The following is a 53,686-nucleotide window of genomic DNA, read 5'->3' as shown; positions in this document are numbered from 1 at the left end:
TCTCGTAACTCCTCGTAATCGATCGCGGACAGTCGGACGTGAACCCACCGATAGCGCATATCGGCCGGATTCGGCAACATGAACTTGTCCGGCTCACCTGTCACCAGCGCTTCCCGCTCTTCTTTGGGATAGCCGAATCCCAGCACGGTTTCGTCAGGTGACAGCGAAAGGAACACGATTCGCCCCACGCGGAACTTCACCCGGTCGCGGACCAGTGCCTCATAGGCGCGGGGCAGCTCCGAAGCGATCCTCCTGACGTCATCCCCGGTTACCATTTTTCCACCATTCCCCGCTGTCCGTTCCCCAGTCACCCTTGGCGCCCGTGGTGAAGACGACGTAAAGGTATTCGTCGAGGATCTTCGCCAGGGACACCGGTCTGCCCACAAGGGCGGGGATCCCGTCTCCCGCCTCCGCGATCACCGCGGCGGCCCACTCGCGGCCGAGCCGCAGGTGCCTGCCGAACGCGGCGCCGTCGCGGTCGCCGTGGAGGGCGGCCGCGATCGCGGCGTCCCACGGCATGATCGTGTTGGGCCGCAACGCATACAGGGCCTTGGCCGCGGCGGTCGGGCCGAGAGTGCGCCTCGCCCGTCCTGCTGAGACGACGACTTCCGAGAGGTCCGAGTACGCCTTCGCCGCCGTGTCGATCCCCGCGTCCGTCAGGTGGACGAGGTCGACGGTCGGCAGGGTGGTACCCCAGGTGTCCCACCAGGCCTGGACCCCGGCGTCGAAGGGGGCGGGCTCGCCTTCTCGCGGATACCGGATGCGGCATCCCCACGAGTTCAGCCAGCGAAGAAGAATCGTGCGATGTGCGGCCTGTGACAGGTCGATCGCGGACCGCGTTTCCGTGGTGAGCCGGAACCATGAGGTGTCGGCATTCGCGAAGCCGTTGAACACTTCGGCGGCACGCCGGAGTTCCGAGAGAGGGGGCAGGGGGCCAGACATGGGCGAACCCTATCCGGTGCCACCAAGGGGGTGAATTTCCACGTCCAACTATTGGACTTTGTACATTGAGTCACCTATTTGTATCTGCTGCGCGGTTCATTGGTCCTTTAGGGTTGTGGCCAAGAAGGCCACAAGGATGGCGGTCACGCAGCGCGATCGTGTTACCCCATCCCGGGGAGGAGTAAGGCATGGGCAGACCCGAGCGACCGTTGGACGGCTCCACTGGTCCGATCGCCGCATTCGCTCATGATCTGCGGGTGTTACGTAACCGAGCGGGAAACCCGAGCTACCGGGAACTCGCCAGAACGGCGCTGTTCGCGCCCTCCGTACTGTCCAGCGCCGCCAGCGGCCACCGGCTGCCCACCCTGGCGGTGACAATGGCGTTCGTCTCCGCGTGCGGCGGAGATCGTGCGGCGTGGGAACGACGCTGGAGGAGTGTCGCCGGGCAAACAGGTGGTGGCGTCGAGGTACGCGAGGAGCGTCCGCCCGCGCCCGCGACTGCCGAGATCCCGGCGGATGGCGCACAGGTGCTGGCATCCGGGGTCATCCACCTCGCCCGTCCGGCCCAGCTTCCCATGGGGTCCAGGACTTTCGTCGGCAGGGAAGGGGATTTGGCCGGTGCCGCCGAGATGATCGGGGCGACCGGCCCGGTCAAGGTGCCGCTCCTGGTCAGCGGTCCGATCGGGGTGGGTAAAACGGCTTTCGCCTTGCGGCTGGCCGAAGAGGTGGCCGCGGACTTCCCGGACGGGCAGCTCTACGCCGATCTGAGCAACAGCGGAACCGGTGGCCGGTCGGCGAACGGGATCGTGCGCGGCTTCCTGCGCGCGCTCGGCGTACCGGCGCATCTCGTGCCCGACGACCCGATGCAGCGGATCGGGCTGTACCGGTCCTTGCTGGCGGAACGCAGGTTGTTCGTTCTCCTGGCCGGCGTGAGCGACGAGGGGCAGGTGCGCCCGCTGCTGGGCCAGGCCCCGCACAGCCAGGTCGTGGTGACCAGCCGCGCCCGGCTGCTCGGCTTGGAGGACACGAACCGTGTCGAGCTGGATACGTTCTCGCGTAGGGAATCACTGGCGTTGATCGGCCGGATCGCCGGACCGAGCCGGGTGCGCGCCGAGCAAGACGCCACCGACACGATCGCCGAACTGTGCGGGGATCTTCCGCTGGCGGTCAACATCGTCGGCCGCAAGATCGCCGCGCGTCCCGAGTGGGCGATCGCGTATACGGCGGGGCAGCTCGCCGATCGCGAACGGCTCATGGACAGCCTCAGCGTCGGTGACGTCAACGTCCGGGACCGGTTCAGTTCCGCGTACGAACACCTGTCACCCGCCGGACGCGAGGCCATCCACCACTTCGGGCAGAGCGGGGCGGGCTGGACGACGTCGATCGGCATCGCCGCGGCGATGGGCATCATGATCGAGACCGCCGACGAGCTCCTGGAGTCCGTCGTGGACGCCGGGCTTCTCCAGCGCGCCAACGTCGCCGGCCGGTACGCGGTGTCCCGCTTGGTCAGCGCGTTCGCCGCGGAACGGCAACGGGAACCGGATCCGTTCGCCGCCGCCGTGCCGATGGCGGGCCGCCGGGCGCGGAAGAACGCCTTCGAATCGCTGCGCCACGACGCCGTGCGCACCCTGCCGGGCGGCTCGTCCGAAGGGTGATCGTTCGAGCCGCGCGGTGCTTCCGGGCAGCGGACCGCGCGGCTCGAAAGCACCGCGACAGGGGTGATCATGTTCAGGATCGGGCCCAGCCGGGTAGTCGGTGCGGAAAGCACCCGACCGGAAGGAGCCCGATGGCTGACAAGTTACGACCGCCGCAGCAGCAGGAGCCGCCGGGCGTGACGTCGGAGATGGACCCGCCGCCTCGTGACTCCATGGAGGACTACGAGGGCTGCGACCTGTTGCGCGGCAAGCGCGCGCTCATCACCGGCGGCGACTCCGGGATCGGCAGGGCGGTCGCCATCGCCTTCGCGAAGGAGGGCGCCGACGTCGCGATCGCCTACCTCAACGAGCACGAGGACGCGAAGTACACCGAGGAGCGCGTCCGGGCCGAGGGCCGCGAGTGCCTTCTCCTGCCGGGCGACTTGGCCGAGGCCGCCCAGTGCCGCGAGATCGTCGCTCGGACCGTGGACGAGCTCGGCGGTCTGGACATCCTGGTCAACAACGTCGCCACGCAGTGGCCGGTCGACTCCCCGGAGGAACTCACCGACGAGCAGTGGACGCACACCTTCGACGTGAACATCCACAGCTTCTTCCGGGTGACCGACGCCGCGTTGCCGCATCTGAAGAAAGGCGCGGCGATCATCAACACCGGCTCGGTGAACGGCCTTCGCGGCAACAAGTCGCTCATCGACTACTCCGCGACCAAGGGCGCCGTCCACGCTTGGACCTACGCGATGGCCCAGGCACTGGCGGATCGCGGCGTCCGGATCAACTGCGTCGCGCCGGGGCCGGTCTGGACACCGCTGATCCCCTCGACGTTCCCGCCCGAGAAGGTCGAGAAGTTCGGCCTTCAGGTCCCGTTCGAGCGGGCCGCCCACCCCGACGACCTCGCACCTTCGTACGTCTTCTTGGCGTCCAACCGGCTTTCGTCGTACTACAGCGGCGAGGTCATCGCGGCGCTCGGCGGGGAGACGACACCCGGCTGAGCGCCGCGGTGACAGCGGGTCCCGGCCCGATCCGAGAGATTCGAGGAGGTGCGATGGCGATGACGGAGGCGCGGCGACGGTTGATGTCGCCGTTCGCCTGGGCAAGCCGGGCCGTCCGAGTCCCGGGCGAGGAACGGCGAAGCCTGATCCAGACCACGAAAGCCGCGGCCGCCGCGGTGATCGCGTGGATCGTCGCGACGTCGGTCCTCGACCTGCCACAGCCCTTTCTCGCGCCGTACGCGGCCGTTTTCCTGGTGCAGGCCACGGTTTACCGTTCCCTGCGCGGCTGGGCTCAGCAGGTCGGCGCGGTCAGTGTGGGAGTGCTGCTCGCGGCGGGCGCCGGCCAGTTCATCCCGTCGGTGACGGTGGCGCTCGGCCTGGTCATCTTCACCGGGTTGCTGATCGGCTCGTGGCGTGGTTTCGGCGACTCGGGGGTGTGGGTCGGGATCACCGGCATGCTGCTGATCTCCTACGGCAACGCGACCGAACCCGTCCTGCTCGCCGACAGGCTGCTCGAAACCGCGCTGGGCGCGGCGATCGGGGCGGTGCTGAACGCGGTGATCCTGCCGCCACTGCACGGGGAACGCCTGCGGGAGGCGACGGGACGCCTCGCCTCGGCCATCGCGGATGTCCTCAAGGAGACCGCGGCACTGGTCCGCGGCGGCGAACCGCCCGAGGCGACCGACGTTCTGCACGACCGGATGCGCGATGTCCGCAGCCTGGTCGCGGAGGCGGAGGAAGCGATCGGCTGGACCCAGGAGGGCCGGTACCTGAACCTCCGCAGACGGCGGGAGACCGGGGAAGACGCACTGGCGAATCTCATCTCCCTGTGGCCGCCGCTCGCCCAGTTGATCGACGCGGTGACCGAAGCCTCCCGGAGCGAGCAGCCGTTCCGGCATCCCGGCGAGTACGCGCGCGGAGTGGTCGGCGACCTGCTCGAAGCGCTCGCCGAAGTGGCGCGTTCGGGTGACCCGGACAAGCTCGATCGGTGCCGCACGCTGGTCGAAGAGATCGATCACCTGCTCGTCACCCCCACGGACGAGGTCACGACGTCGATCGGACTCGGGGCGATGGCGCTGCCCGCCCGGCGCCTGGTCCAGCGGCTCGGCGCCGATTAGGCCGGGGCGACGGCGGGTAACCGTACCCATGACCGGAAGCGGAAAGCGGACCGTGGTCACCGGCAACGTCGGGGCGGCCGTCGTACGCGCGTTTACGTCCTCGAACCTGCGAAGGCGCTGACATGAGAGAACGATTCCAAGGCGAGCTGAGCGTCCTCGGCGACCTCCTGTCGAGCATGTGCGGCATGGCGTGTGAGGAACTGCGCCTGGCCAACCGCGTCTTTCTCGACCGGGACGGCGCCGCCGTCATCCTGCTGGCGGGGGTGGAGACGAAGCTGAACGCGGCCCGGACCGAATGCGAGGAGACCGCGCAGAAGCTGCTCGCCCTGCAGGCGCCGGTCGCGGGGGATCTGCGGACCGTGCTCGCGGCGGTGTACTGCGCCGACCGGCTCGAGCGGATGGGCGACCTCGCCCAGCACATCGCCGACCAGGCCGCACGAGAGCCGGAATTCGCCGTGCCCGGGTCCCTCACCGGACGCTTCCGTGAGATGGCCGGGCTGGTTTGCTCGATGGCAGAGGACCTCGCCACGGGAATCGAGGGACCGACGGCCGAGGTGTTCCACTCCTTGGCCAGGACCGATCAACGGGTCGACGCGTTGTACGAGGAGCTGATGACACTCGTCACCGGTCCGGAATGGACGGACGGTGTCGCACCCGCGATCTCGGTGGCGCTGCTGGCGCGGTTCTACGAGCGCTTCGCCGATCAGGTCGTCTCCGTGGCGCGGCGGGTGGATTTCGCGCTCACGGGACAGCTGCCCGAATCCTCGGTGCGGGACAGCTCCGACGGTCCGGTCACGGCTCCCTGAAGTGCTATGAAAGGCCCGTTACTTGCAAAATTTGCAAGTAACGGGCCTTTCATAGCATCCCGGGAGCCGGGAACCGCAGCGATCACGAAGCGGGGTACTGATTCTCCCGCAGCAGGTTCGCCAGATGGACGGCGTTGCGCGCCAGGGTCGAGTTGGTCGATTCGACCGCTTCCGGAGTCTCGTCGAGGTCGTTGTAGTCGCCGCCCTTCATGGCCTCGCCGTTCCAGTAGGTCCCGCCCTGGGCCGGCACCGTGAACCCGGTGTCGTTGAGGGCCTGGAACAGGTCCGCGGTGACCTTGTGGGCGCCGTCTTCGTTGCCTACGACGGCGGTGACCCCGATCTTGGCGAACATCGCGGGCCTGCCCTCGTCGTCCGTCTCGGACAGTTCGGCGTCGAGCCGCTCCAGGACACGCTGGGCCACACTGGACATGTGGCCGACCCAGGTCGGCGTGGAGATCAGCAGGATGTCCGCGGCGTCGATCTTGCGGCGGATCGCGGGCCAGGCGTCGCCGTCGCCCATGTCGGCCTCCACCCCGGGCTTGACGTCGTGGTCGACGACCCGCACCAGTTCGCCGGTGACACCGCGTTCCGCCATCTTGTCCAGCACCTGCCGGGCGATCAGGGCGCTGCTCGAAGCAGCGGGCGACGGTTTGAGCGAGCACACCAGGGCGAGGGCCTTCAACGGCTGGGTCATCGTGTCCTCCTGTTCATGCCGAGCGGCTACCCGGACAGGGATTCGGGGAAACCCGTGTGAATCGGGCGCAGCCGGGTAAGCCTCCGATATGCGTGCTTTGGTGATCGGATGGGCGAGTTTGCGTCACGGCGAGGCGACTCCCGTCGACGTACTCGGAATGCGGCGGGTCGACGCCGCGCTTTCGCTGGCCGAGGTGCCCCACGATCTCGCTTGGGGGCCGTCACACCGGCTGGAGGGGCTGGACTACGAGGAGGTGGACCCGGCGAGGTACAGCCATGTCGTGTTCGTCTCCGGCGCCGTGCGGGGAAGGCAGGTGTGCGAAGTGCACCGGCGGTTCGCGCACTGTCACCGGATCGCCGTCGGCGTTTCGGTGGCCGATCCGGGCGACGACGCGGTCACCGGGTTCGACCAGGTGCTCGCCCGTGACCATCAGGGGATCGCCACCCCCGACCTCTCGATCGACTCCCCGACCGACGAGGTGCTGGTGGCGGGCCTGATCCTCGCGCGGGAGCACACCGCCGTCCGGTCGTTCGTGACGAAGTGGGTCGCCGGGATCGATTGCGGGAGAGTGCCGCTCGAACCGGGTCTGGCGTTTTCGGACTGGGAACGCTGTGCGACGCCGGACCAGTTCGCGTCGATCCTGTCGCATCTGGACGTCGTGGTGACGACCCGGCTCGACGGGCTGGTGCTGGGCCTGAGGGCGGGTGTCCCCGTGCTGGCGGTGGATCCCGTCGCCGGTGGCGGCGCGCTGACGGCGCAGGCCGACGCGCTCGGCTGGCCGGCACTCGTCCCCGCCGAGGAGGCGGGGGAGACGGAGAACCTCGATTCGTGGTGGCGCTGGTGTTCTTCGGTGCAGGGCAGGGCGGTGGCCGCGCTGCGGGCGTTGCCGACCGACAACGTGCTGATGCGGGACATGGTGAAGGCGTTCAAGACCGGTCCGGTCCGGTAACGCGCGGGCTCACACGCGCGTCGGCGCCTCCTGCACTGCCGACGCATAGGCTCGCGCGCACTCCACCGCCACGCGGTCCCAGGAATACCGTGCCTGGACCCGGTCGCGTGCGGCGACGCCGAAGGTCTCCCGCGACGACGCGTCCGAAAGCAGCCGCCGCAGTGCACCGACGAGTTCCTTGGGATTGCCCGGCGACACCAGCGAACCGGTGACGCCGTCGATCACGGTTTCGGTGAGCACGCCGACCGATGCCGCCACCACGCTCACTCCGCACGCCATCGCTTCGAGCGGTACGAGACCGGACGGATCGGAGCGGGGCGCGCAGACCACGATGTCGGCGGAACGCAGGAGAGCGGGCAGATCCGCCCGCGGAACCCAGCCCGCCGTCCGCATCCGGCCCGCCACCCCGGCCCGCTCGGCGGTCCCGCGCAGGCGGCGCGCGTCCTCGGCCGTGAGACTTCCGGCGAGGACGAGTTCCGTCTCCGGCAACGCCGCCAGAGCGGTGATCACGACGTCGGCTCCCGGGATGCCGACGCTCACGATCCGGTGCCGCGCGGTACGGCGTGCGCTTTCGCCCTCCACGGTGAACTTCGCCGGGTCGACGCCACCGGAGACGACCGAGGCCCGCACCCGGGGCATTCCCAGCCGGGTGAGGGAGAGGACTTCGTCGGACGAGGTCGCCACCACCTGGCCCGCCTGTTTGGCGATCATGCGCTCGACCCGGGTCCGGTCCGCATCTCCGGCCCCGAGGGTGTGGAAGGTCTGGACCACCGGGATGCCGAGGTCCTTGGCCGCCAGAAGCGAGGCGAGCCCGGACGACCAGAAGTGCGCGTGCACCACGTCCGGCCGGTCCTTGGTCCAGCGGGAGCGCAGGACGCGGGTGAAATCTCCCAGCGCCGGAAGGAGATCGTCCTCCTGGAGCCGCTTCGGGGGGCCCGCGAGCACCTGGACCACGCGGTATCCGTCCGGGGTCTCGACCGTCGCCGGGGTCCGGCGGCTCTCGCGGCGGGTGTACACGGTGACGTCATGGCCTTCGCGGGTTAGGGCGGCGGACAGTTCGGCGATGTGGACGTGCCGTCGTCCGACCGGGCCGTCGCCGAGGACGGCGAGCGGACTGGCCTGCGCGGAGACCATCGCGATCTTCATCGGCGGGTGTGGCGGGTCACGACGACCATCGGGTATGCCTCCGTTCCCCCTGGCGGCGGATACCCCGTGGTGGCATCGCGAAACACACCCTCCCCGGCGGCGGGCCATTGTGGACGTTTGGCGTCCCGTGATCGGGGTAGCCCGGAGCATGACCGCGATGGTGAACCATGACTAGGAAACGGGTCCGGATCGAATCCGGCGGCCCGATACTGGTGGAGGGCCCGGTCGAGATCGCCACGCCCGACGGCGAGACGGTGACCTCCGACCGGTTCCTCGTCGCGCTGTGCGCCTGCCGTCGCAGCAAGAGCTTTCCCTTCTGCGACACCAGCCACCGCCGCCGCTCACGGCAAGGGGAGCAACGGCCTCAGCAGTGACGTCTCACCGGCCGACCAGGCGCCCATCAGGTGCTCGGTCAGCCGGTTCTCCAGCAGTTCGGTGGCCTGTATGCCCAGCGCGATGTCCGCCGCCAGTTCCGGTTCCCGCGCCAGCAGATCTCCGATGACGTCGTGCCGTAGCACTTGTTCGTGCACCGCGTCGGCTTCGATGTGCTCGGTGTAGAAGTACCGGCATTCCCCGGCCGCACCGAGCCGCCCCAGCGCCTCGTCCATCCGCCGGGCGGAAGGCCCGGTGCTGATCTCGGTACTGGCGAAATGCCCGACGAGCGCCCCGCGCAGGCGCCGGTGCAAGCCGAACAGCGACATCATGTTCACCGTCGCGAGCGTGCAGGCCGGGACGTGGTCGAGGTAGGCGAGGTAGCCGTCGGACAGGTCCGCCGCGGTCAGCAGATCCGCGAAAAGGCGGGAATGCGCCTGTTCGGCCCGCCCGCCACCGAACTCGTCGAACTCCACGGCGACCAGCGCGGCCTTGGCCCGGCCCCGCAGCCGCGGGATCACCCAGGCATGGGGATCGGCCTCTTTGAGGTGGTAGATCGACCGATGCGCGAAGTACTCCTCGACATGCCACCATTCGCCCTTGTCGCGCAGGAAGTGCGAAACACCTTCCCCGTCGACGGGCTCGACCAGCATCTCGTCGAGCAGTCCTTGGACGTCGTCCCCACCGGGTACCGCGGCGCGGATGCCGTCCAGGAACGCGTGCTCCAGACCGGACCGGAAGCCGAGCAGGCGCGGGTCCCATTCCCAGCCGTCGTCGACGCCGTCGAAACCCTGGTAATGGAGCTCGTAGCAGACGTGCAGCGCGAGCTGCAGATCTTCGCCGAAGGGATCGGCTCCGATCACCGCGTCGTGGTCGAAGTCGTCCCGGCGACCGCCTGCCAGGGTGTTCACCACGGCGGCGGAGAGCGGGCCGCGGATCTCGGGCAGCCTCGCGGCCACCTCTCGGTCGATCGTCGTCATGCCCCCGGGTACCCGCTCTACGCGAGCGGAACCGTTTCCCCGGTCAGCATCCGCAACACCGCGACGTCCCCGTCCGCGGCGGCCCGGCGCTGCCGGTCGGCACCGGTGCCCTCACGTTCCAGCCGGTCGAGCAGCGTGCGCACCAGTGTCAGGTCGCCGGTGTCCTCCAGCGCCGGTCCGGCGTGCGCGAGCAACGCGGCGACCCGGTCGCCCGCCGGCACCGGCTTCTCCGTCACCGGGTCGATCGCGGGGCCGGAAAGACCGTGCCGGGCGGCCGACCACACCGCGGCGGCGGCGATCTGCGGATCCAGCGGTACGGCCTCCACCCCGTGGTCGAGATCGGTGAGCGCGGTGCGCACCAGTGCTCGGGTCAGCAAGGCCTGCAGGACGGCTTCGTCCACAGTGGAGGCGGTGTCGGCCGCCCGGATCTCGACCGTCGGCCAGCGCGACGACGGTCTGGCGAGCCAGAAGGTCTGGTTCCCGTCCACCAGGATCCCGCAGTCCACCAGCTTCCCGACCTGTTCCTCGTACGCGGCGGCGTCCGTGAAGTACGGCGCGATCCCCGAGCCGGGAAACCGGCTCTGCTCCACCGTCCGCCAGCTCTCGTACCCGGTGTCACGGCCGCCACTGAACGGTGAATTCGCCGACAGCGCGAGCAATGTGGGCAGCCATTCGGCCACATGGTTCACGACGGCGACCGCGGTCTCCCGGTCGGGCACGCCGACGTGCACGTGGCAGCCGCAGGCCTCGTAGGCCTCGACCACACCGGCGTACAGGGTGTCGATCTTGCCGTATCGGTCGTCGAGGCCGAGGTCCCGTTCGGGCGAGGGGTGCAGCGGAGTGCCGGAAGCGATGACGGCGCAGTCCTCGCCGGCCGCCGCTTCGGCCAGCGTCCGGCGGCCCGCGGTCAGGTGCTCGTACAGCTCGTCGGCGGTGGTGCAGACGCCGGTGACGGCCTCGATCTGCGTCAGCCGGAGTTCCCGGTGTACCGACGCGCCGTCCGGCAGCGGACAGCAGACCCGATGCCGGGCGAGGACCGCCTCGGCGCGCGGGCAGCTCACCCCGGTTCTCGGGTCGACCAGCAGGAACTCCTCCTCGACGCCGATGCCGGTCATCGCCGCCCTCGCTTCTCCGGCAGTGCCCGCACGGCCGGGCCCTGGATCACCGACCCGTCCAGGCCGAACCGTGAACCGTGGCAGGGGCAGTCCCAGGTCCGCTCCGCGTTGTTGAACGCGACCAGGCAGCCGAGGTGGGTGCAGTGGGCGCCGACGGTGTGCAGGTCACCGTCCGGATCGCGGTAGGCGGCGACGAGTTCACCGCCGTCCCTGGTCACCTTGGCCTCGCCGGGTGCGAGTTCGTCGAGGGACGCGGGCTTGCGCAACGCGCCGAGGTGGTCGCCCACCAGGAACTTCGCCACCGTGATGGTGTTCTCCACGGTCGAGATCGCGGAACGGAGGTCGTAGCGGTTCGGGTCGTACAGGTCCGCCGAAGGGTTGTCGCGCCCGGTCAGCAGGTCCGCCAGCAACAGCCCCGCCGCGGTCCCGCCCGTCATGCCCCACTGCCCGAAGCCGGTGGCGACCCAGAGATGGCGGCTCGCCGGGTGATAGCGCCCGACGTACGGCACCGAGTCCACAGTGGACAGGTCATGGGCGGACCACCGGTGGGTGACGCGGTGCACGGCGGCGTGTTCGCTCGCCCAGCCCGCCAGCCGCTCATAGCGGCTCTCGACGTCGACGGAGTCGCCGACACGATAGTGCTCGCCGCCCGCGACCGCGTAGGGGACGCCGTCGTTGAGGTAGCTCCGCACGGAGTGGTGCGTGTCGGCGTCGAGGTACATCCCTTCCGGCGGGTTCCCCTCGACCGGCCCGGCGACCACCAGATCGCGAACCGGGTCGAGCCGGGCGAAGTACAGGCCGCGGTCGAAGACCGGGTAGTGGGTCGCCACCACGACCTCGTCGGCCCGCACGTCGCCGGAACTGGTGCGCACCTTGGTCCCGCCGAGTTCGTCGACCCCTTCCGCGCGGACACCTTCGACGATCGTGCCGCCCGCCCGTTCGATCGCCTCGGCCAGCCCGAGCAGCCAGCGGCGCGGATGGAAATGCGCCTGTGAAGCGAACTTCACCGCGCCGAGCGCCTGGACGTCCAGGTCGACGGAGGTGACGTAGGTCGCGGGAAGGCCCGCTTCGGCGGCCGCTTCCGCCTCTCGCTCAAGGCTTTCCACGGTTTCGGGCTTGGTCGTGTAGACGAAGCTTTCGGCGCGGGTGAAGCCGCAGTCGATGCCGAGTTCGGCTGAGGTGGACTCGATCCAGCCCAAAGCGGATGTCTGCGTGTAGGCGTACATCGCGGCGGCTTCGGCGCCCTTGCTCTTGGCCAGCATGGCGTACTTCAGCCCGTGCTGGGCACTGATCTTCGCCGTGGTGTGCCCGGAAACGCCCGCCGCGACGCGATCCGCCTCCAGGACCAGCACCGAACGGCCCGCCTTCGCCAGGCGATACGCCGTGGTGAGACCGGCGATGCCGGCGCCGAGGACGGCGACATCGACCTCCGAGGGCAGCGGCGTACCGGTCCGATCGGGAGCGGGAGCGGTGTCGAGCCACAGTGAACGCGTTCCGGGCAACTCCGTCATGGTGGCCGGTTTCCCGGCGGGCAACGCGGGCAAACCAGAGCGGTCCGGGTTTTCTGGATCACGCGAACGGGTAGCACTCGCCCATGACCACATCCTCCAGGTCCCCAGAGGAAAAGAACATTTTTGTCCTCGGTCTCGACGACGCCAACGAGGATGTGCTGAGACGGATCCCCGGTGTCGCGCGGTATCGCTTCCATCCCTTGCTGTCGCCCGAAGAACTCCAGCACGGCGAGATCCCGATCGTCGAGTCGATGGACAAGGCCGTGTCGCATTTGGACGCCTTCACTGGGCCGATCGACGCAATAGTCGGCTATGGGGATTTCCCGTCTTCGACGATGGTGGCGATGCTGTGCGAAAAATACGGCCTTCCGGGAGTCTCGCTCGAGGCGGTGCTGAAATGCGAGCACAAGTACTGGAGCAGGCTCGAACAGGCGAAGGTGATCGACGAGGTGCCGTCGTTCGGCATCGTCGATCTCGATCACGAGGACCCCCGGCCGCCCGACGGTGTCGGCTACCCCCTGTGGCTCAAGCCGGTGAAGTCGTTCTCGTCGGAGCTCGCCTTCCGTGTGGCCGACGAGGACGGATTCGACAAGGCCGTCGCCGAGATCCGGGCGAGTGTCGACAGGGTGGGCAGGTCCTTCGACCGCGTTCTCGGCACGATCGAGCTCCCCGTCGAAGTGGCCGGCACCGGGGGAGCGGCGTGCCTCGCGGAGGGAGAGCTCAGCGGGGTGCGGGCCGCGACCGAAGGATATGTCCACAAAGGACATATCACGGTGTACGGCGCCCTCGATTCGGTCGACTACCCCGATTCCACCTGCTTGCTGAGGCATCAGTACCCGTCGCAGTTGCCCGAGGACGCCATCGAGCGGATGAAGGAGATCTCCGTCCGTGTGATGGAGCAGATCGGCTTCGACAACGCCACGTTCGGCATCGAATTCTTCTGCCACCCGGAATCCGGGCAAGTCTGCCTGCTGGAGATCACTCCGCGGCATTCACATTCCCACGCCGAGCTGTTCGAGTACGTCGACGGCGTGGCGAATCACCAGATCATGGTCCAGCTGGGGCTCGGGCAGGAACCCGGCGCGCGGCGGAACCGGGGTGACTACCGGATCGCGGGCAAGTGGTACCACCGTCGTTTCCGTGACGGACTGGTCACCCGCGTGCCCACCCGGGGCGAGATCGCGGACCTGGAGGCGGAGATCCGCGGCGTGCGGATCGAAGTGGTGCCGGAGAAGGGGGTCCGGCTCTCGGAACTGCCCGTGCAGGACAGCCACAGCTACGAACTCGCGCACATCTTCGTCGCGGCGCAGACCCAGCGGGAGATGGAAAGCAAGTACCGCAAGTGCACCGAAGCGCTGCGGTTCGACTTCGAGGAGGGATAGCCCATGCGTACGGTGGCTTCGCTATCGTACGAGCCGAAACTGGCACCGGACGATTTCCCGCGATCAGGTTTAGCGCCGGAGGAGCGGGTAACCGGGGGGCAGCGGCGGGTGAAGCGTGGTTGTGCGACCACCGGCCGCGAGGTGGACCGGCGCGGGCAGCCTCGGCGGAGCAGGGACGCCGGCGCGCCGGTCACCGCAACCAACCGGGTCAGACGACGAACAGGTCCACCACGTCCTCCGGCCTTTTCCGCTCTTCGAACCGCCTCCGTTGCCGGTCCGCGCCGTTTCCGCTTTCGAACAGCCGCGCGCAACCGTCGCGGACGAAGTCCAGGTCGCCGGTCGATTCCAGCGCGGACGCCGCGAAGGCCACGACGTCGTCGACGACCTTCGGTGCCGGGGCGAGGTCCCCCGTGACCGGATGCGGGCACTGACCGGAAAGCCCTTCGCGGGAGGCACGCCAAAGATGCGCGCGCAGCACCTCGTTGGACAGCCGGGAGGCAGGCTCGCCCTCGTCGAGGACGGTGGTGACCAGTCCCCGGATCAGGATGCCGAGCAGGACCGCCTCGTCAGGCGTCGACGCCACGTCGGAGAACCGGAACTCGACCGTCGGTTGCCCCTCGGAAAGCCTTACATCCCAATAAACCATCGCGCGATCGAGGATCGCGCCCGCGCGCAGCCAGGCGTCCACGATGCTCTCGTAGTGGTCGAGTGAGGTGAACTCCGGTGGTGGTCCCGCGGACGGCCATCTGGACCATTGCTGATACCGCCAACTGCTGTAGCCGGTGTCGATGCCGTCCGAGATCGCGGAGTTCGCGGTGAGCGTGAGCAGCGCGGGCAGCCAGGGCCGGATCCGCCTGATCAACCGGACACCCGTTTCCCGGTCCGGGATCGCGATGTGGACGTGGCAGCCGCAGGTCGACGTGGCGCGTGCGGTGGCGCCGAAGTGCCTGGCCATCTGCTCGTAGCGGGGGTGCGGGGTGATCGATGGCAGCTCGGCTTCGGCCATCGGCGGGCTTCCGCAGGCGAGGAGGCGAGAGCCCCGCTGAGCCGCCGCCTCGGCGAGCTCGGTGCGGAGGGCTTTCAGCTGGTGTAACCCCTCGTCGCGCGTCCGGCAGATACCGGTCGCGGATTCGACCTGGGAGAGAGTGAGTTCGTGCTGCAGTTCTCCTTGGCCTTCTTCCGCGGAGTCGACGACGACGTTGCCGCTGAGGGAGAGATGTCCTTCGCGGTCTACGACGAAGAACTCTTCTTCGATACCGAAAGTGAGTTCGTCACCGGTCACGAACGCGGGATAGCCACCGGCGGTCCCCGGTAAACCTGTTTTCCCGATACCGGTTCCGGGTATTCACCGGGTATGGACCCCGTCTCGGCGGAACCGCCGTACTTGCTGGCCGCGCAGGCCTCTTCCGTTGTGCGCCATCTGTATCGCCGGGTGCAGGACGACGAACTCGACTCCGCGGCCGATCTCAACCGGACACTCGGCGCGCTGCGCCGGCTGTCCGACGACCTCGCCCACATCCTGCCCGGACTCCAGGAGCAGCTCGAAGAAAGGCTCTTGGACGGCGGCCTCCCGAGCACCGGGCCGTCGGCCGAGGCCTGGGACACCGTGGCGGAGGTCGGCCTGGCACTCGCTCGCGCCCGGGCCGCCGGATTGCTGATGGCACAAGAACTCCGGGCGTCGCAACGGTTACTCGGCGGCTTGGCCGCACCGCTGGACGGTTCCGCCTGACGCGCTAAGAGCGCACCACCGCCACCGGGCAGTGGGCGTGGTGGAGCGCGTCATCGCTGACCGAGCCCAGCAACAGGCGCCGAAGGCTCCCGTGGTCGCTCCGGCCGAGGACCAGCAACGCCGCCTCGCTGGACTGCACGGTCAGTGCCTGCGCCGTCGGCCCGACGCCGTGCACGATCTCCACCGGCACCTCCGGATAGCGCTCCCGCCAAGGCTTGAGCTGCTGCTCGACGAGCTGGTCCGCGATCTCCTGGGGGATCGGCTGGACCGGATCCATCACCGGACCGCCGAGCAGCGGTTCGCTCGCGGGCCCCCAGATGGAGAGCCGCGCCGCGTGGACCGCGTGCACGACCCGGCCGTGCCTCGCCGCGAAGTCGAACGCGAACCCGGCCGCCTGCGCGCTCTGATCAGTACCGTCGGCGCCGAGGATCACCGGCCCGTCGGGCGGGGGCTCCTCACCACGGACGACGACCACCGGCCGTCCGGCATGCTGGGTGACCTCGGCTTCGGTCGAGCCGGTCACGGCGCGGGCGAACACCCCGGTGTGGGATTCGCCGAGCACGATCATCGCCGCGTCCGTCTCGTCGGCGATCGACACAAGCACCTCGTCGGGGGTCCCTCCGCGCTCGACGGTCCGGACTTCGAGGTCCGGATCGGTGCGCTGGAGTTCCTCGGCCATGGCTTCCAGTCGCCGTCCCGCGGGTTCGCCGACGGCCTCCGGGACGACCTGCGTGAGCGGGGCCGCGACGGGGTCGGAACCCGGCGGTGGCAACCGGTCCTTGATGCAGTACGCCAGCACCAGGCCGCGTCCGCGGGTCTTCGCCTCGGCGACCGCCCAGGCGACGGCCCGGCGGGCCTCCGGCGAGCCGTCGAATCCGGTCACCACGGGGCCGTTTCCCTGCTGTGCGTGCGACATCGGTCCTCACCTCCGGCAAACGGTGGGTACCCGTTCGGGCTGATGTTCATGCGTCCGTCGTTTCGGCAGGTCATCGCGAATATCCGGTAACGATCTTCCGAAGTCGCGGACATAATGCCGGTGTGACGGAGGCTGACTGGGTGGTCGAGCGGTCGCGGGAGTTCGCGTCGCTGTGTGGTACGTACGTCGAGTCGTGGACTGGCGTGGCAGGCAGCAGCCCCCAGATCGCCGACCCGAGGGTGCGCTGTTTGCAGGTGTTCGGCTTGCAAGTACGTCTGGACGACGATGCCGTGTGGAGTGTCGATACTTACGAAGACGACACCGCGTTCGGGCTGCGGGCTGTTCCAGAAGCGCTGTTTCGAGACAAGGGGCGGTGGGGCGGAATCTACCGATGGAGGACGTTGGCCGAGTTGCCGATCGGACAGGTCGAGCAGGTGGCTGCCTTCGCTGACGAGGGCGTTCTGGTCCAGGTGTCCTTGCAAATCGGCGAACGGCCGCTGCTGCTGATCGCAGGCGTACTCGATGAGACAGGCGCGAAGGAACGCTTGTTCCACACGCTGGACGAGTAGGTACTGGTATGCACTGATTCCGCCGCTGCTGAGCTTGCCCAGAGGACCACTTCGCGGCGGGGGCTCACTCGAATTGGTGATTGGTCGCTCGCTGGCGAATCGTGATAGCGGCTGGGGTTTCGGCTTCTCTCGAGTGATCCCGAGCTGCTCCGGTGATCATGAGCTGGAAACCTGGCCGGCTCAGATTCCACATAAGAAGGCGAAGGCCTCACGTTCTTGGTGACGCGTCACAACGACGTCCCGGCAAGTCTGGGGAATTCCCCACCTCCGCACCGCCTCGCCGCGCGCAAGATGTGAAGACACATTACCGCGCGGTAACAACAACGACGTTGGAGGCGGCATGAGGCCGAGCAGGCGGTTCAGGGCGGGTTTGGCGGCTTTGGCGGCGGGGATCGCGGTGACCGCGGTGGCGATTCCGGCGGAGGCGGCCAGGCTGGAGTACGTCGCCCTCGGCGATTCGGCCGCGGCCGGACCGCTCGTCCCGAACCAGGATCCCAATCTGCTGTGCCTGCGTTCGGATCACGACTACCCGGCTCTCGCCGCGAAGGCACTCGGGGCCGAACTGACCGACGTTTCGTGTTCGGGAGCGGTGACGGCCGATCTCACGAACCGGCGGTTCGGCATCCTCGCACCGCAGCTCGACGCGCTCAAGCTGTCGACGGGTTTGGTATCGATCACCATGGGCGCCAACGATTCCGGACTGTTCCAGCAGGCGCTCAGCTGCATCAACCTCCTGCCCGAACCGGCCGGGCTCTCGTGCGCGGACCGGCTCACCGCGGGCGGCAAGGACCCGCTGGGCGACTCGATCCGGGCGTGGGCCCCGAAATTCGGCGCCGCGCTCGACGAGATTCGAGTGCGGGCGCCGCACGCGAAGATCCTCGTCACCGGGTACGGCACCTACGTCCGGCACAACGGCTGCTACCCCGTGCAGCCGGTCTGGGCGCGGGACGCGAACTATCTGCAGAGCGTGATGGACCTGATCAGCTCCACCGCCCGGAAGCAGGCCGAGGCCCGCGGCGCCACGTTCGTCGACTTCGCCGCGCTCACCGTCGGACACGACATCTGCGCCGCCCCGCGCGATCGGTACCTCGAAGGCCTGATCCCGGCGCACGCCGCGGCCCCGCTGCATCCGAACGCGCAGGGGATGGCGGTGTTCGGCGCCGCGATCGCACGGGCGGCGGGCTGATGTTCCCGATGTCGCATTCGAGACGCTCAGCGACTCAGATGCGACATCGGGAACATCAGCCGCCTTTGGCGGACCGGGCCGAAAGGGCCGCGCTCAGCAGGGCGATGTGCTCGAGCCGGGTGGGATCCAGTCCGGTGAGATCGGCGATCCGGCGCAGCCGGTAGTCGACCGTGTTGGGATGGACGTGGAGGACCGCGGCGGTTTGCCGCCGCCCTCCACGGCTGAGGAAGGTCTCCAATGTCTGAAGGAGTTCTTCGTTGCCGCCCAACGGTTCCAGCCGGGCGGCCAGCCTGTCGAGGGCCGGACCGGGGCGGGAAAGCTGGTATTCGAGCAACACGTCGTCGAGCCGGTACAGCCGGGGCTGCCGCCCGGATCCGGTGGCGACCGCGAGCACGTCCTGCGCGAGCTTCACCGCGTCGGGCACGCCGGCCGGTTCGGCCGCGGCGGCTCCGGCGATGACCTCCGCGCCCGCCGTGCGGGCGACGTCGGTGAGGACTCGCTCCAGGCGCGCCCAGTCGTGTGGGGACAGTTCGTCGGCCGGGGTTTCGTGCGGCAGCAGGGCGATACCGCCCTCGGGGGTGAGCGAGGTCAGGACGGTGCCCCGGATCTGCCGCTCCAGTTCGACCCGCAGCCGCCGGAGCTTCCGGCGCCCGGCGACCAGCGGATCGACGCCGTTGGCCTCCTCGTCGGGATGCGCCCCGACCGTCGCGGCGAGAACGATGTAGCACGGTGGCAGGCGCAGGCCCGCCTGCCCGGCCGCGACGTCGGCGGGGTCGCCGTCGAGCAGGGCGGACAGCACCGTGTGCCGTGCCGAACGCTCGTCGTCGAACATCGTCTGGCGTTCGTCGAGATATCCCGCGCCGACCGCGGGGGTGACCACCTCGAGATAGCGCAGGGTCAGCGCGTTGACGGCCAGGACGTCGGCGACCTCCTCCGGGCGCGCGTCCGGCGTCAGCGACGCCCAGACGACTTGGATGCCGACGTGATAGGCGGTGAGCACGATGTCGATCGGGATACCCTCTTCCGCGCGCCGGGCGGCCGATTCGCGGAGGAAGTCGAGTTCCTCTCGCGTCGGTGTGGCCCCGGTGCGCAGGGTGTCGATGAACGAACGCAGGTTCTGTTCGATCACATGCGTGATGTCACCGCTGAGTTCCTCGGCTGGCAGCAGGCCGTATTCCGGGATCCGGGAGACGATCTCGGAGAGCACCGTCTTCGCGAGCGACGGCAGGACTTCGGTCAGCCGTTCCGCCAGCGGACGTCCGCCGATGCGGAATCCTGGATCTTTGTCACCCGTCACAACCAGCCATCATGACAGCTTGTCAGCGAGTGAGCGCGTCCCGTGCCGAATCGATGGTCGGGTGCACGTTGAAGACGGCGTCGAGGCCGAGGAGTGACATCGGGCGCAGCAGGGCTCGTTCCTGGGTGACCAGGATGAAGGGGATGCCCGCTTCTTCGGTCTTCGCCCGGATCTGGACGAGGGCCGTGAAACCGGACGAATCGCAGAAAGTGACGGCGGACAGGTCCGCGATCAGCGCCGAGGGCGTGAACCGGAGTTCTTCCTCCATGGCCTGGCGCAGGCCGTCCGAGACGGCGAGGTCGATCTCGCCGGAAACGGTGACCACCGTGTCGATGCCGGAAGCGGTGACCGAGATGTCGAGCGGGGACACGAATCTCCGGGCCGGACGGGGCGGATCGGAGGCTGGTGCGCGATAGTCGGTCAAGTTGACTCCTTGCCGGTGTGGGGTCCGGCTGGAGCCAGAAGGCATGCCGGACCTGAAAAGAAAAGAGGGCCCGGCGGCTGGTGTCTGAACCGCGACGAGCCAACCGTAGCAGTCTCGCGGCCCGGTATGCCGGATGAGCGCTGTGGGGCTGGTCATCGGCTCTGTTCTTTAGTCTGGATCTCACGCGCCGAGACAGGAGGCCGACGTGACCGGTACGACGAGGGTCGAAGTGCTGGCCGAACTGGCCGCGCTCGAGGACCCGCGGGTACGCGAGGTGAACGAGAAACACGGCGACGACCACGGCGTGAACCTCGGCAAGCTGCGGGCGCTCGCGAAGCGGTTGAAGACGCAGCAAGAGCTGGCGCGCGAACTCTGGGAAACGGACGACACCGCGGCGAAATTGCTCGCGCTCTTGATCTGCCGTCCGAAGGCGTTCGAAGGCGAGGACCTGGACCGCATGGTGCGCGAGGCGCGCACTCCGAAGGTGCACGACTGGCTCGTGAACTATGTGGCCAAGAAGAACCCGCACGCCGAAGAGCTGCGTCTCGCCTGGTTCGCGGATCCGGATCCCGTGGTCGCGAGTGCGGGCTGGGCGCTGACCACCGACCGCGTGGCGAAGAAACCCGAGGGCCTCGACCTCACGCGGCTGCTCGACATCATCGAGACGAGGATGAAGGACACTCCGGATCGCCTGCAGTGGGCGATGAACCACTGCCTGGCGCAGATCGGGATCGAGCACGCCGGGTACCGCGCCCGGGCGATCGGCATCGGCGAGCGCCTGGAGGTGCTCAAGGACTATCCGACCCCGCCGAACTGCACGTCGCCGTTCGCGCCCGCCTGGATCGCCGAAATGGTGCGACGGCAGGAGAAGTAGGCGCGCTCAGCCGAGCGCGTCCGCTTTGATGGCCTCGAACTGGGCGCCCATGCGCCCCGCGAGCGCCTCCGCGGCCCGCAGCGGCCGGACCATCACCTTGAAGTCGGCGATCTTGCCGTCGTCGTCGAAGGTCAGGAGATCGCACCCGTTGATCTGAAGCCCGTCGACGGTCGCTTCGAACTCGTACACGTGGTGAGCGCCGTCCTGGATCTCGCGGACGTAGCGAAAGTCCTCGAACACGCGCAGGACCCCGCGCAGGATCGCCGCGGTGATCGCCTTGCCCTGGTAGGGCTTGAACGCGACCGGGCTGGTGAAGACCACGTCGTCGGCGAGCAGCGCCTCGATCGCGGTGGCGTCCTTCGCTTCGACGGCCTGACGGAACGTGGTCATGACGCTCACCTCATAGTCAACTTGTTGAGTAGATGACGCCGAGCGTAGGTGATCACCGCACCCGTGTCCATCAAAGTGACTAGTCAACTTTGCGACTAGTCCGCTGGTGACTATCATCGGGTCATGGCGCTGCGGAACGCGATCCTCGCGATGCTCTTGGAAGGCGAGTCTTCGGGCTACGACCTGGCGAAGAGCTTCAACGCCTCGGTCGCCAACTTCTGGACCGCGACGCCCCAGCAGCTCTACCGGGAGCTGGACAAGATGGAGACGCAGGGCCTCGTGACGGCACGTGTCGTCGAACAGCGGCGACGGCCGAACAAGCGGCTGTTCTCCTTGACCGACGACGGCGCGGCCGAACTCGCCGACTTCACCACGCGAGCGCCGAAGCCGACGGCGATCCGCGACGAACTGCTGGTGCAGATCCAAGCCGTCGAGGCGGGTGACGACGAGGCGATCCGGCGAGCCGTCGCGGACAGGATGGCCACCGCCGAAACGAAGCTCAAGCGGTTCGAGCGGCTCCGGGACCGTTTTCTCGGTGAGTCCACCGAGGCGGAGTTCCTCGTCGCCTCGCCCCGTGTCGGCCCGTATCTGACCCTCGCCCGCGGCATCGCGTTCGAGCAGGAGAACATCCGCTGGTGCGAGGAGGTTCTCACCGTTCTCGATCGACGCGCTACCGTGCGATCCGGAGGTGATCGGCATGGTTGAGCGAGGTCCGACGTTCCGTCAGGTGGTGCTGGACGGCACCGATGCCCGCGCACTGGCGGAGTTCTACCGGCGTCTGCTGGTGTGGAATTACCGCCCCGGCGACGAGCCACCACCGCCCGGCGTCGAGGACGAGCGCGGCAAAGACTGGCTGGTACTGAGAAATCCCCAGGGCGGGACGCAACTCGCCGTCCAGCAGGTCGATCGGCTGCCCGAAGCGAGCTGGCCGGACGCCGAGCCGATTCCTCAGCAACTTCACCTGGACCTGACCGTGGACTCGATCGAGGAGCTCGACGCGCAGGACGGCCGTGTCCTCGAATTCGGCGGGCGCCTGCTGCTCGACCGCAGCGACGACCCGGACGAACCACTGCGCGTCTACGCGGATCCGGCGGGGCATCCGTTCTGCGTCTTCGTCGGCTGATCGCTCAGGACCTGCCCCACGACCGACACCGAAACGGCACGAGCACGCCACGTTTGCCCTTCCCCTCAATATACGGACGTTCGGGTAACTTTCCGTCATGACCACCGCGCTGATCATCGGGGACCTCCAGCGAGGCATCACGGGCAACTACCCGTTCGCCGAGCGAGTACTGCCGCCGCTCACGGACCTGTTGCCCCGCGCCCGCGAGGCAGGCGCCCTCGTGGTGTTCGTCCACTTCGCGCTTCGGGGCAACGGCGCCGACTTGCCGCCGGGCAACGCGCTGTTCGAGTCGTTCCACGAAGCCGGGGACACCTTCCACGAGGGCTCGGCCGGGACCGAGCTCGCTCTGCCGGTCGCCGCCGAGGACGTCGTCGTGGTGAAACGCCGTGCCAGCGCGTTCGCCGGGACCGATCTCGATCTGGTGCTCCGTTCCCGGGGCGTCGACACCGTCGTGATCGCCGGGGTCGCGACCAGCGCGATGGTGGCCGCGACGTGTTACGACGCGGCGGACCGCGGCTACCACGTGACCGTGCTGCGCGACGGGTGCGCCGACGGCGACACGGCGATCCACGACTTCTTCGTCGACGCCGTCTTCCCCAGCCGGGGATTCGAGGTCGTGTCCTGTGACGGATGGGGGACGCGGTGATTCTGTCGGTGGTGCCGGAGAAGATGGCGGCATGACGGAAACACTCGCTGGAATCGAACCCGGCCGACGGTTTCGGTTGGAGACCTTGCGCGACATCGTCCAGGCCGAGCTGGCGGCCGCCGGGCTGCCGGTCGCTCCCGGCGAGCATCCGACCGGTACCGCGGGGGCGGTCGTGACGGTCGATCTGCCGGACTTGCAAGGCGTGCTCGCCGACTGGCAGGAACACGAAGTCCTTCTCGACGCGAGCCGGCAGGCCGCGGCCGAATGCCCGAATCCGGACTGTGAGACCCATCGCGGGACGGGGGGCTAGCCGGGAACGCGTGGTCGATGCGTCCCACTCGAAAACCTGAGGTGAAGATCGCCGCACTATGGCAACGTGGCCCGTGAGCCGATCAAGGGGGACGGGCTGGGGATGAAGACGAAACGACTGGGGAACACCGGCGTCGAAGTGACGCGGCTGGGGTTCGGCGGCGGGCCGCTGGGCGGGCTGTTCGCGCCGCTGGACGACGAGACGGCCGCCGGGGCGCTGGCCGCGGCATGGGACGGCGGGATTCGGTACTACGACACGTCTCCGCACTACGGGATCGGGCATTCCGAGCGCAGGATCGGTGAATTCCTGCGCGGGCGGCCGCGTGATTCCTTCGTCCTGTCGACGAAGGTCGGCAGGCTGCTGGTGCCGCAGGACGCTGACGGGAAGCTGGATCCGGCCGGTTTCCACGTTCCCGCAACACATTCCCGCGTACGCGACTTCACCCGTGACGGGATCCGGCGCAGTGTCGAGGACTCGCTGGAGCGGATGGGCCTGGACCGGATCGACGTGCTGTACCTGCACGACGCCGAGGAGTTCTTCGACGACGCGGTGCGCGAGGGCTATCCGGCGCTCGCGGAGTTGCGGTCGGAAGGGGTCGTCGGTGCGATCGGTGCCGGTATGTACGACACGGCGATGCTGACCACGTTGGTGCGGGAAGCGGATGTCGACGTGGTCATGCAGTCCGGCCGCCACACGCTGCTCGATCACAGCGCGCTCGACACGTTCTTGCCCGCTTGCGAGGACCGCGGGGTCTCGGTGATCGCGGCGTCGATCTTCAACTCCGGGCTGCTCGCCGTCCCGCGGCCGGACGCGGGAGCGTACTTCGACTACGAGGCCGTGACACCGGATGTTCTGGGGCGGGCGAACAGGATCGCCGACGTGTGCGAGGCGCACGGCGTGACGCTTCCTCAGGTCGCCATGGCCTTCCCACTGCAGCATCCTGCTGTCGCCGGTATCGCGGTGGGGATGCGGTCCGCGGAGGAGGCGCGGCGCAACCTGGAGTCCTTCGCCGTGGAGGTTCCCGCGCGGGTCTGGACCGAGCTGCGTGCCGCGGGCCTGATCCGTTAGCCGGCGTCGGCGAACGCTGTCCGGGCGAGATCGCGCAGCCAGCGGTGTGCGTGGTCGGTGTCGTAGCGCTGGTGCCAGGACAGGTACACCGCGGCGGGCGGCAGTTCGAGGGGGAGCGGGAGCAGGGCGAGACCGAGGTCCGCGGCCACCGAACGGGCGGTGGATTCGGGGACCGTGGCGAGAAAGTCCCCGCCACGCACGAAAGCGAACGCGGCCGCCTCGGTGGGGGCGGACGCCACCACGCGCCGGGTGAGCCCGAGCTGCGCGAGAGCCTCGTCGAGAGTGTTCTCAAGCCTTCCGCGCCGCGAGACGGTGACGTGCTCGGCCGCGGCGTACTGCGCGGCGGTGAGCGGGTGTCCTTGCCGCGCGACGACGACGTGGCGGGTTTCCGCCACCTTCTCGGCGCGGATGTCGGGCGTGGCCGGGTGACCCGCGTTCGCCTCGAGGTCGACCTCGCCGCGGCGGAGCCCGGGAGTGTCGACGCTCGATTCCGCGATGAAACGCAGGCGCACGCCCGGTGCCTGGTCGCGCACGGCCTTGAGCAGGGCCGGGCCCGCGAGGGCGACCAGGGAATCGTGCCAACGGAGGGTGAAGGTGCGTTCGAGCGTCGTGAGGTCGAGTTCGCGGCTCGGTGCCAGTACGCCGCGGACTTCCTGGAGGAGTTCGTGCACTTGCTGCCGGACGGCGATCGCGTAGGGCGTCGGGGTCATCGTGCGCCCGGTGCGCACCAGGATCTGATCCCCGGTCGTGCGCCGGATCCGGCCGAGGCTCCGGCTCATCGCGGGCGCGGTGACGTGCAGGCGCTCGGCCGCCCCGGCCACGCTGCCTTCTTCGAGCAAGGCGTCGAGCGCCGACAGCAGGTTCAGATCCAAGTGCATGAGAATCATCTTAACCGTGCCTAACATGCACTTGCTGTTAATTGAATGCGCACCTACCTTCGTGAGTGAGGGGCCGATCGACCCCCGAGACCCTTGCTCAGGATGGGAAAACCGTCATGCCCGGAACAGATCTCCTCGCCCAGACGGCGACGGCCACGCGTGCGGCAGGCGCGGTCCTGCTCGAGCGCTTCGGAGAGGTGGCCCGCTACCGGACCCGCGACGAACTGATGGACGTCCTCGCCGCCAACGACGCAGCGGCCCTCGAAGTGCTGCGCCCCCGCCTCACGAGCCTGCGCCCGGACGCCCAATGGGTGGAGGAGGAACTCGACGGCGGCGTGCTGCCTTCCGGCGAGTGGTGGGTCGTCGATCCGGTCGAGGGCAACATCAACCATCTGCACGGCCTGCCGGAATGGGCGGTCACCGCCACTCTCGTACGCGACAACCAGCCGGTGCTCACCGCGGTCCATCAGCCGCTGACCGGCGAGACCCACACCGCGCTCGCGGGCGGCGGAGCCTGGCGTGACGGCCTGCCGCTGCGCGTGTCCGACACCGCGGACCTGGGCTTGAGCCTCGTCGCCACCAGTCAGGCCAGGCCGGACGAGGACGAAGCGGTCGTGCGGCGCGTCGGCTCCTCGATCACCGCGATGCTCCAGGAAGCGCTCGTGGTGCGCACCTCCGTGCCCGCGACGCTGCACCTGCTGAACGTGGCCGCCGGTCGCGTCGACGCTTTCTGGCAGTTCGCAGGCGCTCGCGCCGACCTGCTTCCGGGGGCGCTGCTCGTGGCCGAGGCCGGTGGCCGGATCTCCGACGCCGAAGGTCACCCCTGGAGCCCCGCGAGCGGGAGTTTCCTGGCCGCCGCGCCCGGTGTGCACGCCGAAGCCGTCGCCACGCTTTCCCGCTGACCGTCCACAACCTACAAAACTGGAGTAAAGATGATCGCCGTACTGGGAAAGGGCCGTGTCGGAGGCACCCTCGCCGCCGCGCTCGCCAAGGCAGGACACGAGGTGTCCGTTGCGGACAGCACACCGGGTGCCGCCGCCGAAGCGGCTCAGCAGGCGCAGATCGTCATCAATGCCACCCCGGGCGCGGATTCCCTCGAGCGGCTGGCCGTGCTGCGAGAACAACTGCGGGGCAAGATCCTCGTCGACGTCTCCAACGCCACCACCGAAGGACCGGACGGATTGCCCGCCGGTCTGCTCTACCCCGGCTCGAGTCTCGCGGAGCACCTTCAGGATGCGCTTCCCGACACCAGTGTCGTCAAAAGCCTCAACACGATGCTGTATTCGGTGATGACCGCGCCCGCTTCGCTGACCCAGCCGCCCACCGCGTTCCTTTCCGGTCAGGACCCGCAGGCCAAGCAAACGGTAAAACGACTGCTCATGGACCTCGGCTGGCGTCCGGAGTGGATCACGGACCTCGGCGGAATCGAAACCGCGCGGGCCACCGAAGCCGCGGTCCTGTTCGTTCCGCACGTCATCCGGGCCGACGGATTTGCCCCATTCGCCCTCTCGATCGCTCGCTGAAGACAACGAGTTCGAATTGTGTTCCGCTCCGCCGGTCCGGAATTCCGGCGCGTTCTCTTCTTCCCTCGCGGTGGTACCTTCGAAGCAGGGAATCGGCAGAGTCGCCGTGAGGGGACAGGTACCAGATGGAGCGCCGTCAGCAGGCGGTACATCGGACGATCGTGATCGTGGATGTCGAGGCGTTCACGGACTTGCGCAGGACGACGCCGCATCAGCTCGTTGTCCGCGAAGCCTTGTACAGCGCCTTGTCCCAGGGTTTCGAGGTGGCGGGTGCGCCCTGGTCGGAATGTCATCACGAGGACCGCGGTGACGGGGTCTTCGTGCTCGCGCCGTCTCATATTCCGAAGGCGCCCTTCATCGAGTTGCTGCCGAATGCGTTGGCGGCCGGACTGACGCTGCACAACGTCGCGCACCCGGCCGAACAACGAATCAGGTTGCGCATGGCGTTGCATGCCGGGGAAATCGTCTACGACGACCACGGCGCGACTGCGGAATCGGTCAATTTCGCATTCCGGTTACTGGACGCGGCCCCGCTCAGAACCGCGCTCGCCCGATCCGAGGGCGTGCTCGCGGTGATCGTGTCGAAGTGGTTCTTCGACGAAGTGGTGCGCAATAGCGAAGTGATCGATCCGGCCACGTTCCGGCCCGCCCGCGTCCAGGTCAAGGACACGTCGGCGATCGGCTGGATCTGGCTGCCGGACCATCAGTACCCGGCCGATCTCACGTATCTCGCGGCGTCGCGTGGCCGCGGCGAGCCGGAAATGCGGCAGCTGCCCGCGGCGCCGCGTTCGTTCACCGGCCGCGCGGACGAACTGGCCGTCCTCACCTCGGTACTGGAAGACGCGGCGGAAGAAGCCACGACGATCGTGATCTCCGCGATCTTCGGTACCGGGGGCGTCGGCAAGACCTGGCTCGCCCTGCACTGGGCGTACCAGCATCTCGACCTGTTCCCGGACGGACAGCTCTTCGTCGACCTGCGCGGGTTCGCGCCGGAGGGGCAGCCCTTGTCGCCGAGCGCCGTGGTGCAGGCCTTTCTGGACACTTTCGGGGTCGATCCGGCGCGGGTGCCCGCCGAACTGGAGGCGCAGTCCGCGTTGTACCGGAGCATCCTGGCGGACAAGAGGATGCTGATCGTGCTGGACAATGCCCGTGACACCAAACAAGTCGTCCCGCTCCTGCCCGCCAGTCCCGGCTGCACGGTGGTGATCACCAGCCGGGACCGGCTGGCGGGCCTCGTCGCCGCCCACGGTGCTCGCCCGATCCCCGTGGACGTCTTCTCTGACACCGAAGCGCGGGAAATGCTCGCCATGCGACTGGGCACGGGCAGGCTGAACGCCGAACCCGACGCGGTCGACGAGCTCCTGTCCTGTTGCGGCGGGTTCCCCCTGGCGCTGAGCATCGTCGCCGGTCGCGCCGAGGCACACCGCGACTTCCCGCTCGCCGTCCTCGCGGCCGAACTGCGCGACGCGACCACCAGATTGGGCGCGCTCGACGAAGGCGACCCGGCCGCCAGCCTGCCCGCGGTGCTGTCCTGGTCGTACGCGGCGCTCTCCGACGACCAGGCGAAGATGTTCGAACTACTGGGAGTGGCCCCGGTGGCCGACATCGACCTCGCGGCCGCCGCCAATCTGCTGAACGCGCCCGCCGGCCGCGTTTCCGCGGAGCTGCAGGCATTGGAACGGACTTCCCTGATCCACCAGCATGTTCCGGGCCGATGGCGGATGCACGACCTGGTCAAGCTGTACGCCGCCGAGCGGGCGGCTCGGCGGCCCGACCGGACCGCGCAGGGCGACGCGCTGCACCGGCTCGTCGACTTCTACGTGCACACCGCGCACGCCGCCGATCTCCTGCTCGATCCGGACGGCCAGTCCATCGAACTGCCTGCCCCTCGAGACGGCTGTGCACCACGCCCCGTGCGGAGTCCGCAAGACGCGCTCGCGTGGTTCACCGCGGAACACCTCAACCTCATCTCCGTCCAGCAGGCGGCTCTCGAACGCCGATGGCTTCCGCCCGTCTGGCAGCTGGCTTGGGGGTTGCACGGTTTTCACTGGTGGAAAGGGCATGTGCATTCCGATGTCGCCGTCTGGCAGACGGGGCTGGCCGCGGCCGAGCAACTGGGTGAACCGCTGCCACTGACCCTGGCGAACCAGATGCTGCTCCACGCCTACTCGCGTCAGGGCGACCACGCCAAGTCACTCGAACACGGCAGGCGCGCTCTCGCCGGAGTCGACGGCCTGGATGCCGTGCACCGCGCCCCCACGCACCACGCGGCCGCGTACATGTGGGCCCGTCAAGGAGAACTGGCGAAGGCACTGGACCACGCCACGCAGGCGATGTCGCTGTACCGGGAGGCGCACAGGCCGATCCGCGAAGCGTGGGCGCTGACCATGATCGCGTCCTTCGCGATCAAACTGGGCCAAGAATCCCGGGGAGAGAGTGCGTGCGAGGCCGCACTCGCCCTCTTTCGCGAACATGCGTCCCCCTTGGGAGAAGCGGCCGTTCTCAACACCCTCGGCGAACTCGCCTTCGCCACCGGTGACCACGCCAAGGCGCTCACGCGGTTCGAGCAGACGCTCAGTCTCCGCCGCGAACTCGGCGCGAGCTACGCGGCAGCGGACACTCTGGACAACATCGCCCGCACCCATGCCGCTCTGGGGGACAAGGACAAAGCGCGCGAGACGTGGCTCGAGGCGCTGCGCGCGTACCAATCCCAGCTGCGCAACGACGAGTCCAGCCGGGTGCAGAAACAGCTGGATCTCCTGGATGGGGCCTGAAGCCGCTAGCGCGTCTCGTCCAGCCAGTCCGCGATGTCGTCGACGACCGCGCGGTCGACGTGGTCCGGCTTCTCGTAGTCGGCCGGCGTCGACGGTCCCGTGCCGGGGAAGAACAGATGGTCGTCGGCGGCGTGGACATGGATCGTGACGTCCGGGCGATCCGAGAGGCCTGCCTGCCAGCGCGACAGATCGTCCTCGACGGTCACCTGGTAGTCGCGACCGCCTTGGAGGATGAGCATGGGCTTGTCCAGTGCCGCCGCGGTCGCGACGGGATCGTAGCCGCGGAGATCGAGCCAATACGACGCGGAAAAGCCGAAAGGCAGGTCCGCGGCCGGTGTGGCGGGGGAGAGGCCGGGACTGTCGACGTTCGCGGCCTGGCGGACGAACAGGTCGACGGCGTCCTGGCCGAGCAGCCCCGGAACCACGGTCGCGAGGTGGCGGGCGACCCGGATCGCGGCATGGTGCATCGGCTGGGTGTCGCCCGCGAGGATGAGCAATCCCGCGACGGAGGGCTCGGCGGCGGCGACCCGCGGCGCGACCTTCCCGCCCATACTGTGGCCCAGGACGAAGACCCGCTCGCTGTCCACAGTGGACTCGCGCTGGAGCAGGCGGACGGCGGCCGCGGCGTGCGGCACGTATTCGTCGGACATCGTGAAGCCGGGAACGCTCGCGGCGTCACGCCGGGTGTGGGTGATCTTGTCGAAACGCAGCGTCGTCACGCCCCGGCAGGCGAGACCCCAGGCCAGGTCCTTGAGTGGCTTGTTCGGCCCGCTGGTCTCGTCCCGGTCGAAGGGGCCGCCGCCGGGAAGCAGGACCACGCCTGCCCGGCTGCCGGGCTCCGTCGGCCTGGTCAGGGTTCCCGCCACGGCCGACGAACCGGCGTCAAGCGTGACTTCGTGTTCGGTGAACGCCGCCGGATCCGCGTAGGGCGGAGGCGACCACGCCGTGCTCGTCGCGGGCGCGAGCTGAAGACCCTGCAGCAGACCGCCTTCGTCGATCGACATGAGCACTGTGAGGTCGCTGTGCTCGCAGTGGAGGGGAACCCCGAGCCGCGTCAGGCCCGCGTCGACGGGCTCGGCGTCCGGTTCCCCGATGCCGGTGATGGGTCCGCGTTTGCCGATTTCGGCCGTCCACGCGGCTCGGAGCGCGTCGGTCGAGACGACCGCACGCAACGGTGGCGCGAAGAGCGCCGCGACCTCGTCGAAGTGCTCGTCGCGCAGCATTTCGACGATCGTCGTCGCGGTGGTGACGAGAGTGGACCCCAGTTCCATCCCCACTACCTTTCTCACGTTTTGCGAAAGGTATCACATCATGAGATCGTTGCCGGGTGAACGCGTGGGAACTCCTGGCACATCCGGTTCGGTTGCGCATCGTGCACGCGATGCGCGGGGGGAGGGTGCTCACGACGGCTCAGCTCTGCGCGCGCGTTCCCGACGCCTCGAAGGCGATGGTCTATCGGCATGTCGACCTTCTGGAGACGGGTGGCGTCCTGGAAGTGGCGGAGGAGCGCCGGGTGCGAGGCGCCGTCGAGCGCGGCTACCGGCTCCGTCAGGATCGGGCGGCCATCGATCCCGACGCCCTCGCGTCGGCGACCACCGAGGACTTCCAGCGGAGTTTCGCCACCGCGCTGGCCGCCCTGATGGCCGAGTTCACCGCCTATCTGGACCGGGACGGGGCCGATCCGGTCGCGGACCTGGTCGGCTACCGCCAGCACGCGGTCTGGCTTTCCCGCGAAGAGCTTCTCGAGCTGATCGGCGCGATGCGGGAAGCCATCGTTCCCGTCCTGTCCCACGAGCCCCGGCCGGATCGCGCCCAATACCTGCTCAGCCCGATCCACTTCCCGATCGAGGAAGCACCCGGCACTTGAGCTTCAGGCGTCACGGATGCTGAAGGTCGTGACGCAGAAATCGCCGTCGTCCCGGCGATCCGCGATCACCGTGCCCTTGGCCCGCCGGCTTTCGACGGTCCCGGCGACGTCTGCCAGGACGAATCCGGACGTTCCGCCAGTCTTGGTGATCGTGACCCGTGAGCCCGGCGGGAGCAGGGAATCGATCTAGTCGTCCATGAACCTCTTCTGCTGTTCGCAGGCCAGCGCGATCGCTCCCGCTTTGTCGCCGACGGCGATCTTGGCGAGGAAGTCCGTGATCACCTGAACCCCCTTCTCGGGCGGTTGAGGGGCGGGACGCCTGGTGACGGTGACCCTCGGGCGGGTCGGGCGGCTGATGGTCGTGGTGCTCGTCCGGCTCGTGGGTGCGGAAGTCGGGACCGGGCTGGACGACGGAGCGGGCGGGAGGAGGCCGGAACCCTTGCCGAGCAGGAATCCGGGCGCGGCGAAACCGGTGACGCAGAAGGCGGTCAGTGCGATCACGGCGATCAGGATCCCGATGGCGACGCCGGGTTTGACGGTGGCGGGCCGCAGTGGCGTGCCGAAGTGCCGAGGAGCGTTCTGGTGGTCGGGCCTGCCTGGATGGGTCATCGGATTCGCCTTCCGTGCGGGATCTGAATCGGCGATCCGACGGCGGCTTTCCGGTGTGGGTTCCGACCTTTCGGAGACCTTACGGCTCCGCGAATTCCGTTCCGGAACGCGGCGGAATGTGCACCACAGGGCGGGGACCTGCGGGGTCCCCGCCGGGTACCGCGTGCTCAGCAGGCGATGCGGGCAGCGGGGGTGAAGAACGTCCGGTCGATCATCTTCGGCTCACCCGTCTTGAAGATGACCACCGCGCGCATCGCGGCGTAGAGAAGGCCGCTGGCGCACGGCCGCTTGATCTGCTCGCCGCCGCCCATCGTCCCGAAATTGAACTGGTCGACGGTGTTGCCCAGCGGGGCGCTTTCGTTCCCCCGGAAGATCGCGACGAAGCCCGCGATGCCCGTGACCTCCTGATCGCAGGTGACCGAGTAGTCGCTGGCCACCTCGGAGGCGCCGGCCCGGACCGGGGTCGTGAGGTTCGCCGTGCAGGTCGTGGCCGCGATGCCTGCCGTACCGCGGGCGTCGTTCGTGATCGTTTGGGAGATCAAATGCTTGGTGGCGGCTCGTGACTCCGATGCCGATGCCGATGCCGCGCCGGTCGCGAGTACGGCCATCGCGAGCACTACTCCCAGTAGGGTCAGGAAATGTCGGAAAAACCTGGCCGGCTGACTTTTCTTCACGTATCCGCCTCCACTGCTTCCGCGTTGCTCCGAATCTGTGACCATGGCGATCCTGCCGTCATACGAATGGCCGTGTCTTCGTCATGGCTCACGAATCGCGAACCGGCGCGGCACGGCGATTTGTCACTGGTCACGAATGCGGGCCGGCGAAGAGGTGAACCGAAGGGTGACGACGATGACCGAGGATCTGGGTCCCTTCCAGGGCTTTTTGGAACGCCTGGGACGAAGTGCACGACGAGATACGCGCCAAGGCCTTCGAACACTTCTCCCGCGCGGCGGAGATCGCAGAGATCGCCCGGGACCGTGCCAGGGAGCGAATGCAGGGGCGGACCTCTTCGATCCTCGAGAAGTACCAAAGCGAATACGACATCTGATGTCGCTTTTCGATACGCCCAGATTCGATTCGCAACCGTTGCATATCTGGTGTATCGTTTTGGATCGCCCGCACTTCGAAGACGACCACCAGTGAACGAGGGTGACGTGCCGTTCGGTCACCCTGCGGGCCCGGCCACCCTCCCCCTCGCGCCGGGTCCGTGAGCCCGGTGGCGCCCTGGTGGAACCGGCCCCTCCCGGTCGAGCCGAGGCGCCGCCGGGTACTCACTCGCGTGGAGTCTCGTAAGCTGATCACGGTGTGCACACCCGTGCGGGGAGGACTACACCTGAATTCGTGAGGTGTTGATGGACGTCGACGAGATGAGTGCCGACGCGGGGGCGTGGACTCCCGGGATGGTGGCCGAGGAGCTGGGGGTTTCTCCGGTGACCCTCCGGACCTGGGCGTCCCGGTACGGCGTCGGCCCGTCGTTGCGGGCGGAAGGGCGTCATCGCCGCTATTCCGACGCCGACGTCCGCAGACTCCAGCACATGCAGCGGTTGATCGGTCGCGGTATCCGGGCGCGCGAGGCGGCGGCGGCCGTTTTCTCCGGCGTGGACGAAGCCCTTCCCGAGGTTTCCCCGGATCGGCGGGTCGGCGAACTCGAGCAGGCTTCGGAAAACCTCGAATTCCCCGCCATCGCGGCCTTGCTGGACGAAACGCTCGACGCGATGGGCGCGGCGAAGATGTGGACCGAGGTGCTGTTGCCGATCCTCCGGAACCTCGGCGGGCGCTGGCTCCGGGGTGACGTGTGCTTCGAGGCCGAGTGGGCGCTCACCACCGAGGTGTCTTTCGCGCTCCAGCGCTACGTCGCCCGGTTCGCCGGTGTCCGGGCGGATCGCTCCGTGCTCATCGCCTGCTGCCCGGGGGAGCGTCACAGCCTGCCTGTCGAAGTCCTGCGCGCGTCGTTGGCGGAGACCGGCATCCCCGCCGTCTATCTCGGCCACATGGTGCCCGCGGCGACCACGGCCGGGATGGTCGCCAGGCTCGGACCGGCGCTCGTCGTGCTGTGGTCGATGTCCCCGGCGACCGTCGACCTCCTGCTTTGCCGGCGCTTGCAGCGCAAGGGTTTCGCCGTCGCGGTCGCGGGGCCGGGCTGGAAGGGGCTCGACGTCCGCGGCGCCCCCTGGGTCGACGATCTGGCGGGCGCGCTGGATCTCGCCGCCGAACGGTCGAAGGCCTGAGCTTCGCACACTCGATCGTGGCTCGTGTCGCGCTGAAGGGACTCCCGAGCGAGGCTAGAATCGCATCGATTGTGAATCGATAAACGGGAGTTGGCGTGGGCGGACCCGAACCGTTGTGGCTCTTCGGTGATCAGCTGGGGCCGCATTTTCACGGCACGGCCGTAAACCGGGACCGCGAGGTGGTGCTGATCCGCTCGACCGCGGCTTTCGCGCGCCGCCCGTTCCATCGGCAGAAGATCCACTTGGTCGCAGCGGGAATCCGGCGGCTCGCGGCGGATCTCGGCGACCGGGCCCGGATCGTCGACGCGCCGACCTACGCGGAAGGGCTGCGTCGGCTCGGAAGACCCGTAGTGGTGCACGAACCCGGGTCGCATGCCGCCGAAGGGCTCGTCCGGCGTCTGCGGGATCAAGGCCTGGTCGGGGAAGTCTTGCCGACACCGGGATTCGTACGGTCCAAAAAGGACTTCGCGACCTGGGCGGCGGATCGGCCGCGGTTCGTGATGGAGGACTTCTATCGTGACCAGCGCCGGCGGTTCGGCGTCCTGCTCGAACCGGACGGTGCTCCGGCGGGCGGGAAATGGAATTTCGACCACGACAACCGGCGTCCCCCGCCGGGGCGATCGACTTTGCCCGTCGCCGCGCCCTTTTTCCCGGCCGAGGACGAAGTGGACGAGCAGGTCCGCGCGGACCTCGACAGGGCGGAACGAGACGGCGACATCCATCCTGTCGGTGTCGACGGTCCACGCCTTTTCGCCGTCAGCCGGGCCGAAGCGGAGCAGGCGTTGGACCGGTTCCTGGACCACCGGCTGGCCACTTTCGGTCCTCACCAGGACGCCATGCTCAGCGCGGACTGGGCGATGTCGCACGCACTGCTGTCGGTGCCGCTGAACCTCGGCCTGCTCGATCCGCTCGACGTCGTCCGTCGTGCCGAGGAAAGGCATTGGTCCGGCGCCGCGCCGCTGGCGAGTGTCGAAGGCTTCGTCCGGCAGATCCTCGGCTGGCGGGAATGGATCTGGCATCTCTACTGGCATCTGGGGCCGGATTACCTCAAGAAGAACGAACTCCGCGCCCACCGGAAGCTGCCGCGGTGGTGGCGGGAACTCGACGCCGACTCGGTCGAGGCGGCTTGTCTCCGCACCGCGCTCGCCGGGGTGCGGGATCGCGGTTACGCCCACCACATCGAGCGGCTCATGGTGCTGGGCAACCACGCCCTGCAGCGCGGCTACGACCCGGCCGAGCTCACCGGCTGGTTCGCCACCGCGTTCGTCGACGGCTTCCCCTGGGTCATGCCTGCGAACGTGGTCGGGATGAGCCAATACGCCGACGGGGGAATCGTCGGCACCAAGCCGTACGCGGCGGGCGGTGCCTACATCCACCGCATGAGCGACCACTGCGGCGGATGCACCTACGACCCGAAGAAACGCGTGGGCGCCGACGCCTGCCCGTTCACCGCCGGTTATTGGGCTTTCCTCGACCGCAACGCCGATCGGCTCCGGGGCAATCCGCGGATGCGCCAGCCGCTCAATGGCCTCCGCAGACTGGCGGACCTTCCCGACGTCGTGGCGAGGGAAAGCCGGCGAGAGCGGTTTTGAGAGGACGGTTCAGGCGGCGAGTACCTGTTCGCGCAGGATGTCGGCGTGTCCGCAGTGGTGGGCCAGCTCCCGCAAAACCTGCAGGTACACCCAGCGGAGCGTGCGCGGCCCGGTCCGGTGACCGGTCACGACGGTGTCCAGTGGCAGGTCCGCGACCGTCGTCCTGGCCGTGGCGCAGGCTTCCCGGTGAGCCGCCGTGATCGAAGCGACGGTGTCTTCGTCCGAGAGCCGGAAGGATTCGTCCGGATTCCGCACCAGGCCGAGCTCCTGGCGGGACGTTCCGCCGACGCACTCTTCGAACCACACCCGCTGCATCCACGTGACGTGCTTGAGCAGTCCTAGCAGCGTCGTCGCCGACGGGACGAGCCGACGGCGGGCCTGTTCTTCGGTGAGACCGTCGAGAGTCGCTTCGATGGCGCCGCGGTATTCCTCGATGAAGGCTTCGAGTTGGGTGCGTTCGTCGTCCAGCGGTACAGCGAACGAGCTCATTGAGCCTCCTGATCCTGGTTTTGCGTAAGTTTCGCAGAGAGGTCGTTCTAACCCGAATCGCCACTCACGACCACCCCCAGCCGGCTCGGTACCGGCGCCGTGGCCGCTTGAAGTACGTGATGGCCCCCTTCCTTGCGTCTAGCGCAAGGAAGGGGGCCATCACGTACTTGGGAAGGTGTGAGGGTCCAGTTTCCTTGGCTGAGCCGAGGGGAAGGGGCCTTCGCGCGCGGCCGCTGTGGCTGTTGGTGCGTGTGGGGCGAAAGTGGCGGCCGTGGCGATCACAAGGTAGTGAAAGGGGCCTTCATGTACTTGGGGCCCTACGCAGGTAGTCGACTACTTGGTAGGGGTCGTGAGTGGCGATTCGCGGACTGTGTGGATTTTGGGTCATCTAACGCCCAAAATCCACACAGTCCGGCCGTCACTGGTCCGATCGTGGTGGGCTGTGTGGAAATAGGGACACTCAACGTCCCTATTTCCACACACCCCTTCGCACGTAGTCGACTACTTGCGTAGGGGTCGTCTCCTGACGATCACCGCTGAAGCCCCCTTCTCACGTTTCGCGTGGGAAAAGGGCTTTTCGGTCCTTAGTGAATATTTATCGCGCGGGTAGCGGTGGTACTTAGCCTCGGTGGCTCGACAATCACTGGGGAGTGATCATGAAGTTTCTTGTTCGGGCCACGACGGTCGCCGGTGTGCTGGCGCTCGGTTTCGCCGGATTGGCGGGCACCGCCTCCGCCACGCCGACCACGTCGCTGGAGGTGTGCAGCCCGCTCGGATGCGCGGTGCAAAGCGTCCAGGCCACCATCGGTCCGGGAGAGCTGTTCACCACGTTGACCGACAACTCGCCGACTGCGGCCCTCATCGCACAGTTCATCGTGTCCCCGCCGAGTCAGACCAGCATCGTCCACGTCAACGATGGGGTGTTCCATGGCTTGGTCAGGTTGCCGAGCGGCTGGAAGCAGCTGACGGTGAAGGCCTGCTCCACCCCGACCAACTGCAACAGCAAGTCCATCATCCGGCTCTAAGGCCTCGTGAGTGGCCCTACTGGATTCTGGCTTCGGCTGATCGGAGGTCCGGTCGGTGAAGGCCTCCATCACTACTTTCAAGGTAGGCAAGGGGCCCTTGGCGACCCGGCCCTGCACATGCCGGCTCCGATCTCGGTCACGCCGTGATCAATGCCCGAGCAGCCGGGCGCTCTCTTCGGCCCGGTGCAAGGCTGTCAGCAGAGCGGCCCGGCCACCGTCGTCGATGTCCTCGGTCAGCGCGTCGGCGGCGGTTTTCCCGCCCTGCCGGAGCTTTTCGACCAGCTCGCGGTGGACAGCGGCCAGGTGCGCGGCGTCGAAATCCGGCCGGACGAAGGTGAGCAGCAGCCGGATCTCGTCCTCGCAGCGCCGGAAGTCGTCCAGCAGGCGCCGGTTGCCCGCCGCCGCGACGATCGCCCGGTGGACGGCGCCGTGCACCCCGGTCAGCTCGCGCCAGGACGGGGCGGGGGACCGTCCGGCCAGTTCCTCCAGGCGCTCGACCTCGGCGAGCACCGGGCTCAGGTCGGCGCCCTTGTCCTGTGCCATGCGCAGCGCGCCGAGTTCGAGCACCTTGCGGTAGTCGAAGACCTCGTCGATCCGCCGCCTGCTCAGCGGGGCGACGACGGCGCCCCGGTGGCGTTCGTGCACGACCAGCCCGCGCTCGGTGAGCAGTTGGATGGCCGAACGGATCGTGTGCCTGCCGACGTCGAAGCGTTCGGCCAGCACCTCTTCGCGGAAGCGGGTGCCGACCGGATGAACGCCTTCGAGCAGTTCTCCGCGCAGGGCCGCGGCGATCCGCTCCGGGGCGGCCTGCGCACGGTTCGGACTCCCCGCCATGGCTCTCCTTGCGTCACAGTTTTCGGTATGATTGTGCAACAATACCTCGAACACGAGGAGCGCTGATGGAGATCGACGGGGTCCGCGTCCATGGCGAGTCCGGGCAGCCGGTACTGCTGCTGCCCGGTGGCGCCGAGGCCTGCGAAGGTTTCTTTCCCGGTCTGGTCGAGGGGCTTCTCGCCGATCCGGGCTGCCGGGTGATCGTGCACGACCGGCCGGGCACCGGCACCTCGACGGTCGAGGGGGCGCTGGCGGACGCCGCCGCCCACCTGAGCGCGCTCATCGACAGCCTGGACTGCGGCCCGGTCGTGGTCGTCGGCCAGAGCCTCGGCGGCGCCGTGGCGGTCCTGCTTGCCCGCGCGCACCCCGAGAAGGTCGCCGGTCTGGTCCTGCTCGACCCGACACCCATCGACGATCCCCGGACCTGCGCCGGTCTGGAACGCGGGATAGGCGTGCTCGGTTCGGTCTCGACGGTTCCCGTGCTGCGTAGCGTCCTGCCCCGCGTGGTGCACGCTGCCGTCGTCCGGGCCGCGCGACGTCAGGAACTCCGGCCCGACTGCGAGGCCGCGTTCGTGCGGACGGGCGACCTGGACGCGCCGATGCTGGCCCGGGCGGTCCGCGGCATCTCGGTGCTGGCGAAGGACCTGCAAGGGGCGGAGCTGCCCAGCCTGCCTGCCGTGGTGGTGACCGCGGACCGCAAGCCGGACAGCGCGATGCGGCGTTCCCACGAGCGTCTCGCCGCCGCGTTCGGCGGGCGGGTCGAGTGCTGGCCGGGGGCGACGCACAGCGTGCACCTCGACCATCCCGACGAAACCCTGGCGACGGTGCGTGATCTGGTCGCCCAGGTCGGCTGAACGGGCCTACCCCGCGATCGTCCCGTCCGTGTCGAGACCGTGGTGCTTGATCAGGAGTGCCGTGTCGTCCAGTTCCTGATCACCGTTGAGGTGGAGGCGCAGATTCGTGCTGGCCTCGTTGTTGCCTTCGGCGATCATCCTGCCCAGTTCCCGCCATCGGGCCTGGCGGGTGAGAAACGCGGCGTAGGTGCGGCTGGCCGCGCGGGACGTCTCGGCCAGTTCTCGCGCTTCGTCCTCTCGATCGACCGTCAAGAGCAACTCGGTCAGGTGCCGTCGCACGACCTTGTCCGGGTGTGCCTCGCTGTGCCTGCGCAACTTGGTCAGATCGCCGTCCGCGTGCAAGCGGGCGGCGACCGACCTGATGTCGCCTGACGGTGGGCCAGGGGGGATGCCGGCGCCGTCGTCTCCCGCCTTGCCCTGGAGGGTAAGGAGAAGCTGGGGAGCGGCGGGATCCTGGCCGAGGAGTTCTCTGCACTCCGCGATCGCCTCGGACACGAGTCCGAGTTCGGCGAGTTTCGTGATCAATCGGTACGGCCGGATCGAACCGGCCGTGGTCAGGTCACGCCACTGCTGAGCCGTCCACTGTGGATCCAGCTTGCCGATGTCGGCGAGGACCGCATCGGCCTGGCCGAGGCGATCGGCGGCGCCCGCTTGGTGCCAGGCACGTTTCGCCGGGCCGGCAGTGCGGCGCCGCGCGTGCAGGCGAGCGAGTTGCAGGAACACGCAGCCTTCCGCGCGTTCGGTCGACAGGGCCGTGAGGGCGTCGAGATCGTCCCGTACGCGCAGGATCGCCGCCCATTCGGCCAGGGCGCACACGTCACCGTCGTCCGCCGCGCGGCGCTGGAGCCCGATCGCGTGACCGTAGAGAAGACGCTGATAGGCCCGTTTGCCCAGGTGATGGGCCTGAGCAACGGGAGCGTGGGTGAGGCAGGCCTCCCAGAAGGCGGCGGGAGGCGGGATCTTGAGCCGGACGCGTTGCAAGTGCTGATCGAGATAGTCGGCGAGGTCGTAGCCCGCGGCGTCGTCGAGAGGGATGAGGGCTTGGACGCCTTGCGTGGAGCGGAAGGGTTTGGTGGCGTAGGCGAGGGCGTCGTCGAACCAGCCGTCGGGCGGGCTGGTCCGGCCGCGTTCTTCCCGCCACCACCCGATGGCGATATCGCGCAGCAGGGGAGCGGACAGCGCGTGGGTGTGGCCGAGGCGGTGTGAGTCGGCCGCGGCGTCGAGGACGAGCCGGTTCAGCCGGTGGGGTGCGTTCGTATAGCGCTGCAACAGTTCGTAGGCACCGGCGAGAGTCTGCGCGAATCCGACACGGTCGCGGTCGGCGAGGGCTTCGTCGAGGCGGGCGTCTCGGCTGCCCGTGGCGAGTTCCCGGGCGCTGACGCGTTCGGAGGTGAGCAGATCGGACGGGACGTCGTGCCAGCGCACCCATTCGTTGTCGGTGGTGAGAAGGTCGATGTTGTCGCTGTGCCGGTCTTCCTCCGCGATGGCGTCCCGCAGGGTTTCCGCCCACAAGGAGCCGACCGCCACCACCGGGCGGGTCCGCCGGACGGCGAGCAGGTCGCGCAGGACGTCGAGCGACAGTCCGGTGCCGTCGGAGCCGAGGAACTTCCGCAGGTCGTTGAGCCACAGCACGCACGGCCGGCGGTTCACCAGGCCGGAGGCCGCGAGACCGCGCAGCGCGGCCGCCGAGCGAGGTCTTACGACTGCCCAGTCGGGGCATAAGGCGTGCACGGCCTCGTGGAGTGATCGGGTCTTCCCGGTCGAGGAGTCACCGCGCACCACGATCAGCGCCGAGAGATCACCGGCAGCGGCAGCGGCGATGTCCGCGCGCAGTGCCGTGTCGTGGACTCTCGGCACATAGGGCGGCGGTGTCACGGCGTGATGTCGTCCGGGGACGTACGCGCCGCGGTCGATCGCGGTGTGCACGGTCGCCTCAGCCGGGGTGAATCGTTCCATCTCCCAGACCGTGCACTCGGCCGCCGCCGCGGCCGACGCGAAGGTGACTTGAGCCGGGTCGCGGTGATCCGGTCGCGTGAGCTTCAGCAGGCGAAGCGCCTCCGCGCGTTCGACGTCGTCGGCGCCCAGGGCGGTCAGCAGCGCTTTGAGCGTGCTCTCGCCCCGCTCATGACCAGGTTTGGTCACGTACTTCTGCGCGGCTCCGTGACTGCACGACGCAAGTTTGGCCAAGTCCACGTAGGTGAGGCTGCTGCGGGTCTTCAAGGTGCCCAGCAGTGCTCGCAACTGTTCGTCCGCGATGCCCGGATCCGCCATCGGCTCAGCTTTCCTCGTCCATCCATCGTGCGGGTCGTGATCGTGTGCGTGGATCCGCTGACCGGCGAGGCGCGCACCGGCATCGTGGAGTTCGTGACCGGACCACCCGGTCACGAACGAACCGAAAGGTGGTGGTCATGGGCTTCACGCCGTCCGCCTCTACCGCCGGAATCGCGGGCCTGTCCGGAATACTGCCGATGTGGTGCGTGATCGCCATCGTGCTCACCGGGCTGGTCCTCGTGGTGCTGAAGGTGATCGTCACCCAGATCATCCGCCTTCGTGCGAGCAGCAGGATCACCACGAGCGCGCACGCCCTCCGCGTTCTCGAGATCGAAGGGCGCCGGTCCCGATCGCAGCGTACTCAGTGAAGCCGCCTAGTTTTTCTTGCGACGTCCGAGCGCCAGCGCGACGACGACCGCGATCCCGAACCCGAGCCCGACGAGCGCGACCGGATCCGATTTGCCGGTGGTCTTCGGCGGCTCGATGATCACCACTTTGCCCGGTGGTGGTTCGGTGGGGCGTGGGGTGCGGTCGAGCAGGACCCAGAGCATGGTTGCGAGCGCGACGAGCGACGCTTCGATGACGATCACGAACGCCGCGTACGCGTGCCATCCGGGGACTGCCTCGGGCAGCGGGACCAGCGCGGAGAGCGCCATCACCTCGCCGAGGCTCAAGATGAACACGGCGAACACGACGGTCGGCCGTTGGCCGGGATCTGTCGCCGCGTCGCGGAAGAAGCCCACCTCGACCCCCAAGGCGACGATGAGCAGCACGATCACCTGGCTCATCTGTGCGAAGAACTCTTGATCGACGTCGCCGTCGAGCTGGTACTCCCACCACGTGGTGGCGAGGTAGGCGAAGAGTGTGCCGATCAGAAGAGGGATCGCCGTCCGGACGCGAACCCACTCGTCGGGGTTGTCGTTCCGGACCTTCTGGCTGAGGAACACGGTCGGACTGGCGTTCAACGTAGTGGACAGGATGATCGCCAGCGCCGCGATATAGGCGGGGGAGACGGCCAGATCGAGCCACAGCCGCGTCATCTCGGCGGCGGAAGTCCGAGGAGTGACCAGGACCGCGGTGAGGAAGTCGAGCCCTAACGTCATCAGGGCGCCGACCAGCCACCAGATCAAGATCGATCGTCTTTTGGCGCCTCCGGTTCTCCACCGGAACAATCTCTTCGCCAGCAGCACGGCGGAGAGGATGACGAAGTCGATCGGAACCAGCAGCCAATCCCACCGGTGGTTCAGCTTCAGCTCGTCGTTGAACGCGCCCAGGAACTCGTCACTGAAGGCCAGCACGACGAGCACGATGAAGGCCGCGCTGATAGGGAGGACCGCGGTGGCGGGAGAACGGGTTGGTCGGGTCACGCCCCACAGTCGGTTGTCACCGGTGACGTGTTACTCACGGGTTTTGTCCACTGTGGACTCAATGCCCCTGGATCGTCTGCAGGCTGCGGCGACAGCTCGAGGTGATCGGGTGCCGGGCTCCGAGGACTTCGTCGCAGAGCTCCAGGGTGGTGCGCTGTTCTCGTTCGGCGACGTCCAGTTGACCGAGGTGGTAGAGCAGGACACCGTGGTTCACGCGGCGGCCGAGGGTGACCGGGTCGCGCTCACCGAGAACGGTGGCCGTGGCCTCGACCAGCGCGCGTTGCCGTTGCGTCGCCTCGCGTACGTCGCCGGAATCGAGCAGAAGATAGGCCAGCAGGCTTTGGCCGAACAGGGTTTCCGCGTCAGCCGGGCCGAGAACGCGGGTGCAGTCGTCGTTCGCGGCGCGCAGTTCCCGTTCGGCTTCCTCCAGCCTGCCGGCGCGATGCAGGGCGAAACCGAGCAGGTTCCGGGCTTTCAGCGTGTCCCGGTGGTCGGTGCCGAAGCGGCGGGTGACGAGGTCGACAGCGGCCTGGCGGGCTGGGATCGAATCGTCTTCCGGCATGCTGCCTCCCCTGGCGGTGAAAGACGTTGTCGATTCGAGGGTACCCAGATCTTCGGAGCCGTGCCGTGGCTCCTATGCCTGGTCCGAGGCGATCACGGCCGCCAGGTCCGCCGGCGACGGGTACGCGAAGACCAGGGCGACCGAGACCTCGATGCCGAGCGCGTCCTGCAGGCCCGCGGTGATCTGGAAGGCGGCCAGCGAGTCCCCGTTCGACTCGAAGAAGTCGCTGTCGGCGTCCAAGGTGTTGTCGCCCAGGGAATCGCGGTACAGCGACACGATCAGCTCGGGCAGGTCGTGGGTGGTGGTCATCGCGGTCCGTTCTCCTGGGTGAGGGTCAGCACTTTCCGGTCGGTCTTGCCGCTGTGGGTGGTGGGCAGGCTGGCGATGCGGACGAAGCGGCGCGGCATCATGTACGGCGGCAGTGATCCGGCCAGGTGCGCGCGCAGCGCGGTGTCCGGCACGCCGTCCAGTTCGCCCACGACATGCGCGGTGAGGCCGACCCTGCCGCGTTCGTCCTTGTCCGCGGTGAGGACGGCGCCGGTCACGGCGGGATGGGACAGCAGCGCGCCTTCGATCTCGGCCGGATCCACGCGGTAGCCACGGATCTTGAGCTGCCGGTCGGCCCGGCCCAGGTACACGAGGTTGCCGTCGGCGTGACGGCGCGCAAGGTCGCCGGTGCGGTACAGCCGCGCCCCCGGTGGGCCGAACGGGTCCGGGACGAACCGTTCGGCGGTCAGGCCGGGCCGCCCGCCATAGCCGCGGGCGACGCCGACGCCGCCGATGTGGACCTCACCGGTGGCCCCGTCGGGGACGGGACGGTGATCAGGGCCGAGCAGCCACACCGAAACCCCGTCGATCGGCGTGCCGATCAGGTCGGCCGCCGTCACCGGGTCGCCGGGCACGGGGTACCGGGTCGAGGTCATGGTGCATTCGGTCGGGCCGTACTGGTTGACCAGCCGTCCCGGCAGCAGACCCCGGCCACCGGAAACGAGGAACGGCAACAGCGACTCCCCGCTCGAGACGATCAGTTCGACCGTCCGCAGCGCCGCCGTGGCGGCCTCGTGCCCGGCCAGGAAACCGAGGAACGACGGGGTCACGCTGAGCAGCGTGGTGACTCCGAAGGTACGCACGGTGTCCGCGAACTCGTCCGGTCGCAGCAGTTTCGCGCGGGGTACGAGGACCACGCAGCCACCGGCGACGAGCGGCGCGAACACGTCGCGGATCGAGGCGTCGTAACCGATCGGGGCCACCTGCAACGTGACCGTCCGCGGACCCAATCCGTTGTCCGCGCCGATCGCGCGCAGGTACGACCGCAGCCCGCCGTGTTCGACCAGCACGGCGTTGGGCGCGCCGGTCGACCCGGACGTGTGGCTGACGTAGGCGAGCGTGCGTGGCGTGACTTCGGGCAAGCGCACCGCCTCGGCGGGCGGCACGGTCTGGTCGATCGCGATGACCGGACCCGTGATGGGCAGCGTGAGCCGCTTGGCGAGCGCGGTCGTCGTCACCAGCATGCGCGCGCCGCCGGTGCGGCACATCGCGTCGAGGCGAGCGGAGGGCAGGTCGGCGTCGAGGGCGAGGAACGCGCCGCCAGCCCGTGCCACGGCGGCCATCGCGATCACGGCTTCCACACCGTGCTCGACGGCGATGGCGCAGACCTGTTCCGGTCCCAATCCGTTGCCCGCCAGTACTTGGGCGAGCCGCTGGATCCGGTCGGTCAGCTCCCCGTAGGTCAGCTGACCGTCCGGGGTGCGGATCGCGACCGCCTCAGGAGAATGTGCGCAGACGTCGTCGACGAAACTCATGTCGCCTCGCTGGCCAGGAGTTGTTCCACCTCGGCGTCGGACAGCCCGGTGATCTCGTCCTCGACCGCCCGCGTCACCGCTTGCGCCAGCTCGGCGACCGTGGTGGCCTCGAACAGGCGGCGCAGCGGAAGCTCCACGGCGAACGCGCGCCGCAGCTGGGCCAGTACCCGGGTCGCCAGCAGGGAATGCCCGCCCAGCGCGAAGAAATCGTCCGTCAAGCCGACCCGGTCCACCCCGAGCACCTCGCGCCAGATATCGGCGATGAGCTGCTCCGCCGGGTCACGCGGCGCCTCGGCCGGTCCGGCTCCGGACGCGACCGGTTCCGCCGAGGGCAAGGCCTTTCGATCGACCTTCCCGCTCGCCGTCATCGGCAGGGCGGCGAGGATCGCCCAGCGCGCCGGGACCATGTACTCCGGCAGCAGCGCACGCAGGTGTTCGCGCAACGCCGCGGCGGTGGGCTCGCCGGCGACGTAGGCGGCCAGCAGCTGGTCACCTGCCGGGCCCGCCGTGGTGACCACTACGGCCGAGTCCACGTCCGGATGCCGCAGCAGGGCAGCCTCGATCTCGCCGAGTTCGACGCGCAACCCGCGGATCTTGACCTGGTGGTCGATCCGCCCGAGGAACTCGATCGCCCCGTCCCGGCGATACCGGACCAGGTCCCCGGTGCGGTACAGCCGTGCCCCCGTCGGGCCGAACGGGTCCGGGACGAACCGTTCGGCGGTGAGGGCGGCGCGGTGGTGGTACCCGCGGGCCAGCCGCACGCCGCCGAGGCAGAGTTCCCCGGGCACGCCGGTCGGCACCGGGCGGAGATCGGCGTCCACAATGTAGGCACGGGTGCCCGCGACCGGCCGTCCGATCGGCATCGCGGCACCGCCCTGCTGCCCGTCGAGGTCACCGGACACCGGGTACAGCAGGGAACAGATGGTCGCCTCGGTCGGCCCGTAGCTGCACAGGAACCGCCCCGGGTGTCCGGTCGCCGCCCACTGCTGCGCGTCGTCGACCGTGACCACGTCGGCGCCGACGTTCATCAACCGCAGTCCCGCCAGCAGCTCCGGGCCGTAGCGCATCGCCTCGCGGTAGTAAGCGGGCGCGGTGTCGATGATCGTCACGCCGTACTCGGCCAGCCGGGCCGGAAGCTCGGCCGGGGTCCAGGACTCCGGGTCGCTCACCACGATCGTCGCGCCGGTGAGCAGTGTGGCGCCGATCTGGTCCATGGCCACGTCGAAGGTCAGCGCGGACAGCAGGACGACGCGGTCGTCGGAGCCGATGGTGTAGGCGTCCGCGATCACCCGGCAGTGGTGGGCGTAGGACCGGTGTTCGATCAAGACGCCCTTGGGCCGCCCGGTCGAACCGGAGGTGTAGATGATGTACGCCAGCGAACGCGGGTCCGGCCGGGGCATCAGGTTGTCGTCTTCGGTGGGCCAGTCCGCCGGTTCGCCGTCGACGGCCACCACTTCGCGGTCGCCGAACCGGCCGGCGAACTCCGGAGTGGTCACCACGACCCGGGCACCGGCGTCGGTCAGCATGAAGTCCAGCCGTTCCGCGGGATGCCGCGGGTCGAACGGGGCGTACACCCCGCCGGATTTGAGCACGCCCAGCAGGACCACCACGGCGTCGAGTGATCGTTCCAGGCACACGCCGACGACGGTCTCCGGCCCGGCCCCGCGCGTCCGCAACAGCCGCGCGAACCGGTTGGCCCGTGCGTTCAGTTCGGCGTAGGTCAGCTGCCGCGTGCCGGAGACGACGGCGATCGCGTCGGGACGCAGCGCCGCCTGTCGCTCGACCAGTTCGGGCAGGCACATCGGGTGCTCTTCCGCGGGATCGAGCGTCGCCAGCCGATCGCGCTCCGGGGCGGGCCAGTCGCTCAGCAGCCGCCTGCGCTCGTCGTCACCGAGGACGTCCAGCTCGGCCAGCCTCCGGTCCGGAGCGGTACCGATGCTCGCCAGCAGGTGCAGGTAGTGCCCGGCCATCCGCTCGACGGTCGTCCGGTCGAACAGGCTGGTCGCGTACTCGAAGACACAGCGCAGCTCGCCGCCGTCCCGCTGCTGGACGGACACGATGAGGTCGAACTTGGCCACCGGGGTGCCGGAGGGGATCCGCTGCACGGCGGTGCCGCACAGGGTGTCCGGCCGGTTCTCCAGGTGCTCCAGCTCGAACATGATCTGGAACAGCGGGTTCCTGGAAAGGTCCCGATCCGGCTGCAGCGCGTCGACGAGGTGCTCGAACGGCACGTCCTGGTGAGCGAACGCGTCGGTGCAGCCGCGGCGCACCTGATCGAGCAGTTCGGTGAAGGTCGGCTCACCGGCCAGATCGGCCCGGAGGACCAACGTGTTGGTGAAGAACCCCAGCAGTTCTTCGGTTTCCTGCCGCGTCCGGCCCGCGACCGGGGTGCCGACCGAGACGTCGGTGCGGCCGGTGTAGCGGCCGAGCAGCACCTGGAACGCGGCCAGCAGGGTCATGAACGGAGTGGCGCCCTGCCGGGCGGCCAGGTCGGTCACCGCCTTGGCCACCGGCACCGGGACGGTGACCGCCACCGTGTCCCCGCGCGGGTCACGCTGTGCCGGGCGCGGGCGGTCGGTGGTCAGCTCGACCGGGGTGAGCCCGGCCAGCCGGTCCAGCCAGTACCGGAGCTGACCGGCCATGTCCTGAGTGGACTGTGCGGATCGTTGCCAGGCGGCGAAGTCCGCGTACTGGATGGGCAGCGGCCCGCCGTGGGCGGCGTTCAGGTCGCGGAACAGGATGTCCATCGACCACGCGTCGAAGGCGATGTGGTGCAGGGTCAGCGCGACGAGGTGCTCGTCCGCGGCCACCCGGACCACGGTGACCCGCAGCGGATGCTCGCGCTCGAGGTCGAACGGCCTGCCGGACACCTGGTCCAGCAGCTCTCGGGCCTCTTCGGGCCTGCCGGTCAGGTCGACGAGGCGGAACGCCACCGGCCCCGGCGGGTCGACGATCTGCACGGGCTCGCCGCCCTGGCCGACGTAGCGGGTGCGCAGTACCTCGTGCCGCTCGGCGAGCCGGTCCAGCGCGCGCTGGAACGCGTCGACGGAAAGCGGGCCGGAAAGCCGCAGCGCCAACGGGATGAGGTACTCGACGCTGCCCGGGTCGAGCTGGTCGAGGAACCACATCCGCTGCTGGGCGAACGACAACGGCAGGCCGTCGCCGTCCCGGGGGACCGGCCGGATCGCCGCGACGGCGGTGCCCGTGGTGTTCGCGTCGAGCCGGGCGGCGAGGCGCTCGACGGTCCGGTCGTCGAACAGTTCGCCGACCGTCAGCTCGCCACCGAACTCACGCCGGAGCTTCAGCACGAGCCGGATGGCCAGCAGCGAGTGCCCGCCGAGGGCGAAGAAATCGGCGCGGACGTCGACGCGCTCGACACCGAGCAACTCGGCCATGGCGGCGGCGACGAATTCCTCGGACGGGGTCCTCGGCGCCGTGTGATCGTCCGATGTGGACTCCGGGCCGTCCGGCGCGGGTAGCGCGGCACGGTCCAGCTTGCCGTTGGGGCCCAAGGGGAGCGCGCCGAGGAGGTGGATGGCCGGTGGGATCATGGGCGACGGCAGCCGGGTGGCCAGATGCTCGCTCAGGTCCGCCGGCGTGGTTCCGTTGGTGGACACCGCATAGGCGACGAGAGTGGTGTCTCCGGCCGGGGACCGGTGGGGGATGACGGCGGCGGCCGTGATGTCCGGATGCGTGCACAGGACGGCTTCGATCTCGGCGGGTTCGATCCGCACGCCGTTGATCTTGACCTGGTGGTCGACACGGCCCGCGTACTCCAGGGTGCCGTCTTCGCGCCAGCGGGCCAGATCGCCGGTGCGGTACCAGCGTTCGCCCGGCACCGAGGGGTACGGATGCGGGGTGAACTGCCGGGCGGTCTGGCCGGGACGATCGGCGTAGCCCCGGGCGAGGCCGACACCGCTGACGCACAGCTCGCCCGGTACGCCGATCGGCACGAGCCGGTCCGCGTCGTCCACGACGAACACCCGCGTGTTGGACAGCGGTGTGCCGATGGGCACGGTCCCTGCCTGCTCGTCGGGCCGGTAGCGCCCCGCGGTCACGTCGATGGCGCATTCGGTGGGGCCGTAGGTGTTGTCGACCTCCACGTCGAGCAGCTCGGTCAACCGGCGGCACAGCGACACCGGCAGCGCCTCACCCGCCGAACAGACCAGGCGCAGCGAGGTGCATTCGGCGAATCCGGGCTCGTCGAGCAGCAGACGCAGGATCGACGGGACGAGTTGCAGGACCGTGGCGCCGTGGCGGGTGATCGCCCCGGCCATCGCGGCGGGGTCCCGGTGGGCGCCGGGCGGCGCCATGACCAGGGTGGCCCCGGCGACGAACGGGGTCAGCAGCTCCCACATCGAGGCGTCGAACCCGATCGTGGTCTTCTGCAGGACACGATCGGTGGCCGTGAGCTGGTTGCGAACCGACCACAGGACCCGGTTGCGGATTCCGTCGTGTGTGACGGCGACACCCTTGGGCCTGCCCGTGGATCCCGAGGTGTGCACGACGTAGGCGATCTGCGCGCCGTGGATGGCCGGGCGATCGACGAGGGAGTGGGGCGCGATGGCGTCCCGGTGCGCGTCCAGGTCGATCCGCGTGAGGGACTCCGGCAGGTGGACGTCCACTGTGGAATGTGACAGCACCAGGGCGATGCCGGTGTCGGCGACGACCTGGCGGAGGCGTTCGGCCGGATGGTCCGGCGGCAGCGGGACGTAGGTGGCACCGGCGGTGAGGATCGCCAGCAGCGCGACGGCCAGGTCGGTGCCGCGGTCCATGGCGACGCCGACAGGGGTCTCCGTGCCGACTCCGAGGCTGCGGAGATAGCCGGCGAGGGCACCGACGCGGGCGGCGAGCTCGCCATAGGTCAGTTCGTCCACATCGGACAGTACGGCCACGGCCCCGGGGGATCGCGCGGCCTGCGCGAAGAACAGCTCCGGCAGCGAGTGCTCGGCCGCCTCCGCCGTCGCCGTGCCGAAGGAACGCAGCCGGTCCTGTTCGGACTCGCCGACCAGTTCGAGCGCGTGCACCGGATCCTCCGGCGAGGCGGTGATCTCTGCGAGCAGCCGCACGTAGTTGGCGGCCATCCGCTCGACCCGGGCCCGGTCGAACAGGCTCGTCGGGTAGATGAGCTGGCCGTGCACCGAGCCGTCGGCGAACTGGGCCAAGTGCAGCGACAGGTCGAAAGCCGAGCTGGCCCACAGAGGCGGGCAGAGCGTGACGTCGAGCCCGGGCAGCCGATAGGGCCGCCGCCGGGCGTCGTACCACGCGATACCGGCCTGGAACACCGGGTTCCGCGACGGGTCCCGTTCCGGCTCCAGATGGGTGATGACCTGGTCGAACGGTACGTCCTGATGCGCGTACGCCTCGAGCGCGGTCTTCCTCGCCTGCGCCAGCAACTCCACAAAGGACGGTTCGCCGGACAGGTCGCCGCGCAGGACCAGCGTGTTGAGGAACATGCCGATCAGCGGCAGCTCGTCCCGGCGCCGGGTGGAGACCGAAACCCCGACCGCGACGTCGTCCTGTCCCGAATAGCGGGCGAGCAGGAGCTGGTAGGCGGCGAGGTAAACCATGAACGGCGTCGCGCGGTGGGCCCGGCCCAGGTCACGCAGGCGATCCGCCAGATCCGGCGGCACGACGAGGTCGACGCAGTCGCCGTCGGCCACCCACTTCGACGGCCGGGCGCGATCGGTGGGCAGTTCGAGCGGGCTGAGCCCGGACAGCCGGTCGGTCCAGTACGCGAGACCGCTATCGGTGGTGCCCGGCTCGCGGCGGCGCAGCGCCTCGTGGTGCTGGAGAGCCGGTTCGGGCAGTGTCGCCGATCCGTAGAACGCGTCGAGTTCGTCGGCCAGCACACTCCAGGACAAGCCGTCGAAGGCGATGTGGTGCACGGCGATCAGCAGGACGGCGTCGTCGTCGGCCCACCGGACCAGCGTGAGCCGCCACGGAGGCTCCGTGCGCAGGTCGATCGGGGTGCGCAGGTCGCCCAGCCGGAGCTCCCGCAAGCGCGCTTCGCGGTCCGCGATCGGCAGGCCCGAGATGTCCACACCGGACAGTTCGACGGGTGCCGGATCGGTGATGATCTGCACCGCCGTCCCGTCCACCATGTCGAACCGGGACCGCAGTACCGCGTGCCTGGCAGCGATCCTCGTGAGCGCTGCTGCCAGCGCCCCGACGTCGAGGACGCCGCGCAAGCGGAGGGTCGCGGACAGCAGGTGCTCGATGGCCGCGTTCGCACGCAGCTCGTCGATGAACCACAGCTGTTCCTGCGACGACGACAGCGGGTGGACGCCACCGCTTTCCACCATGGCCAGCCTTTCGTGTCCGGTACTACTGACCGTTTTCGCCGGTCGACGGCTCGGCCATGGCCACGGCGATCTTCCTGGGACCGGTGAACGGTTCCCGGCCGTGCGAGGAAAGCATGTTGTCGACCATCAGCACGTCACCGCGCTGCCAGTCGAAACGCCGGGACGCGGCGCGATAGCGGTCCCGCAGGTGCGCGACGACCTCGTCGGGAATGGTGCCGCCGTCGCCGTAGTAGGTGTTGGTCGGCAGGTCTTCCTCGGCGAGCATGGCGCGCAGCCCCATGCAGACGTCCTCGGCCAGCGTCGTGACGTGGAAGAACGTGAGGTGGTTGAACCACACGGCCTCGCCCGTGACCGGGTGCTCGTGCACGGCCCGGCGCCGGGCCCTGGTGCGCAGCCCGTTCCCGTCGAGCCATTCGGTCTCGACACCGTTCTTCGCGCAGTAGGCCGTGACCTGTTCGCGGTCGGTGGTGTTGAACGTCTGCTGCCACGGCAGGCCGAACGACTCGGTGAAGTTGCGCACCACCATCCAGCCGCGCGCCTCGAACTCCGCCCGCACCTCGGGGTCGATCGACGCGAGGACCCGCCGGGTGTCGGCGAGCGGCGTGGCGCCGAGGGTGGTCGGCGGGGAAACGCAGTAGAAGAACAGGCTCAGCGGCCAGGCGGCCTGATAGGAGTTCTCGTTGTGCAGGAAGATCTCCTCGGCTTCCGGATAGTCCGTCGAGGTGTACACCTGCCCCTTGATCGTGCTGCGGGGAGAGGACCGCTCGTGGTAGGTCAGCGGCGGGCCCGCCAGCGTGCGGACGGTGGCGTCGAACCCGTCCACGTCGTCGATGCCGAACCCGCGCAGCAGCACGGCGCCGTGTTCGAGCAGCCGGTTCCGGATCAGGGGGCGGTGCGCCTCGAGGGAGGCGGCGCCCTTGGCCTCACCCTGGCCGGGAGTCACCACGCAGGGCAGGGCTCGCTCCTGCCCGGAAGACTCGTTTGTCGCGGAAATGGACGGTCCAGCGGTCATGCCCGACATCGTGTCCGGTGGTTCCGGGTGCCCAGAAGAGAATGACGGGTAGCGCGGGGCGCACCGGCGTGCCTGAGGTTCTGCGTGTTCTTCTCTGCAGCCGCACGCGCCCTCGCGGGCAGGCTCGACCTGCCGCCGACCCGACAACCGGGCGCGACAGTGACTTCCAGGAGACACCCATGCCCGAGGAGCAGACCGACCAGCGTGCGTACCTGGTCGTCGTCAACGACGAGGAGCAGTACTCGATCTGGCTGGCCGACAGGGAACTGCCGGCAGGCTGGAACGCCGAGGGCACGCGGGGCGGTCGTGAAGAGTGCCTCGCCCACATCGGCGAGGTGTGGACCGACATGCGGCCACTGAGCCTGCGTCGGCAACTGGACCCGACAGCCGGCTGAGCCGGCCAAATCCATGGACCTGACTGAAGACGGACCGGCGGGCGTGCTGTCCACGATCGGCGCGACACCGCTGGTCGAACTGACCAAGCTCTACCCGTCGGCGGGGTTCCGGCTGTTCGCCAAACTGGAAGGCCACAACCCCGGCGGGAGCAGCAAAGACCGAGCGGCGCTGTCCATGCTGGCCGGTGAGGTCCGGGCCGGACGGCTCGTCCCGGGGCGCTCGGTGGTGGTCGAGTCCAGCTCGGGCAACCTGGGCATCGGGATGGCCCAGGTGTGCCGGTACTTCGGGATCCGCTTCATCTGCGTGGTGGATCCCCGGACCAGCAAGCAGAATCTCGCGATCATGCGGGCGCTGGGCGCCGAGGTCGAGATGATCGAAGAGGCCGATCCGATCACCGGTGACTACCTGCCGGTCCGCATCCGCCGCATCCGGGAACTGACCGAATGCCTCGAGCACGCCTACTGGCCGGACCAGTACTCCAACCCGGGGAACCCGCTGGCGCACCACACCACCATGCGCGAGATCGTCGAACAGGTGCCGGGCGGACTGGACTTCCTGTTCTGCGCCACCAGTTCCTGCGGGACGTTGCGCGGCTGCGCCGAGTACGCCCGGGCCAACGACCTGCCGGTGACGATCGTGGCCGTGGACGCCGCGGGCAGCGCCATCTTCGCCGACTCGCCAGGGCCCCGGCTGATCCCGGGACACGGCGCCGCCGTCCGCCCCGGTCACCACGCGGACGACCTGGCCGACCTGGTCGTGCACGTCGCCGACGTGGACAGCGTCCGCGGCTGCCGTCGGCTCGCCGCGCGGGAAGCGATCCTCGCGGGCGGTTCGTCCGGCGCGGTGGTCGCGGCCGTGGACAGCCTGCGCGACCGGGTGCCGCCCGGCGCCACCTGCGCGATCGTCCTGCCCGACCGCGGTGAGCGATACCTCGACACGATCTACAACGACGCGTGGGTCTCGACCCACTTCGGCGAGGTGCCGCTGGAAGGGCTGACGCGGGTCCTGGTCGAGGGGTAGGGCACGGCGCCCGGCTGTCCGTGATGCCTACGGCCGTGTCGCGAAAGCCACTTTCGGGACGTCTGATGTCGCGAAAGTGGCTTTCGCGAC

General features: G+C 68.9%; 52 protein-coding genes (1 of these 52 cut by a window edge). 27 read left to right on the top strand and 25 right to left on the bottom strand.

The window, feature by feature from the left end; all coding sequences use genetic code 11:
- Together ACLJRM_RS05590 and ACLJRM_RS05585 are read right to left on the bottom strand one after the other, a co-directional pair.
- Positions 1 to 275, bottom strand: partial view of an MmcQ/YjbR family DNA-binding protein gene (locus tag ACLJRM_RS05590; protein ID WP_101607015.1) — the 5' portion only. Its footprint begins 76 nt before the window's first position; the window shows 275 of its 351 coding nt (coding positions 1–275); it begins with the start codon at positions 273 to 275; its stop codon lies beyond the left edge, outside the window.
- Positions 259 to 942 carry a hypothetical protein gene (locus tag ACLJRM_RS05585; RefSeq protein WP_410662472.1) on the bottom strand — a complete coding sequence of 228 codons (684 nt, stop codon included), beginning with the start codon at positions 940 to 942 and terminating at the stop codon, positions 259 to 261. The genes ACLJRM_RS05590 and ACLJRM_RS05585 overlap by 17 nt, the downstream gene beginning before the upstream one ends.
- 188 nt (positions 943 to 1,130) lie before the next feature.
- Between ACLJRM_RS05585 and ACLJRM_RS05580 the strand changes: the two genes are divergently transcribed.
- From ACLJRM_RS05580 to ACLJRM_RS05565, 4 genes are all read left to right on the top strand, one after another.
- The gene (locus tag ACLJRM_RS05580; protein WP_101607017.1) at positions 1,131 to 2,597 is read left to right on the top strand and encodes an NB-ARC domain-containing protein; all 1,467 of its coding nucleotides are present in this window, start codon (positions 1,131 to 1,133) and stop codon (positions 2,595 to 2,597) included.
- 131 nt (positions 2,598 to 2,728) lie between these two features.
- A complete protein-coding gene (locus ACLJRM_RS05575) occupies positions 2,729 to 3,583 on the top strand; it encodes an SDR family oxidoreductase (protein ID WP_410662471.1) in 855 nt (284 codons plus the stop codon).
- A 59-nt stretch (positions 3,584 to 3,642) separates the two neighbouring features.
- Positions 3,643 to 4,701, top strand: a complete 1,059-nt coding sequence (locus ACLJRM_RS05570) for an FUSC family protein (RefSeq protein ID WP_101613106.1) — start codon at positions 3,643 to 3,645, stop codon at positions 4,699 to 4,701.
- A gap of 122 nt (positions 4,702 to 4,823) precedes the next feature.
- Positions 4,824 to 5,507: a phosphate signaling complex PhoU family protein gene (locus ACLJRM_RS05565; RefSeq protein WP_410662470.1), complete on the top strand. Its 684-nt coding sequence runs from the start codon at positions 4,824 to 4,826 to the stop codon at positions 5,505 to 5,507.
- 82 nt (positions 5,508 to 5,589) lie between these two features.
- Here the strand turns inward: ACLJRM_RS05565 and ACLJRM_RS05560 are convergent, their stop codons facing one another.
- Positions 5,590 to 6,201 (bottom strand): flavodoxin family protein, encoded by a 612-nt coding sequence (locus tag ACLJRM_RS05560; RefSeq protein ID WP_101607020.1) that lies wholly within the window; start codon positions 6,199 to 6,201, stop codon positions 5,590 to 5,592.
- A gap of 88 nt (positions 6,202 to 6,289) precedes the next feature.
- On the opposite strand from ACLJRM_RS05560, the gene ACLJRM_RS05555 reads away from it, so the two are divergent.
- Positions 6,290 to 7,150 (top strand): polysaccharide pyruvyl transferase family protein, encoded by an 861-nt coding sequence (locus ACLJRM_RS05555; protein ID WP_168214290.1) that lies wholly within the window; start codon positions 6,290 to 6,292, stop codon positions 7,148 to 7,150.
- 9 nt (positions 7,151 to 7,159) lie between these two features.
- Here the strand turns inward: ACLJRM_RS05555 and ACLJRM_RS05550 are convergent, their stop codons facing one another.
- Positions 7,160 to 8,296, bottom strand: coding sequence for a glycosyltransferase (locus ACLJRM_RS05550; RefSeq protein ID WP_101607021.1), 1,137 nt, complete (start codon positions 8,294 to 8,296; stop codon positions 7,160 to 7,162).
- Positions 8,297 to 8,463: 167 nt separating this feature from the next.
- On the opposite strand from ACLJRM_RS05550, the gene ACLJRM_RS05545 reads away from it, so the two are divergent.
- The gene (locus ACLJRM_RS05545; RefSeq protein WP_101607022.1) at positions 8,464 to 8,670 is read left to right on the top strand and encodes a CDGSH iron-sulfur domain-containing protein; all 207 of its coding nucleotides are present in this window, start codon (positions 8,464 to 8,466) and stop codon (positions 8,668 to 8,670) included.
- On the opposite strand, the gene ACLJRM_RS05540 is transcribed toward ACLJRM_RS05545, so the two are convergent.
- From ACLJRM_RS05540 to ACLJRM_RS05530, 3 genes are read right to left on the bottom strand one after another with little or no spacing between them, the layout of a single operon-like run.
- A complete protein-coding gene (locus ACLJRM_RS05540; RefSeq protein WP_101607023.1) occupies positions 8,638 to 9,648 on the bottom strand; it encodes an iron-containing redox enzyme family protein in 1,011 nt (336 codons plus the stop codon). The two genes, ACLJRM_RS05545 and ACLJRM_RS05540, sit on opposite strands and share 33 nt — an antisense overlap.
- Before the next feature lie 17 nt (positions 9,649 to 9,665).
- Complete coding sequence (locus tag ACLJRM_RS05535; RefSeq protein ID WP_101607024.1) at positions 9,666 to 10,763, bottom strand: glutamate--cysteine ligase; 1,098 nt, start codon at positions 10,761 to 10,763, stop codon at positions 9,666 to 9,668.
- Complete coding sequence (locus tag ACLJRM_RS05530; RefSeq protein ID WP_410662469.1) at positions 10,760 to 12,274, bottom strand: FAD-dependent oxidoreductase; 1,515 nt, start codon at positions 12,272 to 12,274, stop codon at positions 10,760 to 10,762. Before ACLJRM_RS05530 ends, ACLJRM_RS05535 begins: the two co-directional genes overlap by 4 nt.
- Positions 12,275 to 12,357: 83 nt before the next feature.
- Between ACLJRM_RS05530 and ACLJRM_RS05525 the strand changes: the two genes are divergently transcribed.
- Positions 12,358 to 13,656: an acetyl-CoA carboxylase biotin carboxylase subunit family protein gene (locus tag ACLJRM_RS05525; RefSeq protein WP_410662468.1), complete on the top strand. Its 1,299-nt coding sequence runs from the start codon at positions 12,358 to 12,360 to the stop codon at positions 13,654 to 13,656.
- Between the two features lie 208 nt (positions 13,657 to 13,864).
- Here ACLJRM_RS05525 and ACLJRM_RS05520 read toward each other — a convergent pair whose 3' ends face one another.
- Positions 13,865 to 14,938: a glutamate--cysteine ligase gene (locus ACLJRM_RS05520; protein ID WP_410662467.1), complete on the bottom strand. Its 1,074-nt coding sequence runs from the start codon at positions 14,936 to 14,938 to the stop codon at positions 13,865 to 13,867.
- Positions 14,939 to 15,010: 72 nt separating this feature from the next.
- Between ACLJRM_RS05520 and ACLJRM_RS05515 the strand changes: the two genes are divergently transcribed.
- Positions 15,011 to 15,385 (top strand): hypothetical protein, encoded by a 375-nt coding sequence (locus ACLJRM_RS05515; protein ID WP_101607028.1) that lies wholly within the window; start codon positions 15,011 to 15,013, stop codon positions 15,383 to 15,385.
- A 4-nt stretch (positions 15,386 to 15,389) separates the two neighbouring features.
- Here the strand turns inward: ACLJRM_RS05515 and ACLJRM_RS05510 are convergent, their stop codons facing one another.
- On the bottom strand, positions 15,390 to 16,301 hold the full coding sequence (locus tag ACLJRM_RS05510; RefSeq protein WP_410662466.1) for a universal stress protein: 912 nt from the start codon (positions 16,299 to 16,301) through the stop codon (positions 15,390 to 15,392).
- Between the two features lie 122 nt (positions 16,302 to 16,423).
- On the opposite strand from ACLJRM_RS05510, the gene ACLJRM_RS05505 reads away from it, so the two are divergent.
- Positions 16,424 to 16,870, top strand: a complete 447-nt coding sequence (locus ACLJRM_RS05505; RefSeq protein WP_410662465.1) for a hypothetical protein — start codon at positions 16,424 to 16,426, stop codon at positions 16,868 to 16,870.
- A 340-nt stretch (positions 16,871 to 17,210) separates the two neighbouring features.
- Positions 17,211 to 18,056, top strand: a complete 846-nt coding sequence (locus ACLJRM_RS05500) for an SGNH/GDSL hydrolase family protein (RefSeq protein ID WP_101607030.1) — start codon at positions 17,211 to 17,213, stop codon at positions 18,054 to 18,056.
- 55 nt (positions 18,057 to 18,111) lie between these two features.
- On the opposite strand, the gene ACLJRM_RS05495 is transcribed toward ACLJRM_RS05500, so the two are convergent.
- Together ACLJRM_RS05495 and ACLJRM_RS05490 are read right to left on the bottom strand one after the other, a co-directional pair.
- Positions 18,112 to 19,353 carry a PucR family transcriptional regulator gene (locus tag ACLJRM_RS05495; protein ID WP_410662464.1) on the bottom strand — a complete coding sequence of 414 codons (1,242 nt, stop codon included), beginning with the start codon at positions 19,351 to 19,353 and terminating at the stop codon, positions 18,112 to 18,114.
- A 22-nt stretch (positions 19,354 to 19,375) separates the two neighbouring features.
- Complete coding sequence (locus tag ACLJRM_RS05490; protein WP_233224306.1) at positions 19,376 to 19,777, bottom strand: STAS domain-containing protein; 402 nt, start codon at positions 19,775 to 19,777, stop codon at positions 19,376 to 19,378.
- A 205-nt stretch (positions 19,778 to 19,982) separates the two neighbouring features.
- On the opposite strand from ACLJRM_RS05490, the gene ACLJRM_RS05485 reads away from it, so the two are divergent.
- Positions 19,983 to 20,651, top strand: a complete 669-nt coding sequence (locus tag ACLJRM_RS05485) for a DNA alkylation repair protein (RefSeq protein WP_410662463.1) — start codon at positions 19,983 to 19,985, stop codon at positions 20,649 to 20,651.
- 6 nt (positions 20,652 to 20,657) lie between these two features.
- Here ACLJRM_RS05485 and ACLJRM_RS05480 read toward each other — a convergent pair whose 3' ends face one another.
- Positions 20,658 to 21,041, bottom strand: a complete 384-nt coding sequence (locus tag ACLJRM_RS05480) for a nuclear transport factor 2 family protein (RefSeq protein WP_410662462.1) — start codon at positions 21,039 to 21,041, stop codon at positions 20,658 to 20,660.
- A gap of 123 nt (positions 21,042 to 21,164) precedes the next feature.
- On the opposite strand from ACLJRM_RS05480, the gene ACLJRM_RS05475 reads away from it, so the two are divergent.
- From ACLJRM_RS05475 to ACLJRM_RS05455, 5 genes are all read left to right on the top strand, one after another.
- Positions 21,165 to 21,746 carry a PadR family transcriptional regulator gene (locus ACLJRM_RS05475; RefSeq protein WP_410662461.1) on the top strand — a complete coding sequence of 194 codons (582 nt, stop codon included), beginning with the start codon at positions 21,165 to 21,167 and terminating at the stop codon, positions 21,744 to 21,746.
- On the top strand, positions 21,739 to 22,164 hold the full coding sequence (locus ACLJRM_RS05470; protein ID WP_174720402.1) for a VOC family protein: 426 nt from the start codon (positions 21,739 to 21,741) through the stop codon (positions 22,162 to 22,164). Before ACLJRM_RS05475 ends, ACLJRM_RS05470 begins: the two co-directional genes overlap by 8 nt.
- A 97-nt stretch (positions 22,165 to 22,261) precedes the next feature.
- Entirely contained in the window at positions 22,262 to 22,810 is a 549-nt protein-coding gene (locus tag ACLJRM_RS05465; RefSeq protein ID WP_101607045.1) for a cysteine hydrolase family protein, read from the top strand.
- Between the two features lie 31 nt (positions 22,811 to 22,841).
- Positions 22,842 to 23,120 (top strand): hypothetical protein, encoded by a 279-nt coding sequence (locus ACLJRM_RS05460; RefSeq protein ID WP_410662460.1) that lies wholly within the window; start codon positions 22,842 to 22,844, stop codon positions 23,118 to 23,120.
- A gap of 102 nt (positions 23,121 to 23,222) precedes the next feature.
- Positions 23,223 to 24,188: an aldo/keto reductase gene (locus ACLJRM_RS05455; protein WP_101613111.1), complete on the top strand. Its 966-nt coding sequence runs from the start codon at positions 23,223 to 23,225 to the stop codon at positions 24,186 to 24,188.
- Here the strand turns inward: ACLJRM_RS05455 and ACLJRM_RS05450 are convergent.
- Positions 24,185 to 25,066: a LysR family transcriptional regulator gene (locus ACLJRM_RS05450; RefSeq protein WP_410662459.1), complete on the bottom strand. Its 882-nt coding sequence runs from the start codon at positions 25,064 to 25,066 to the stop codon at positions 24,185 to 24,187. The genes ACLJRM_RS05455 and ACLJRM_RS05450 overlap by 4 nt on opposite strands.
- 116 nt (positions 25,067 to 25,182) lie before the next feature.
- Between ACLJRM_RS05450 and ACLJRM_RS05445 the strand changes: the two genes are divergently transcribed.
- The 3 genes from ACLJRM_RS05445 (at position 25,183) to ACLJRM_RS05435 (ending at position 29,363) form a co-directional block, all read left to right on the top strand.
- The gene (locus ACLJRM_RS05445; RefSeq protein ID WP_101607047.1) at positions 25,183 to 25,968 is read left to right on the top strand and encodes an inositol monophosphatase family protein; all 786 of its coding nucleotides are present in this window, start codon (positions 25,183 to 25,185) and stop codon (positions 25,966 to 25,968) included.
- A gap of 30 nt (positions 25,969 to 25,998) precedes the next feature.
- Positions 25,999 to 26,589, top strand: coding sequence for an NADPH-dependent F420 reductase (locus ACLJRM_RS05440; RefSeq protein ID WP_410662458.1), 591 nt, complete (start codon positions 25,999 to 26,001; stop codon positions 26,587 to 26,589).
- A gap of 125 nt (positions 26,590 to 26,714) precedes the next feature.
- Complete coding sequence (locus ACLJRM_RS05435; protein ID WP_410662457.1) at positions 26,715 to 29,363, top strand: ATP-binding protein; 2,649 nt, start codon at positions 26,715 to 26,717, stop codon at positions 29,361 to 29,363.
- Between the two features lie 5 nt (positions 29,364 to 29,368).
- On the opposite strand, the gene ACLJRM_RS05430 is transcribed toward ACLJRM_RS05435, so the two are convergent.
- A complete protein-coding gene (locus ACLJRM_RS05430) occupies positions 29,369 to 30,652 on the bottom strand; it encodes an alpha/beta fold hydrolase (RefSeq protein ID WP_410662456.1) in 1,284 nt (427 codons plus the stop codon).
- 38 nt (positions 30,653 to 30,690) lie between these two features.
- On the opposite strand from ACLJRM_RS05430, the gene ACLJRM_RS05425 reads away from it, so the two are divergent.
- On the top strand, positions 30,691 to 31,230 hold the full coding sequence (locus ACLJRM_RS05425; protein ID WP_101607051.1) for a helix-turn-helix domain-containing protein: 540 nt from the start codon (positions 30,691 to 30,693) through the stop codon (positions 31,228 to 31,230).
- Between the two features lie 186 nt (positions 31,231 to 31,416).
- Here ACLJRM_RS05425 and ACLJRM_RS05420 read toward each other — a convergent pair whose 3' ends face one another.
- Both ACLJRM_RS05420 and ACLJRM_RS05415 read right to left on the bottom strand, forming a co-directional pair.
- On the bottom strand, positions 31,417 to 31,839 hold the full coding sequence (locus tag ACLJRM_RS05420; protein WP_410662455.1) for a hypothetical protein: 423 nt from the start codon (positions 31,837 to 31,839) through the stop codon (positions 31,417 to 31,419).
- A 167-nt stretch (positions 31,840 to 32,006) separates the two neighbouring features.
- Positions 32,007 to 32,447: a hypothetical protein gene (locus tag ACLJRM_RS05415; protein WP_146044453.1), complete on the bottom strand. Its 441-nt coding sequence runs from the start codon at positions 32,445 to 32,447 to the stop codon at positions 32,007 to 32,009.
- A gap of 744 nt (positions 32,448 to 33,191) precedes the next feature.
- On the opposite strand from ACLJRM_RS05415, the gene ACLJRM_RS05410 reads away from it, so the two are divergent.
- Together ACLJRM_RS05410 and ACLJRM_RS05405 are read left to right on the top strand one after the other, a co-directional pair.
- On the top strand, positions 33,192 to 34,067 hold the full coding sequence (locus tag ACLJRM_RS05410) for a MerR family transcriptional regulator (protein ID WP_410662454.1): 876 nt from the start codon (positions 33,192 to 33,194) through the stop codon (positions 34,065 to 34,067).
- Between the two features lie 95 nt (positions 34,068 to 34,162).
- Positions 34,163 to 35,659, top strand: coding sequence for a cryptochrome/photolyase family protein (locus ACLJRM_RS05405; RefSeq protein WP_410662453.1), 1,497 nt, complete (start codon positions 34,163 to 34,165; stop codon positions 35,657 to 35,659).
- A 9-nt stretch (positions 35,660 to 35,668) separates the two neighbouring features.
- Here the strand turns inward: ACLJRM_RS05405 and ACLJRM_RS05400 are convergent, their stop codons facing one another.
- The gene (locus ACLJRM_RS05400; RefSeq protein ID WP_410662452.1) at positions 35,669 to 36,148 is read right to left on the bottom strand and encodes a DinB family protein; all 480 of its coding nucleotides are present in this window, start codon (positions 36,146 to 36,148) and stop codon (positions 35,669 to 35,671) included.
- A gap of 656 nt (positions 36,149 to 36,804) precedes the next feature.
- Here ACLJRM_RS05400 and ACLJRM_RS05395 point away from each other — a divergent pair.
- Positions 36,805 to 37,173, top strand: a complete 369-nt coding sequence (locus ACLJRM_RS05395; protein WP_410662451.1) for a hypothetical protein — start codon at positions 36,805 to 36,807, stop codon at positions 37,171 to 37,173.
- Positions 37,174 to 37,320: 147 nt separating this feature from the next.
- Here ACLJRM_RS05395 and ACLJRM_RS05390 read toward each other — a convergent pair whose 3' ends face one another.
- Positions 37,321 to 38,007: a GntR family transcriptional regulator gene (locus ACLJRM_RS05390; protein WP_101607058.1), complete on the bottom strand. Its 687-nt coding sequence runs from the start codon at positions 38,005 to 38,007 to the stop codon at positions 37,321 to 37,323.
- A 65-nt stretch (positions 38,008 to 38,072) separates the two neighbouring features.
- On the opposite strand from ACLJRM_RS05390, the gene ACLJRM_RS05385 reads away from it, so the two are divergent.
- Positions 38,073 to 38,861 carry an alpha/beta fold hydrolase gene (locus tag ACLJRM_RS05385; RefSeq protein ID WP_101607059.1) on the top strand — a complete coding sequence of 263 codons (789 nt, stop codon included), beginning with the start codon at positions 38,073 to 38,075 and terminating at the stop codon, positions 38,859 to 38,861.
- A gap of 6 nt (positions 38,862 to 38,867) precedes the next feature.
- Here the strand turns inward: ACLJRM_RS05385 and ACLJRM_RS05380 are convergent, their stop codons facing one another.
- Positions 38,868 to 41,132, bottom strand: coding sequence for a hypothetical protein (locus ACLJRM_RS05380; RefSeq protein ID WP_410662450.1), 2,265 nt, complete (start codon positions 41,130 to 41,132; stop codon positions 38,868 to 38,870).
- Between the two features lie 137 nt (positions 41,133 to 41,269).
- Here ACLJRM_RS05380 and ACLJRM_RS05375 point away from each other — a divergent pair, with 137 nt between their 5' ends.
- Positions 41,270 to 41,500 carry a hypothetical protein gene (locus ACLJRM_RS05375; RefSeq protein WP_101607061.1) on the top strand — a complete coding sequence of 77 codons (231 nt, stop codon included), beginning with the start codon at positions 41,270 to 41,272 and terminating at the stop codon, positions 41,498 to 41,500.
- A 6-nt stretch (positions 41,501 to 41,506) separates the two neighbouring features.
- On the opposite strand, the gene ACLJRM_RS05370 is transcribed toward ACLJRM_RS05375, so the two are convergent.
- From ACLJRM_RS05370 to ACLJRM_RS05345, 6 genes are all read right to left on the bottom strand, one after another.
- Positions 41,507 to 42,499 carry a hypothetical protein gene (locus ACLJRM_RS05370; RefSeq protein WP_101607062.1) on the bottom strand — a complete coding sequence of 331 codons (993 nt, stop codon included), beginning with the start codon at positions 42,497 to 42,499 and terminating at the stop codon, positions 41,507 to 41,509.
- A 58-nt stretch (positions 42,500 to 42,557) separates the two neighbouring features.
- Positions 42,558 to 43,061, bottom strand: coding sequence for a tetratricopeptide repeat protein (locus ACLJRM_RS05365; RefSeq protein WP_410662449.1), 504 nt, complete (start codon positions 43,059 to 43,061; stop codon positions 42,558 to 42,560).
- A gap of 72 nt (positions 43,062 to 43,133) precedes the next feature.
- Positions 43,134 to 43,370: a phosphopantetheine-binding protein gene (locus ACLJRM_RS05360; protein ID WP_410598222.1), complete on the bottom strand. Its 237-nt coding sequence runs from the start codon at positions 43,368 to 43,370 to the stop codon at positions 43,134 to 43,136.
- Positions 43,367 to 44,863: an amino acid adenylation domain-containing protein gene (locus ACLJRM_RS05355; RefSeq protein WP_410662448.1), complete on the bottom strand. Its 1,497-nt coding sequence runs from the start codon at positions 44,861 to 44,863 to the stop codon at positions 43,367 to 43,369. Before ACLJRM_RS05355 ends, ACLJRM_RS05360 begins: the two co-directional genes overlap by 4 nt.
- Positions 44,860 to 51,168 carry an amino acid adenylation domain-containing protein gene (locus ACLJRM_RS05350; RefSeq protein WP_410662447.1) on the bottom strand — a complete coding sequence of 2,103 codons (6,309 nt, stop codon included), beginning with the start codon at positions 51,166 to 51,168 and terminating at the stop codon, positions 44,860 to 44,862. Before ACLJRM_RS05350 ends, ACLJRM_RS05355 begins: the two co-directional genes overlap by 4 nt.
- A gap of 22 nt (positions 51,169 to 51,190) precedes the next feature.
- Positions 51,191 to 52,180, bottom strand: a complete 990-nt coding sequence (locus tag ACLJRM_RS05345) for a TauD/TfdA family dioxygenase (protein ID WP_233224191.1) — start codon at positions 52,178 to 52,180, stop codon at positions 51,191 to 51,193.
- A 179-nt stretch (positions 52,181 to 52,359) separates the two neighbouring features.
- Here ACLJRM_RS05345 and ACLJRM_RS05340 point away from each other — a divergent pair, with 179 nt between their 5' ends.
- Both ACLJRM_RS05340 and sbnA read left to right on the top strand, forming a co-directional pair.
- On the top strand, positions 52,360 to 52,575 hold the full coding sequence (locus ACLJRM_RS05340) for an MbtH family protein (protein ID WP_101607067.1): 216 nt from the start codon (positions 52,360 to 52,362) through the stop codon (positions 52,573 to 52,575).
- 13 nt (positions 52,576 to 52,588) lie between these two features.
- Complete coding sequence (gene sbnA, locus ACLJRM_RS05335) at positions 52,589 to 53,596, top strand: 2,3-diaminopropionate biosynthesis protein SbnA (RefSeq protein WP_101607068.1); 1,008 nt, start codon at positions 52,589 to 52,591, stop codon at positions 53,594 to 53,596.
- Positions 53,597 to 53,686: the final 90 nt, after the last annotated feature.

The organism is Amycolatopsis sp. lyj-84 (assembly GCF_046549075.1).
In the GTDB taxonomy this organism is placed as follows: Bacteria; Actinomycetota; Actinomycetes; order Mycobacteriales; family Pseudonocardiaceae; genus Amycolatopsis.
This window is presented reverse-complemented; position numbering and strand designations above follow the sequence as displayed.

What these genes read in the sequence shown, in the direction of transcription:
- ACLJRM_RS05535 (WP_101607024.1), bottom strand. Translation starts at nt 10,763, where the DNA reads ATGACCGGCATCGGCGTCGAGGAGGAGTTCCTGCTGGTCGACCCGAGA.
- ACLJRM_RS05410 (WP_410662454.1), top strand. Translation starts at nt 33,192, where the DNA reads ATGGACGTCGACGAGATGAGTGCCGACGCGGGGGCGTGGACTCCCGGG.
- ACLJRM_RS05575 (WP_410662471.1), top strand. Translation starts at nt 2,729, where the DNA reads ATGGCTGACAAGTTACGACCGCCGCAGCAGCAGGAGCCGCCGGGCGTG.
- ACLJRM_RS05415 (WP_146044453.1), bottom strand. Translation starts at nt 32,447, where the DNA reads ATGGCCGTACTCGCGACCGGCGCGGCATCGGCATCGGCATCGGAGTCA.
- ACLJRM_RS05460 (WP_410662460.1), top strand. Translation starts at nt 22,842, where the DNA reads ATGACGGAAACACTCGCTGGAATCGAACCCGGCCGACGGTTTCGGTTG.
- ACLJRM_RS05445 (WP_101607047.1), top strand. Translation starts at nt 25,183, where the DNA reads ATGCCCGGAACAGATCTCCTCGCCCAGACGGCGACGGCCACGCGTGCG.
- ACLJRM_RS05360 (WP_410598222.1), bottom strand. Translation starts at nt 43,370, where the DNA reads ATGACCACCACCCACGACCTGCCCGAGCTGATCGTGTCGCTGTACCGC.
- ACLJRM_RS05440 (WP_410662458.1), top strand. Translation starts at nt 25,999, where the DNA reads ATGATCGCCGTACTGGGAAAGGGCCGTGTCGGAGGCACCCTCGCCGCC.
- ACLJRM_RS05390 (WP_101607058.1), bottom strand. Translation starts at nt 38,007, where the DNA reads ATGGCGGGGAGTCCGAACCGTGCGCAGGCCGCCCCGGAGCGGATCGCC.
- ACLJRM_RS05465 (WP_101607045.1), top strand. Translation starts at nt 22,262, where the DNA reads ATGACCACCGCGCTGATCATCGGGGACCTCCAGCGAGGCATCACGGGC.
- ACLJRM_RS05470 (WP_174720402.1), top strand. Translation starts at nt 21,739, where the DNA reads ATGGTTGAGCGAGGTCCGACGTTCCGTCAGGTGGTGCTGGACGGCACC.
- ACLJRM_RS05420 (WP_410662455.1), bottom strand. Translation starts at nt 31,839, where the DNA reads ATGACCCATCCAGGCAGGCCCGACCACCAGAACGCTCCTCGGCACTTC.
- ACLJRM_RS05340 (WP_101607067.1), top strand. Translation starts at nt 52,360, where the DNA reads ATGCCCGAGGAGCAGACCGACCAGCGTGCGTACCTGGTCGTCGTCAAC.
- ACLJRM_RS05580 (WP_101607017.1), top strand. Translation starts at nt 1,131, where the DNA reads ATGGGCAGACCCGAGCGACCGTTGGACGGCTCCACTGGTCCGATCGCC.
- ACLJRM_RS05350 (WP_410662447.1), bottom strand. Translation starts at nt 51,168, where the DNA reads ATGGTGGAAAGCGGTGGCGTCCACCCGCTGTCGTCGTCGCAGGAACAG.
- ACLJRM_RS05550 (WP_101607021.1), bottom strand. Translation starts at nt 8,296, where the DNA reads ATGAAGATCGCGATGGTCTCCGCGCAGGCCAGTCCGCTCGCCGTCCTC.
- ACLJRM_RS05570 (WP_101613106.1), top strand. Translation starts at nt 3,643, where the DNA reads ATGACGGAGGCGCGGCGACGGTTGATGTCGCCGTTCGCCTGGGCAAGC.
- ACLJRM_RS05530 (WP_410662469.1), bottom strand. Translation starts at nt 12,274, where the DNA reads ATGACGGAGTTGCCCGGAACGCGTTCACTGTGGCTCGACACCGCTCCC.
- sbnA (WP_101607068.1), top strand. Translation starts at nt 52,589, where the DNA reads ATGGACCTGACTGAAGACGGACCGGCGGGCGTGCTGTCCACGATCGGC.
- ACLJRM_RS05480 (WP_410662462.1), bottom strand. Translation starts at nt 21,041, where the DNA reads ATGACCACGTTCCGTCAGGCCGTCGAAGCGAAGGACGCCACCGCGATC.
- ACLJRM_RS05355 (WP_410662448.1), bottom strand. Translation starts at nt 44,863, where the DNA reads ATGAGTTTCGTCGACGACGTCTGCGCACATTCTCCTGAGGCGGTCGCG.
- ACLJRM_RS05515 (WP_101607028.1), top strand. Translation starts at nt 15,011, where the DNA reads ATGGACCCCGTCTCGGCGGAACCGCCGTACTTGCTGGCCGCGCAGGCC.
- ACLJRM_RS05400 (WP_410662452.1), bottom strand. Translation starts at nt 36,148, where the DNA reads ATGAGCTCGTTCGCTGTACCGCTGGACGACGAACGCACCCAACTCGAA.
- ACLJRM_RS05345 (WP_233224191.1), bottom strand. Translation starts at nt 52,180, where the DNA reads ATGACCGCTGGACCGTCCATTTCCGCGACAAACGAGTCTTCCGGGCAG.
- ACLJRM_RS05545 (WP_101607022.1), top strand. Translation starts at nt 8,464, where the DNA reads ATGACTAGGAAACGGGTCCGGATCGAATCCGGCGGCCCGATACTGGTG.
- ACLJRM_RS05375 (WP_101607061.1), top strand. Translation starts at nt 41,270, where the DNA reads ATGGGCTTCACGCCGTCCGCCTCTACCGCCGGAATCGCGGGCCTGTCC.
- ACLJRM_RS05560 (WP_101607020.1), bottom strand. Translation starts at nt 6,201, where the DNA reads ATGACCCAGCCGTTGAAGGCCCTCGCCCTGGTGTGCTCGCTCAAACCG.
- ACLJRM_RS05585 (WP_410662472.1), bottom strand. Translation starts at nt 942, where the DNA reads ATGTCTGGCCCCCTGCCCCCTCTCTCGGAACTCCGGCGTGCCGCCGAA.
- ACLJRM_RS05510 (WP_410662466.1), bottom strand. Translation starts at nt 16,301, where the DNA reads ATGTCGCACGCACAGCAGGGAAACGGCCCCGTGGTGACCGGATTCGAC.
- ACLJRM_RS05555 (WP_168214290.1), top strand. Translation starts at nt 6,290, where the DNA reads ATGCGTGCTTTGGTGATCGGATGGGCGAGTTTGCGTCACGGCGAGGCG.
- ACLJRM_RS05475 (WP_410662461.1), top strand. Translation starts at nt 21,165, where the DNA reads ATGGCGCTGCGGAACGCGATCCTCGCGATGCTCTTGGAAGGCGAGTCT.
- ACLJRM_RS05395 (WP_410662451.1), top strand. Translation starts at nt 36,805, where the DNA reads ATGAAGTTTCTTGTTCGGGCCACGACGGTCGCCGGTGTGCTGGCGCTC.
- ACLJRM_RS05540 (WP_101607023.1), bottom strand. Translation starts at nt 9,648, where the DNA reads ATGACGACGATCGACCGAGAGGTGGCCGCGAGGCTGCCCGAGATCCGC.
- ACLJRM_RS05525 (WP_410662468.1), top strand. Translation starts at nt 12,358, where the DNA reads ATGACCACATCCTCCAGGTCCCCAGAGGAAAAGAACATTTTTGTCCTC.
- ACLJRM_RS05450 (WP_410662459.1), bottom strand. Translation starts at nt 25,066, where the DNA reads ATGCACTTGGATCTGAACCTGCTGTCGGCGCTCGACGCCTTGCTCGAA.
- ACLJRM_RS05385 (WP_101607059.1), top strand. Translation starts at nt 38,073, where the DNA reads ATGGAGATCGACGGGGTCCGCGTCCATGGCGAGTCCGGGCAGCCGGTA.
- ACLJRM_RS05380 (WP_410662450.1), bottom strand. Translation starts at nt 41,132, where the DNA reads ATGGCGGATCCGGGCATCGCGGACGAACAGTTGCGAGCACTGCTGGGC.
- ACLJRM_RS05435 (WP_410662457.1), top strand. Translation starts at nt 26,715, where the DNA reads ATGGAGCGCCGTCAGCAGGCGGTACATCGGACGATCGTGATCGTGGAT.
- ACLJRM_RS05500 (WP_101607030.1), top strand. Translation starts at nt 17,211, where the DNA reads ATGAGGCCGAGCAGGCGGTTCAGGGCGGGTTTGGCGGCTTTGGCGGCG.
- ACLJRM_RS05455 (WP_101613111.1), top strand. Translation starts at nt 23,223, where the DNA reads ATGAAGACGAAACGACTGGGGAACACCGGCGTCGAAGTGACGCGGCTG.
- ACLJRM_RS05565 (WP_410662470.1), top strand. Translation starts at nt 4,824, where the DNA reads ATGAGAGAACGATTCCAAGGCGAGCTGAGCGTCCTCGGCGACCTCCTG.
- ACLJRM_RS05365 (WP_410662449.1), bottom strand. Translation starts at nt 43,061, where the DNA reads ATGCCGGAAGACGATTCGATCCCAGCCCGCCAGGCCGCTGTCGACCTC.